The organism is Pseudomonas sp. P97.38 (assembly GCF_001269745.1).
Classification (GTDB): domain Bacteria; phylum Pseudomonadota; class Gammaproteobacteria; order Pseudomonadales; family Pseudomonadaceae; genus Aquipseudomonas; species Aquipseudomonas chlororaphis_E.
In genome coordinates, this window is record NZ_LHVJ01000012.1 from 115,343 (window position 1) to 173,013 (window position 57,671).

Sequence of the window (57,671 nt, forward strand, 5' to 3'; positions counted from 1 at the left end):
AATCAGAACCGTACCAGCGCTGTCCTCGACAGCACCCAGGTAGCCAGGACCTTTGAGGCTATGCCACATCGTGGTGGTTCACCCCAAGTGCGATTAGCGTCCGGCGGCTCGCACGGTCACAGCGATGTGATGGATGCCTACTTTTACCAGTGTGCCCACTGCGGCAACTCATCCCCTTTCATAGCTGCCCTGCAGCAACCTATCCGCTTGGCCATTCCCGTGCGCCAACCTGCGCCCGTCTCTTTCTCCCGGAAAGAGACGGGCGCTCCTACCGCTGCTGCAGCCCAACTCGTACAGGGCTTTGCGGCATTCCCCCTAGTGACAATCGGCGTGACAAACACCGAAAAGTCACCAGCAACAGCGATGCAGATGATGGTGCCGCAGCCCAAGGAATGGACTGCACCTGACTGACAGTCAGGCATGCCCCGGTCATCGCATCACTGCCTTCACCCGACTCAGGATCTCGTGGCATTGGTCTTGTCAGCCAGCGCAGCCTCCACCCGCCCACCGCTATCGGTGCTCAGGAGGCCAGATCATGAGATGCCCAAGCTCCCGGTCGTAAGGAGCCGCCAGTCCCGCGTTAGTGGACAACCCTCACAGGTCGCAGGGGCCTTGATCCCTGATAACACTCAACAACCGTGGCGGGATGAGTGAGGACGAAGTCGATAACCTCAGGAGAATAGCGATGCAACCGTGCGAAGCGTTCAAGCCACCACAACCCTTGCTGGAATACCAGCAGTCGCCACTGCCCTACCCGGTCGAAGCACTCGGGAATCTGTTGGGCCCTGCGGTTGAACGACTGGCCGAGGTGATCGGCGTGCCCTGCGCCATGGCTGCACAATCGGTGCTGGCCAGCGCTGCCCTAGTGAGTCAGGGTCATGCCAATGTCCACCTCGACGGCCGAACCTATCCGTTGTCCCTCTACCTACTGACGGTGGCGTCCTCGGGTGATCGAAAAAGCGCGGTGGATCACCTGGCACTGAAGGCGGCGCGCGACTGGGAACGACAGCAGTGGACCCTGTATGCGGAAAAGCTCATAGCCTATCGTGCCGCCAGCAACATCATGACCAAAACCAAAACCGCAAAGAAACGCGCGGAGGCGGAAGGCGGTGAGCTATCCGAGCCGGTACCGCCGAGACTGATCATTACCGAGCCCACCATCGAAGCGTTGATCAAAAGCCTGTGCCATGGCTTGCCCAGCATGGGCTTGTTCAATGATGAAGGTGGCCAGTTCTTGGGCAGCAGCACCATGAGCAAAGAGAACCTGCTTAAGGCGATTACCACCTTGTCGACACTGTGGGATGGCAGTCCGATCGACCGGGCGCGCTCTATGGCCGGAGAAAGCCTGCGCGCCTACGACCGCCGCCTCAGCCTGCATTTGATGTTGCAGCCTTACCTGGCCAACCAGCTACTCAAAGACTCGGTGATCAAAGGCCAAGGCATCCTGGGCCGCTGCCTGATCAGCTGGCCCGAACGTCTGGTCGGTCAGCGCTTGTACAAGGCAGTAGACCTGACGCGAGATGCCAAAGTCCAGCGCTACCAAACGCGCATCACCGCCCTGCTGGATAAGCCACTGTCGCTGTACAAAGACGGTTCACTTAAGCCCGCCAGGCTGGAACTGACGCCCAGCGCTCGCACTGCCTGGATTGATATTCACGACACCATCGAATGCCAGTCTGGCGAGTTCGGTGAGCTGGCAGCAGTCCAATCCGTCGCAGGAAAAGCGGCGGCCAATGTGCTGCGCATCGCCGGTGTGCTCGCGGTAATTGAAGATGCGAATGTAGTGAGTGAGGCCCATATTCAACGCGCCTCAACACTGATGGATTACTACCTGGCGGAGATCCAACGCCTGACCGAACAAGAGCCAATCAACACTTTACGTGAGGAAGCGGATCGACTGCTGCGCTGGCTGACGCAAAAAGGCTGGACCCAATTCACCATCCGCGACCTCAATCGCAACGGCCCTCGCTTTGCCCGCAAGAGCAGCCATCACACCGCCACACTGCTCGTCGAGCTGATCACGCATAACTGGCTGAACAGTCGCGATGCCAAAACGTTCGAGGTCCGCCATGTTTCGCCTCAATGACGCGGTGCGCTGCTACCAGGCGCAACATCAATCGCAATCAGAAACACGGCGTGTCGCCGCTTCTGTCGTCACCTTGTCGCCACACGCCAGGCCAGGAATGACACGGGTTGTCGCCACTGTCGCCACTGTAGCCACACCACCACTTGCCCCCGCCGACATCGCCCTGCTGATCGAGCAACTGCGTGAGGAAGGGGCACTGCTGGAACACCAGGAGAACGCCCTCCTGATCCGCCCGACACACTGGCAGCAGGTGGACAGGCTCAGCCCCCACTGGAAAGCCCTGCTGCTCTTTCTACAAACAAACGAAAACGGTGATGACGATGGCACTGGTCGGTCGGCGTGATGGTCGCAACTTTGGCTATGGTCGCCAGCTGAGCTACGCCGGCCCACAAGCGCTCAAGGATCTGTTTGCCGGCGGCCACTTCGCCACGGTCAAAGCGCATAGTGATCGCTGGCAAGCGTTCGTACGTTGGTGTCGGTCAGAGGACGGTCCTGGTTACAACGATGCGCGCCAGATCGAACGACAGACGCTGCAGGACTACGCCGCGTATCTGCGCCAGCAAATCCAGCAAGGTGAACTCTGCATCGCGACCGCGCAGAACCGCCTGAGCAGCGTTAACCGCACCCTCGCCGCGCTGCGCGGTGATCAGGACGTCAGGATCGCCAGCCCGAGTCAGGCACTGGGACAAAAGCGCTCGGCCGTACGCACCCGCGCGCCGGATGGCCAAGACCACCAACAGGTGCGGCGAGTGCTTGAGGCGCTGGGTGAACAGCAACACGAGCGGGTGGCCGCGATTGTCCTGTTGGCCCGAGCAACCGGCATGCGCCTGCGCGAAACAATCCTGGCTGACCTGCCACGTTTGCACCGCGAGGCCGAGCGCCTCGGCCGCATCAACATCCAAGACGGCACCAAAGGCAGCCGTTCAGGCGCATCAGCGCCGCGATGGGTCGTGGCCAATGAAGCGGTGAAGGCGGCACTGCAGTTTGCGCGTAAGGCATCGCCAACCGGCAGCCGCAACTTGCTGGCCCGAGACGAAAGCTACGCCGCGTTCCTGCAACAGACCGTACTCCCCGCCCGCGAAGTGCTGCATGAACACGGGCTGAAGGGTTTTCATGAACTGCGCGCAGCCTACGCCTGCGAGCGTTACGAGCAGCTAACGGAGCATGCGGCCCCGATCAATGGTGGCCACTGCTATCGCATTGACCGCAACCTTGATCGACAGGCGCGGCAACAGATCAGCGTGGAGCTCGGGCATGACCGAGTCGATGTGGTTTCGGCCTACATTGGAGGTCGAGCGTGAGCAAGCCGTTCGATATGGCACTCTTCCTGAGCGGCGTACTGACCGGCTCAAAGGCCACTCAGCAACGCCACCTATGGCAAGCCCGGGTCATGCAAGCGGCCATTCAACAGCGATGGCAGCGAGATAATCCCTGGACCTGGCACCTCAAGCATGTGCGCTGGTTTCTCACTCAGCACCTGAAAGACCATTCCGACGCCACCCGGTATTACTATCGGCTCACAGCTCTATTGGTCTGGAAGCGATTAGGGAACGGCCGGCAATTGCTGATCAGTCGCTCGAATAGTGGTGGGTAGCGCCGTAAACCGATCAACACCGTCTTGTCTTCTACCAGGAAACCATCCTCGAGTCTCACCGCGGCATATCGCCACAGGGAGCCCCTAATACAGGCCGTTCATCAGGTCGCGTACCCTAGTAGTAACACATACAAATGGACGCTGGATTTCCGGGATAGCGATCTCACCGGCTTGCCCCATTTGAACAGGGTTTCGATCGTGTGCTGGTTGAGAGAGTATTTCTGCGACGCCATGTGAAAGCTCTTTTAGAGCTGGCCGGAAAACGCTTTCTTGCTGAGCGCTTCAAACATAGGCTCACCAGAAAATTTAGTGAATGCAGCTTTTACACCCATTACTCGAACAACCAACTCACCAAATTTCTTTTGAAGAGAATAAGCTGGCAATATAACCGGAACACTATTACATACCGTTTTATTCATGTATGGAACAGTTGTATTAGACGCCATCTTTACCATGTAGTCTTTTTGAAATGACAATGCATACATAATGAAAGCAGGCACCACACTCTCAGAAGGTAAGAAGGCATGCAGCTGTTGATTGACAACCATATCCTCGCCAGCGACGGAGACCACTCCAAGATCGCCAACGCAAGTCATGACCACTGAGTTCTTAGGCACTACCCTGGCGCGCACCTCGGATATCTCACCTTCTGTCAGCCCCATAAATTGCGCTGACTTTAAAGTTACACCCAAGTGAGATATCTCACTAGTAGTTATCCATGGCACACTACCGGTAAAAGATTTAGGCTTGTCACGACCTGGAACAATATAACCGCATACATCCCCGATTTTTTTTACCTCCCACCCATTCAGATTAGTCACTGGATCACCAAACATATCCAGAAACACGGCGCGGAGAAATTCGTTCGTGAGGTGGATGGCTTGCTGGCGCTTGCGGCGGATGGCATCGGCTTTGTCGAGGATGGCGGCAATACGTTTTTGTTCGGATAAAGGGGGGAGGGGGATTTCAAAGTCCTCCACGATTTTCTTTGATACTTCTTTGAAGGTCGCCCCATTACCAAGGGTCTTTAATCTTTCCGAATTCGCTTTCATGCAGTAATACAGGTAAAGGCCGTCAACATCAGGGCCTGGAATCAAGCTCTTAAACCCTTGATTAGTGCACATATCTCTTCCAGCAATCGCGATATTTCCTATCGGCGCACGAGAGGTAACTAATACACTTCCCTTAGGAAGCATACGGGTAGCACTATTTTCATATCCCGCTTCCGAAATATACTCAGGAGCATCTTCAAGGATCGGGCCATCTAGATTGGAAACGTCCTTCGGTGTAATCCAAGGAAAATCTGGCGAGGCCCAGTATTTCGGTATGTCTCGCTTAGGCGTAGCTCCTCCAACCACTTCACAGCAATCCTTAAGCTTTACACTTACCCAACTCACAGCATCCCCCCCAGCTCATTCAAACCCGTCATAATTTCGCTTTCCAGCGCTTTGAGCTTATGTAGGATCACCTTTGGATCATCGTACTGCTCTTCCTGACGCACCATTTCTTTGTAACGGTTGATAGATAGATCGTATTTTTTTGAAGCAATGACTTGGGCATCAACGACAAAAGCCCTTTTAGTTTTATCACCAAAAACAGTGTTGATGGTGCTTGCACTGATATTGGCTTCTACCAATTGACGATAGTGCTTCCATTTAGCGATGGCGTCCGGCAGGTCGTTACTGCCTTCACCGCTCAGCTCGGTGCGTCTGTCATCTAGCGAGTAGCCATCCGCCTGCAAGTCATAAAACCACACCCGCTCAGTTGTGCCGCCCTTAGTAAACATCAGGATGGAAGTGGTGACACCGGCATAGGGTTTGAACACACCGCTGGGCAGACTAATAATGCCTTCAAGCTGGTTGTTGTCGATCAGCTCCTGGCGCAGTTGCTGGTGGGCCTTGCTTGAACCAAACAGCACGCCATCCGGGACGATCACGGCAGCACGACCACCAAGCTTGAGCGCGCGCAAGATGTGTGCGACAAAAAGCAGTTCTGTTTTCTTGGTTTGTACCAGCCCCAGCACATCGGGATTGGTGTTTTTCACATCCAAGCTGCCCTTGAACGGCGGATTGGCGAGGATGACATCGAAAAAGCTCTCTTCCTGCTGTGGGTAGTGCTCCTTGATCGACTTGCTCAAACAGTCCTGGTACAGGATGTTGGCGCCGTTTACCCCGTGCAGCATCATGTTCATGCTGGAAACCCGCAGCATGGTGGTGTCAAAGTCAAAGCCCCAGAACATCTGCTTGTTGAGGTGATCGCGGTAGGGTTCGAGCAGGTCGCCGCTGTAGTGCTCATTACCGTCTTCGTCCTTGAAGATACCGGCCTCACTGGAATGTACCCGGTTGAGGTATTCCATGGTGCGTGCGAGAAAGCCGGCGGTGCCGCAGGCCGGATCGCAGATCACATCAGTCGGTTGCGGGTCAATCATCTTGATCATGGCGTCGATGATATGACGGGGTGTACGGAACTGACCGTTGATGCCGGCGGTGCTCAGTTTACTAAGCAGGTACTCATAGATGTCTCCCTTGACGTCGCTTTGCGTGAGGGGCAACTCATCAACCATGGCAACAGCCGAGACCAGCACCGATTCGTTCTTGATCTCCAGATCGGCGTCCTGCATGTATTCGCCGATATGACCCAGCGCTTCCAGTGCACTGCCATCCTGGCCCAGCCCATCGGCGGAATCGGACTTTTTCCCCAATTTGGAAAAGTATGGATAGACGCTCTGCTTGATGTGCTTGTGCAGCTCCTTGCCGCTGAGGTTCTTGAAGTTTTTCCAACGCAGCAGTTGCCCTTCAGGAGTGTTGGGAAACAGTCGATCGAAGCCCTTGCCGCTGCGGTTGGCCTTGCGCTCGGCCACTTCTTCCTGCATGTCGAGCATACGGGCAAACATCAGGTAGCTAATCTGCTCGATAACGGTCAGAGGGTTGGTGATACCGCCCGTCCAGAACTTTTCCCAGAGTTTGTCGATATCGTTACGGATTTTGCCAGTCAACATCAGATGTTCTCGACTTCTAATTCAGTAATGGTTTCAATCAGGGCATCTTCAGATTCAGTGCCACTGCAGTCGGCGCCTTGCGCTGGGTCTACTGGGATAAAGTCGATCTCCAGCGCGGCTTTATCGGCAAAATAGCTGGGCAGCTCGGCCTTGATTGCCGGGGCAAGGTTCTTGAACTCACCCACCTGCTTGACTAGGTTGCCCTTGCCACTGACCAGTTGCCCTTCGGCCTTGGTGTAGGCCTCTGTCGCGGTATCCAGACCTTTCTTGATTCTCTCGAAGCTACCCAGAAAGGTGTTGAGCTTATTGAATACGGCCTCGGCTTTGTTGGCCAACGCTGCGGTATGCTTGTTCTGGTCTTCGTAGCGCCACAACTGCCGCACGATATTTAGGCTAGTCAGCAAGGTGGTCGGGGTTGCTACCAGTACATGGTTTTCAATGGCTTGCTGGAACAAGGCTTCGTCGGCCTTTAATGCCTCCACAAAGGCGGATTCAATGGGGATAAACATGAACACCATGTCCGGCGACTTCAGGCCCGGCAGCTTATAGTAGTTACGGTCGGCCAGCTCCTTGATCCGACTGCCCACCGCGTGCACATGCTCTTTGAGGGCGAGGGCACGTTCGGCTTCGTCCAAGGCATTGACATAGCGTGTATAGGCGTTGAGGGAGACCTTGGCATCAATGATCAGATGCTTGCCCTGCGGCAAATAGACGATAGCGTCGGGCCGCTGGTTTCCCTCTTCGGTCTTGAAGCTCACCTCTCGCTGATAGTCCTTGCCCAACACTAGGCCGGAACGATCCAGCACGTTCTCGAGTATCAGTTCGCCCCAATTACCCTGCAGCTTTTTCTGGCCACGCAAGGCAGTGGAAAGCTCGTGTGCTTCGGTGGTGATTTGCTGATTGAGCACCTTGAGAGACTCAAGTTCTTTGCGTAGCTCGCCCTGCTGAGTGGTTTCGCGGTGGTGGATCTCTTGCACCTCCTTCTTGAAGCTATCAATAGATTGCTGGAAGGGGCTCATTACAGAGCTCAAGGTGAGCTTGCTGCTTTCTTGCAATGACTTGGCTTTGGCCTCCAGAATCTCATTGGACAGCAGCTTGAACTGTTCCGCGAGACTGGCTTTTTGCTGTTCGAAGCTAGCTACCTCACGAACATGGCTGGCATCGCGCTCGTCCAACTCTGTATTGAGCTTGGTGTACTGGCTATGGAGCTGTGTCAAACGTTCCTGTAGCGCATCATGTTTTTCAGCTGCAGCACCCAGTGCTGATTTTCGCTCCTGCAGTTGCTCGCGCGCCTCTTTCTCGCCCGCTTCGAAGGTCTTGGCTTTTTTACCTTCCTGTGCCAGTTCTTCCTTCAGATCACTGACAGCCTTGCGCTCCTCCTGCACCGCAGATTCAGCCTGCCCGAGGCGATCACGCAGCTCCGATACTTGTTCTTTCAAAGCCCGAATATCGACCTGCGCGTTTTCATTTAGCTTTTCAGCCATATGACGCTGCTGAATGGCTTGTTCCAGTTTCTGAGCCAATGCGTCCAAATCTGCAGTACGGCCGATCAACTCCGCAGATAACCGATCTGCTGTCGCCTTCGCAGAACTTAGCTGCTCCTGCACGCGACTTTCCGCTACCTGCTGTTGGTGATTAAGCAACTCTGCCCCCTTGAGCTGTGCTTGAGTTTCAAGCTGCTCAGAAGTAACTTTCTCGAGCGCCTGCTGACTCTGCTTAAAACGGGCCGAGAGCTCGGTCACATTACGCCCTTGCCGCAAGCCCGCGAGCAGATAGGCGATAGTGGCGCTAGCAATCATTGCGATCACACAGATTGCTATGATGTCGGGGGTCCATTGACTGGCTGGCATGGTCACTCCTGTGGATTGGCAGGCGGGGCATAGGCCCGCAGGAAGGGTTTAAGCACCAAGATCAATTCGTTTGCATCACTAGGGGCAAAAACGCCGTCGATACCCTCATGGGAGATGCTATCGAACGGCGGCTCATAGAGCTTGTCCACTACGATGGAGCCATGTTGGGCGATGTAGTTTTTCAACAGATTCATGAAGCGCACCTGCTGGGCGGTGAGGCCGGGATGAGCATGCAAAAAACTCTGGAAGTGCAGCTCGATCGCCTGAGGATCCAAACCTATGATTTCACGCACTGTCAGGTGCAGCTGATCTGCTGTACGCCCATAGAAATCATTGAGCAGATCCAGGCTTACGCCGGGATGACTGGTCAGGATGGTGGAAGTCAGAGTTTTCAGCTCGGACTCGGCAATCGGCTCGCCCTTGTGGATTTTCTGCAGTGTCGGGTTGGCCGCTAGCATCGCGGCGAGAATGTCCTTGAAACGCCGACGATAAATCATCATCTCATTGGCACCTGCGAACGTAACCTCCCGTTCCTTGACCTGCAGGCCCGTATCACCGGCTCTGGTGGCTGGCATGGCGTAGCTTCCTCCCCCACCACCCGCTTGGCGATACTTCATGATGCCGCGCAACTCCTTGCGCGCGCTTTCCAACTTTTCGATACTCGAATGCTGCCAGAAGTGAGCACTGCGTACTTCGGCAATCACCGCGTCCTTCTGCCGTACGGCCTGAATGTTGACCGCGAGCTTGTCCAGCTCGGCCAGCAGCTGATCACGTCCATCCTCGAAGCCACTGGCCTGCTCTACCAAGCTGCGCTCAATACCAGCCATGAGTTTGTCCAGTGCAGTCGCATGTTTGTCTCGCAGCACACGAGCCGACATCAGTGGCGCGATGGTGTTGGCCAGCAGGTGCTGGGTTTTCGCATTCAGTGTCTGCAGCAGGTTGGTTTGCTGCAGCTGGTGGACTATCCGCAGCTCCCGTCTGACGGCAACGCTGGTATCAGGCAGATCGTTGATATCCGCCCGCAGCAACTCGATCGCGGCATCGAAGGCCGAGGCATGATTATGCTTCAGCGCCACCTGCGCCAGCTCCAGACGCGCCTCGAAGGTAGTCTGCAACAGGGATTTTCCGCCGGTGTCCTCGGGTTCCTGATACTGCTGTTCAAAGAAGTCAAAGTTGCCGTAGTGATCAAAGATAAAGAACTCGGTCTTATCTTTGTCGGGGCCGAATAGGTTCAGACGCAGACGGGTACCGCGGCCGATCATCTGCCAGAACTTGACCCAGGACTTGACCGGTTTGGCAAACACCAGGTTGACCACTTCGGGCACGTCGATGCCGGTATCCAGCATGTCCACCGAGATGGCGATGCGGAAATCGTTGTCGGGCTTCTTGAACTCCTTGATCAGGCTGTCCACATGGGGAATGGCATTGTGGATGACCTTGCAGACCTTGGTGCCGAACTGTGGGTACAGCTTGCAGAACAGCTTTTCCAGGTGTTCCGCATGGTCTTGGCGCTGGGCAAAAATGATGGTTTTGCCAACCAGAGAGCCGGTTTCATCCTTGATGCCGTTGTTGAGCAGGTTTTCCAGAATGATGCGATCAGTGTCTTCGCTGAAGATCTTGCGACCGATGTCCTTGCCTGCGATGGTGGTGTTTTTGGCCTCTTCTTCCCCTAAGTCCTCTTCCAGCTGACGCTTCTGCTCCTCTGACAGATCGTTATAGTGGATGCCATCACGCAGGAAGTCGGTGGTGAGGTCCTTGACCCGGAAAGGTACCAGGTAGGGCGGCTCATTATTGGTGGCGGCATCCAGACCAAACTCGAAGGTCGGGTCGGTGGTTTCGCAATCGAAAATGTCGAAGGTGTTGCGGCTGAGAAACTTCACTGGTGTAGCGGTCAGCCCCACCTGCAGGGCATCGAAGTAATCGAACAGATCGCGGTACTTGTTATAGATACTACGGTGGCTCTCGTCGGCGATGATGAGGTCGAAAAAGCCCACGTCCAGCTGGGTGAAGCGGTTCATCATGCCCGGATAGGTGGCGATGTAGATACGCGCGGTCTGATCGACCTTGTTGGTTTCCCCGATCACGCAGCGCGGTTCGCTGGGCAGGTTCTGTTTGAAGGCCTCGTCAGCCTGAATACGCAGCTCCTTGCGGTCACACAAGAACAGCACGCGTTTGGCCCATCCGGTGCGCAGCAGCAGTTCACCCAAGGCGATGGCAACACGGGTTTTTCCGGTGCCTGTGGCTTGAATGATCAGTGCCTTGCGGCGCTGCTTCTGAAAGTGCGCGGCCACGGTCTTGATCGCCTCAATCTGATAGGGGCGATCGGCAATGCTGAGCTCGGGGTTGAACTTCTCCGGTTCAGCGGCACGGTAATGGCGCTGATAGATTAGGTAGTCCAGGCTGTCCTTGCTGTAGAAGCCGTAGACCGGGCGGTAGGTGTTGTACTGACGGTCATCCCAGATGAAGGTTTCGTAGCCGTTGCTGTAGAAAATGACCGGGCGCTGGTAGCCCATCAATTCGAAGCCGTCAGCATACAGGCGCGCTTGCTCACGGCCAGCCTGCAGGCTGACGTTACCGGACTTCTTGGCTTCGATAACGGCCAACGGCTGTCCGTTATCGCCCCAGAGAACATAATCCGCCTTGCCCTTGCCGGAGGGGTTGTCTGGGAAGGTCACTTCCACTTCATGTCCGACTTGCGCTGGGTTTTGGATATCCCAACCGGCTTGCAGAAGCATGGCATCGATCAGCAGGGCACGAGTTTTGGCTTCGCTCCACTGCAAGCTGTCGGCCACCTGCTGGCTTTCCTGCTGGCGCTTGCGCTGGTCGGGCCTGGCTGGCGGTTCGAGCTTGTCACTGTTCTTGGTGCGTGCGGACTCTAACTGCTCTATGACCCGCTGCAGTTCCTCCTGCTGCTTCTGAAGCTCTTTTTCGTAGCTGGAGACGGATTGTTGCAGCTGATTGAGAGCGGCCGTAGGATCCTTGACCTCGATAAGGGCCGCTATGGCGTCCTTTTGTTTGCCGTAATACTTGATGGCCATGTACATGGCCAGCTGATGAGCGGTGTTCAAGGCCAATTGGGCGTTGCGCAACTCGCCCTCGGCGCCGTGAGCAGCGTCGTTGCCTTGAATGCGCAGGTAGTTGATTTGATTGACTAGCGACTTATCGACGCAATCTACAAATACCGGGTTTTTGACCAGCTCATAGAAACTGGACTGCGGCAGCCGTGGCAGCAATTCCTCCTTGTAGATGGATTTGGTCATCTCTTCGGCGAAGCTGCGTAGCCTCGTTAGCGCACTGCCCGGATCGATGAAAAGTACGGCCTCGGCCAAGCCACCCAGATTGGCCAGCAACTCGTTGCCGGGACGAAGGAACTCGAAATTGACTGATTTCATATATGCGATTCTGTTCATACCGGTGATATAGCGAAGGCCGTGCCAGGTTCTACTCAATCCCGTACTTTTCTATCCAGTTGCTCAGCGTCTGTTGGCTTTTCAAGCCCAAGAGAGCGGCCGCCCGGGTTTTGTTCTGGCCCGTAACGGCCAGTGCTCCACGCACGTAATGACTGGCAACACTAGAAATTATCTCTTGTATATCAATGCCTTGAGATACATCCATAGACATTACATCAGCGTCCTGCTGCGGTACCTTGAACAAGGCCTGATCTATATCGGCCTTGGTAATGAGCTCGCCCTGACACCAGAGTGCAGCACGCAATAGAGTGGCTTGTAGCTCCCTAACATTGCCACGCCAAGAGTGCCTGAGAATAAGATTCTTTGCTTCGGAAGAAATTTTCTTATGCTTGAGGCTGACATCCTGGCTGCCGATGCCAGCAAGCAACGTATCGGCAAGTAGCAACAGATCTCCCTCCCTTTCTCGCAGTGGTGGCAAGTGCAAAACACCAACCGCCACCCGATAGAACAGATCCTCTCGGAAGTGTCCCAGTGCTACCTCCACCATCAGGTTTCGGTGGGTGGCTGTAATCAAGCGCACATCGACTGCTTGCTCCTGACTGCCACCTACAGGGGTGAAGGTTCCCTCTTGCAGTACCCGCAACAAGCGGACTTGCACATCTGGCTTCAACTCACCAAATTCGTCGAGGAACAGTGTTCCACCGTGAGCCTGCTGAAATACCCCTGCTCTATCTGCCACAGCACCGGTGAAAGCACCTTTTTTGTGACCGAATAACACCGAATCAACCAATTCGGGCGGTATAGCACCGCAGTTAACTGTAATGAAGGGGCCTGCTGCTCGCGGCCCCGCATTGTGAATTGCCCTGGCAAACAGCTCCTTGCCGGTTCCGGTTTCACCATAGATGAGTACTGGCACACGTTTTTCAGCAAGAATGTGAGCTTGGGCCTTAAGCGCCAGCATCCGTTCACTCTGAGCAATGATGCTGTCGAATGCGGCATCAACAGGCACTTCCTGGTCAGCCAGTTTTGCCAGCCTGATACTGCTAATTGCATTGGCTGCAGGCACATACTCGACAGCGATTTCAAAGGGGATATCTACCTGCTGAACACCCTGCTCAAGCGAGGACTGATAAAAAGCGGCCGGATAACGGGTTTTACCCAGGAGAATCCATACAGCCTGCATGGCAGGTGTGCCAGGGCTCAGCAATATTGATAGATGAACACCCGCTTCCGTAAGGCGCTGCAAGTGCCTGTAGGCAGCCTGATAAATCTCACCGAAATGTACGGGGGAGGACAAATGCTCGTAATGCGCATTGACTGGGACATCGACCTGATCGCCAAGCCAGGCAAGGAAGGGATCAACACGCTCAGTGGGGTAGGAGCAAAGAAGCTCAACCGCATCAAAGGCTGCGGTACGCAGTGTAGACAGAATAGGCCCCAACTCCCCACCCGCCACAGCCTTTAGGTCATTGCCACCAATCCAGCAGACCAAGACCTTTTGCTTACTTGCTACCATCCCTGTCCTCCAAAAAGTCCTGCAACCAGCGAGAGCGCAGCATGCAGCATTAAGAAAGGCGGGGATATTCACGATCTCCGCAAGCTACTGCTCTCAAGGGTATCGCGCGGCTACTTGTATTGCTGCCGGCTATCACCGCCGAATGCTAAATCAGTTGTCTTTATACTTAAAAAGTGGCCATTTGACACCTGGACCAATGAACCATCGCAGTCTGCATGCTCGTCCGATCACCTTACCGCTAGACTGAAAACGCTTAGACTAGAGGCCATTACCTGGGGCGGTTCCAGGTGAAAAGGCAAGTGTAAGCTGGCCCACACCGATTGAAATTAACGCACCTCCGTGGCGACTCCCAATGTGGAAACATCCTGCAGCGCGCCCGACGGATTTGGATAAGACGGACAGCAGCCTCAACGGCTGACTAACCAGCAGTGAAAAACATCGCTCAGCTGAACCAGTGGTGGGTCAGATCACGCACTGAGATGTTCCCGCATGACAGAGAACAGGTGATCGACAATCTGCCCTGCCGAAAGGTCAGAAGCCGCTCGTGGTTTAGCGGTGTAGTGAGGGGTCAAATTTCGATAGAAGATCTCACTCAGCCACTTGTGCTCCATCCGCTCTCTGGCAGGCATGCAGGGCGCAGTCCAGGACAGCAACAGACACAGAAGCACCTTTTCTCGAAGGATGCCACGTGCGACATGATCGCTGGACTTTGCCAGTGCAGAAAACAGCTTCTGTAGAAAGCAGGACAGGTGAAAAAACTCGTCTTCGCCAACAGGATGCCCAACTCCCATCGAAACATTCACTTGGCAATTGAGTTTCGGTCTCGACTCACTGGCAGTTAGCGTTAACCTTGTCGGGTCCAGCAAACAGCTTTCAGCTACGTCGAGAATATCGGCTTGCACGTCTTCGACAACAAAAGCGAAACCTTCGCGACCGTACTCATCAAACGTCGCTTGGCTCTCGTAGATGATGATGCTCCTGGCCGCCAGCAGCTCATGAGACGCGTCATGCAATTCCACTTTAACGCCGAATCCAAGCCCTTCTAGGCGATTCAATGTTGGTAAAATAACGTCTATCAGGTGTGATCGGTAGTCTCGATTAGTTCGACCTTGATGGTTGAAAAACACCCCCTCCACTTCCTTGATGCCCCACAAGATATGACGCAATGAGGTGCTAGCTTCCCCATACCAGTCACGCAGGCGTCTTGAAAAGTCATCAGCCACTATCGGCTCCTTGGTCGTAGGGCTCTCTACTGTCGAGGACTTGACAGCCAACTCAGCTTCCAAGCGTTTTATTGCCCGCCGGTAAGTTCTGACTGAGGCTTGTTGCTCTTTCTCCCGACCGAAAATGCCCTGCGCAAAGTCATAACCATCAGTGAGGCTACTGAGTCGGGTTTGCCCTGGGACGTGATATTCGAATCGGGCAATCGGCAACCGGATGCCTTTACCAATAACTTGATCGCACCAGCTTGCGAAGGTCGGATCGTCCTCGTCAGCCAGACTCGGTAGCCTCTTGATAATGCGCTCAAGCACAGTCTCATCCAGCTCAGAACAGTTGTCAGCAGGTTATAGCGGGCCAGAATAGCCAGTTGGGCTGCCCTGATTTGCTTTTCGCGATCCATTGTCTGTACTCCTTAGCCTTCTACAGAGCAGGACGCTCAGGTATCTGGTTGCGCCCGCCATTTGTTGGCGAGAATGCCAGCAGGCAAGGCAAAGTGCCATGACCGCTTTGCACTGAAGGCTGGGGGATTTCATTCCCAATCCTGACCTGTGATCTCAACAAGTATCGGCATTACTGCGACTCATGGCAGATCTGAGTAGCGATTGCTGGCACCCGCGGGTCTCGCATCGTGCCATACAGCACACTCGACAGAGACGAGGCGATTGGCCGTCAGATGAATGTGAAGGGATGTGGTGGCCAGGGCATTAGAGAAGAACCCGCTGGTGGTGGAAAAAATGCGGTCGACAGTGCTGCAGTTGTCAGGCCGATTCAGCCGCTCGTTTTTCCAGCTCCTGTTTCATCTCGATGTATTCACGGAAGAACTCGTAGCCTTTCTTCGCGACGACGATGACGCCAACAATTGCGAACAGATCTTTCATGGTGCGGACTCTCGGAGTTACAGATCTCAGTGGCTTGGGTCGATGAAAGCCATCGTTTTGCCTATTGATGAAACAAGCATGAGGGGCCTTCGCGACAGAGAGTGTCGTGATCGGTTGAGCCGACAGTTTTCGCTGAGAACTGCATCCTGGGCCTGAGCGCCATTCCGGATGCGGTGTTCAGAGCGAGGTTGTTGAGTAACCAGATGCATCCTGCAGGGTTTACTCGGTTTCGTATTTACTGGCGAGGCTCCTGAGCAACACGTTATTCATGTGCTTGGAATGTGTGCATATAGCGCCGGCTTCCCAAGGCTCTGTTTCCATCATCAGATACTGCTTAACACTGTCGATGGTGTTGTTCTTATAAAACTCTTTCTTCGCCGCGGGCATGAAATTACTCAGGCGGGAGTTCTTGTCATGGTTGATCAGGCAGAGATTGCCGAACGAATTCAGCGTGCCAGCGTCGAGCTGAACTTGTCCGTCTAATGGATGCTGCGGGTAGTAATGCTCTACCGAACTACGGAAGGTGAATTCATAGGATTTAACCGGCTCGCTTGCGCCGTGCTCAAGCCAAAGCAGGTAGTCCAGAAAGTTGAACACCAGGTTGTTTTCGATGTTGCCAAACGTCAATCTGGACTCAAATTTCTCCGCCGTAATGCTTTCGCGACGTGTCTGACATCCACCCTTGTTCTGATAGATGATCGCGTAGTAATCCAGGCCTGCCTCTGGAGCGAGAAAACGGTCAAAGACAAACGCCTTGGCGACCGACTCCATTTGCTGAAGATAAGCTTGAGGGTCAATCTGATCAGCATGAAACAGGTGATGCAGCGCCGCATTCAGCCAGTGTTTGTAGACCAGCGTTGGCGTAGAAACATGAAATGCCGACAGCAGCATCAGAATGCGACGGTTGATGCCTTCATTACCGTCCTCTTCGCCGAAGGTATTCACATAACTTCCTCGACCAGCGCGGCTGCGCTCACCGCCCTCATTCCACTTGAAGCGTTTGAGGCTCCAGCCATCAGCGCCCTTGATGAACTCGCGCTTGATTACATACTGGTCAAACAGATACTTGCAGCGCAGCAGGCTGAAGGTAAAACGCTTTACCGCGGCCACTGGGTCGGGTTGTTTTAATACGTACTCTTCAAAGGTGTCGAGCAGGCGCTTGTCATCCAGAGGGATGTCCCCTTGGATATCGACGCGCAGCACATGCAACAGGAAGTTCGGGAAGTTGATAATCGTGTTGAAACGCTCTGGCGAGTCCTCACTTGGCTCACCCTGCTTCGCAGCGACCGGTGCCTCGGCAATGATCTGGTCAAGGGTCAAGCGAGTGTCCTGCTGGGCAGCCACCTCTTGCGTACTGTGCAACGCAGCCCGAAGCGAATCGAAGTCAGCGAGTTCAAACCGTCCCCAGCTCTTTTCGCCAAAAATGCTGCCACGCTGACCAGGCGTGAAGCCCATTTGCACATAGCGCTCCATGTTGGCACAGGCTTCCCACACTGCGTGCAAGCAACTCTGACTCCGCTCGCAGCCCTGCAACTTCTCCATCATCCGCGCCTTCAGCACTTCGTGCTTTTCCAGCTGCTCACCGCGGTTGTTCATAATCTCGAAGTAATGGTTCAGGTCCGTATCAGCCGGCACCTTAACCCGCATGATTTGTACGAAGTCAAACAAGTAGTCGGCGAATTGCTGAGGCGAAATCCCCTTCTCCTTCAGTTTCTGAGGCAATATTTTCTGGATCAGCCGATAGCCATTGAGGATGCCGATATTGATCTGCCTCTCGACCAATACCTCGGCAGGATCGTCGTTGAACTTCCCCTCGAAAATGGCCGCAAAGGTCGCGCGCGAATGTTCGCGGCTGTCAAAGTGAATGCTCAAAGTCGAATACCAGGCGAGATCCACCAACCGGGTGTTTTTCAGATACGACGTCAACAACGACAGGGTCGTCAGCCGCTGTTGGCCGTCAATGGTTTCAAACACCGGGGTTTTGCTATCCGGGCGCTCATACACCACCAGAGTGCCAATGTAGTAATTGCGCGCTTTATCAGAGGTCAATGGCAGGTAGTCGATCACGTCCTGAATCAGCTGAGTGATCTCACCCTCCTCCCAGGCGTAATTACGCTGATACATCGGGATAACATACTCAACGCTACCGCTCAACAGCGCCTTGATGGAAAGCTGGCTGATTTCATTACTCATAATATTTCATCGCCTTGAACAGAGCCTCGATCTCACCGGTCCTGGTTGACTTCGTACCGCTCATCACCGCCAGGCTGCAGTTGATAAAGTCGGCAGGACGTGTGGCGTCCTTGATCAGCCTGAACAGATTGTTCTCCAGCACGTGGTTATCCATGCTTGCGAGCTGCACTACCTGCATCTTCAGACGCAGGCTATAGGCCCAGACGAAAACCTTTTCGATGGCGCGGGAGATATCCGCGTGACCAAACTTGTCGATGTAATAGATCAACAGGCAATCGAACATCGCCCGTACATAACAATCGCCGGTTCGGGTTCTTGCCGGGTAAGTCTTGAGAGTATCCATGATAGTTTTCGCATAGCCATCGAGCCCTTCAGCCCCCACCAGTTCATGCCCGTTCCAGGACTCGGCGCTGATCCGCGCCACTTTGCTCTGGTAGTGGCTGATCAGCTCAAAAAAGCGCCGACCATTGATGATGAGCTGGTCCAGATGGAAGGGAAAACCGAGCTCGCGCGAGTCGATCTTGCGCTCGTACTGCCCGTTGTAGTTATCGACAAAATGGTGGGCGATGCGCAGTTGCTCCACATAGGGATAGCTCGCCACCGTGTCGATGTTCACGCCCTTGAACAAGTCGCTGTCATCTTTGCTGAAGTAACGAGCCGAAACCCCTTTCGACCAGTTGCGGATGCGGTACAGGTACTGGGAGAACAGTGTGGCCAACTCCTTGGAGTCGCTGTTCTCCCAACGCGCTACAGTTGCCGCCTTCAATGGCTCGTCATGCGGGCCGAACTCACGCAGATGATAAGCCTTGAGCAAATCATGGGGCTCCAGGTCCCGGCCCCGCGCATTCTGCGAGTCGAAGAATTGGAAGGCTTCCGACACATCGTTCAAGGCCACGGCCACGACCTGGCACTTGTTCAGGAAGAAGTCGATATGCACCTCGGTGAAGTCCGCACGGGAAACGATGCGGGCCACCTCAAGGTAATTGCTGTGGATATTCTTCTGCGAGATCTCGCTGCTAAAGCTTGGGTTCACCATCGCTTGCTCAAGTTTAAGCAGGCGCTCTTGCAGGTCTTTGCGTTCGAGCTTTTTTTCTTTGTTACGCTGAATCAACGCACGGGCCGCCAGCAGCAGGCTGACAGTCCGCTGCTGGCCGTCGACGATGTTCCTTGTCCCACCCTCTTGATGAAAAACGATAGTGCCCAAGCGGTAGGCGGACTTGTCCTTGTGGATGGCGATATCGGAGAACAGTTGGTTGATATTCTTCCCGGTCCACTTGTAGGGACGCTGGTACTGGGGAACATCCAGCGCAGAATCCATAAGCAGTTCATAGACACTGACGATCTTGCTGGATAGTTCAGTGGGTTGCGGCAGGTGAATCGCTTCCGTGCTCAGATTGGTCATAGCAGTCGGGTTCTTCCGGTTAGGAGTTCTTGCATCATGCCTTGCTCAGGAGAGCGGGTTAAGGTGGGCGGCAGACTCGGATGCTGCGCACAGTAAGCCGCTGAGTTTTCGGCGCCAATACTGGACGTGTGCACAGGTAAGCAATCCGCTCACAGGTTGTACCAGGAAAGCGCCACTTGGCTGGTTTTTGCCTATTTGCAAACCCGAGCAGGAACTTACCTGTACTTATATTTGACATATCGCCAAGCAACGTTTTCCTGCAAGTCGGGCTCAGCGTGTTTTCAGCAGCGCCTCAAAGTCCGAAGCCTGAATATCCGAAGCCCCACTCAACATGTCCCGCGCCAACGCCCTCCGCTTACTCAGCAACTCATCGAGTGTCGCTTCGAACGTCGGCATCTGCGCATCACGAACCGTCGGGTAGTACACATAAACATCCTTCTCCTGCCCAATCCGATAAGCCCTGTCAGTTGCTTGATCTTCCTTGGCCGGGTTCCAGCAACGGGTGAAGTGAATGACGTGGTTGGCTGCCTGCACGTTCACCCCAAACCCGACAGCGATGGTCGACAGAATGATGACTGCGAATCCCGGCAGCTCCTGGAATTGGTCGATCAGCCGCTGTCGGCTATTCGCACTCTGGCTGCTGGTACTGGTATCGCCGTTGATGACGGTTGCCCGAAACCCGAAATGCTCCTGGATCGAGTGCTGCAACTCCCGCTGAATATCACGCAACTCGGTAAAGACAATGACCTTGTCGCCACTTCCAGCTCTTTTGATCGACTCAAGGGTCTGCATCAACCATTGCAGCTTCGGCGAGTTGTCGCGCAATCGCTTGTCTGGCTGAACGCTGTAAGGATGAGCACAAATGAGCTTGAGCTTGTGCAGCAACCCGAGCATGCCGGAGGTCTTTTGATCGAGCTGTTCTTCGATCTGCTGTTTCTGGCTGTAGGCGGATATTTCCGACAGGTACAGATTGCGCTGCAAGGCGTGCATGCTCAAAGAACGGCACGCCGAGTCTTCAATTTTGGCAGGCAGGTCTTTGACAATGTCTTGCTTGGTACGCCGCAAAGTCTGCGGATCGATGAGCCCTCTAAGGCGCTCCAGGGCAACCGTATCGCGCTCCAATGCGGCTTCGATTGGGCGCTGATACTCGCGACCGAACTGGTTTAAACCACCGAGAAAGCCTGGCTGAATGAAGTCGAAGAGACACCAGAGATCTATCAGGGTGTTTTCGACAGGCGTACCGGTGCACGCCACTCGAAATCTCGCAGGAATGGCTTTAATCGCCTGAGTCACCAGTGCCGCGGGGTTCTTCAGCTTCTGTGCTTCATCGCACACGACGATTGACCACTGCTGGCGCGCCAGGGAAAACTCCTGATCGCGAAGTGTCTCGTAAGTCGTCAGGACGATTCGGGCGCCGCCCATCCAACCTGGGCGCAGCAAATTCTTGATGCCTTTTGCTTTCAAGTCAGCAGGGATTTCTTCCTTCTTGAACTTCACTGCACTCAAGGCTGAGCCATACAGCTTCAACACTGGTAGCGCATCAGCGAAGAAGAACCGATGAAGCTCACGCTCCCAGTTATCAAGCAACGAAACTGGGGCGACGATAAGTGTCGGTTTGTCTTGTGGATATTTTTCCAGGTACCAGACAAGGAAGGTGAGCAACTGGATCGTTTTCCCAAGCCCCATGTCATCAGCGAGCAAGCAACCTGACACGTCCGCGGGGGACAAGCGGAACAAATGCTGCAACCACGCGACGCCTTGAAGCTGGTGCTCGCGCAACACGACCTCAGGCTTGAGCAAGCTGGGCAACTCTGGCGTTGCGTCCAAAGCGCCGCGTAATGCTGCCTGGCGTATCTGAACGTAGGTCGGCTCGTCGATATTGTGGCCGATTTGCAGTACGGCGCGGCCAACCTTTTCCAGCGGCTGGACCAGGCAGGTCTCGACAGGGGCGATCTTCTTTGACCAGGCATCAAAAAGTTGCTCGGCAGCGGCAATCGAGAGCGGTGTTTCGGACTCTGGCAAACAGACCGTTTCATCACCAGCAGCGCGAGCTTCGTCCAGTCGCTGCTCAAACGCTTCAAATTGAGCTCGGTCGGAAGGATCCCAACGCCCAAGGATTTCTGCGTCAATGCCCAGTGCCGCCACATCCTTCGGCAACCAGTTCTCGGTCGCCTCTTTGACGAGGAAAGGCGAAGTAATACTTTCCGCTTCCCCGATGCCAGTCACACGGTCGCCGTAAAGAGACAGGTCCAGGACTGAGTCGAACTCAATACCGGCCGCTTCGTTTTGCCAACGCTTAAGCAGGTCGCTGATACCTGCCAACTGGCGCAAATCAAAATCGCTGAGTTCCAGCTCATAGCCCTGCCAGAAACCAGCTGGCATTCCAGCGGCCAACTTCAGTTGCAGTTCATGCACGAACGGCGCGAGCTCATAGGCCGCTTTGAATTCAACTTCGATGGGCGCTTGCGGCGTTGGCGAGATCGGTTCGAGCGTAAGATTTACCTGCTCGATGCGCTGTCCCGCTTCATCCAGTTTGGGCTCCAGATGAAAGCGATGAAAGAAAATCCCAGCCTCGGCCAGGTCGTCTTCATAAGTCTCGGCATCCAACACTTGCGCGGCACTTTCGCCGAGTGCGCTGTAAGGGTTGCGGACGAAAGAAAGAGCATCGTCGCCAGCGACCCGACGCCCGGGCAACGAGCGCACGTAGTCCAATACAGATTTGACTTCGGGATCAATCAGGACGTGTGTCAGCGATCCATCATCACCAGTCACCCGATATCGATCCTGAACCTGATTGGCACCGTCGAAACTTTCAAGCCAGTTTGCCGGCTGGCCTTCGAAGCTTGGTTCCAGCTCGATAACAGGCGTATTACCTACTGTCGATTTTCGCGGGTTGAGTCGCAAGCTTTCAGGTTTGATAACGACGGTCTTATCCAAGAAGCCATCCATACCGGCACCAGCCTTACGCGCCAACTTCCTGATGCTAGCCCAGCCAATCTGGTTAGTTACTTCACCCGGTTCATTTTGCTGATCCAGATAAAGTTGCCGTACCGCACCGGTCAGTTTCCACGATGACTCAGACAGAATTTCCATTGTTTCGTAGTACTGGACGATGGCCCCCGTACGCTGTACCTGCACATTTGCATTGGACTGCGGGTCACGCCATCCACTGACGGAGACTTTGAAGTCGTCGGAGGCAAGACTGCCCTGGCTGCTCAGTTGAGGGATGAGAGTTGTCTGTGGCGGTAACCCCAATAGCGGCAGACTTGTTAAGTGCTCTGGCTCATCTAGAAGCCGATATAGCTCATCCCACGTCAGCAGCCAGCGATCGCTGAGTTGGGAGACGAACTCCTCTTCTTCCAGCTGATCCAGATAGCTCGCCAGCGGCCAGGACTCTGCGTTATCCGCCAAGCTCAAGGGATAGCAAATGCCCTGCTCCTCGATGGAAAAAACAGGCTCAGTATTTTCTACCGGCGAATTCGGATGCAGGCCAATGCCTTTGAGGAAACGCTTGAGCATTACTGCCTCCAGAACCGGAGTGGCTGTTGATTGACGGGTTTGAAGCCTAGGCGTTGGAGCGCAGCAACGGCGGCTTGATCGTTGTCATCAAGCTGGACCTGAAACGCACCGCCGCGCGCGCGCTGGTCGTAGACTTTGTGTTTGACCGACTTCAGGGCGTTACGGACTTGGTCTTCAAAAGGCAATGGTTTGGCTGAACCTGGAGCTCCGGCCTGACTTTGAATGCGTATGCCCAATTTTTCGAGCTTGTCATCGAACTTGCTCAGCCAACCCTCGATGCGGTCCGGACGGCCAGGCGCAGGTGAATGGGGCATCCACTCTATTGTTCGATGGCGCTGCTTAAGTTCTTTGGTGAGTTCAAGCTGGGACTTGTCTGGGTTAAACGGCGAATCCTCCGCCTTGTACACAAAGCAGGCATTACCCGTTCCCGAAAACTCCACGAAAAAGTAGCCCCCAAGCTGCATCACCACAGCATTGTTGTGCCCAGGACCGCCTACCAGCTTGCTCAAGCGCCCTTTGTTCTTCTCACGAAAATGGACGAAGTCCCGCCCACTGTCATGCCAGGCATCCGAACCCATGACGATTCGGGTGTAGCTCATTTGGTTGGCAAATCTTAACCAGTAATACAGACGCGACTGATCAACCTCGGAGTCTCCCTTCAACAGGTTGAAGAAGTGCTCAAGATCTTCCTTCGCGAACCACGCAACGACCATTGCACAGACATCTTTTTCAACGTACTGCAGCCAGCTGTTTTGTCTGGAACGGATCTGAGGGCTGCCCCAGTTGTCGAGGGCGACCTGTTTGAGCAGCGACGACGGTTTCTCTCGATACGCTGCCAAGTGATAACGCGACAGGCATGCACTCAGAATGTCGTTCATGTACCGCGGATGCTGCCGGCCGATGTCGACAAGGTCGGCTAAGCGCTGAGAAAACTCGGCGTCATCCAACATAAAAATACGAGAGATAAGTACGTTAAAGATCCTTCGCCACAGCCAACTGCTGTCAGGGATCTGCGCAATCGTCTGCAATGCCGAAAGGTCGCTGATCTCTCCCTTGAACATCTGGTCACCCAGCCTGGCACCTGCCTGCTCGGAGAAAAGCTCCTGATGCTGCTGGACGATGTGAACCCATTCCTTCTCGCGTTTTTGCTGACCTCTGACGCAATCGAAGCCGAGCTGAACGTCTGCCCGCAACACACACCAATTGGCGTTCTGATCAGGCGTGGCGGCCTCGTACCCAAAGTAGCTAAAGCACAGCGCCAACCAATCGCGGCGGCTAAGCTTTCGTTTTTCGATACGGTGATAGATTTCTTTGTGCACTCGGTCAAAGAGCTGGTCATCGTCCAGTATCGGCCCGACTCGCTCACTCTTGTCCGAGAGGCCGGCGAAAACCAAGCGCCATTCTGAGGCGTTGAGTGGGAGTACATTGCGGAATTTGCTTATCGCAGCGCGGCGCTTTTCCTGAGGTGGCGGCAAAGCCTTTTCAGCGCGCTCGAATCTTTCGTAAAGATCAATTCCCGCAGCACCCAGACGGGGGAATCGCGCCAACGGTTCAGGCGCCGGCCCCGTTCGATGCGCGGAAAGACTCAGGTTGATAGCGGCGGAAAGCCTCGCGATTGGGCTGGTCATCGGTTCATCGCCAACTGACACTTTTCCATATCAGTGTTGTTGAAAACCGGAACCTCTGGCTTGAGGTTGTCTTCCTTTTCCTTCGAGCCAAAGAACTGCATGCGCAACTCCACTCGCCGGCTTTCTTCCTTAGTGTCCTTTGCATTATTGAAAGACACACCGCCCGCCAGGAAAATCGATCTGATTTGCTGTTGGTGCTCCGCCGACAATCCGACTTGGAGCGGGCTGCGGCTATCGAGCAGACTACACATCACCCACTCTGAACGCTGCAGTGAAAGGTGCAGGTTATAAAGATAAGAGCCGTCGGTGTCTGTCGATCCCTCGATCACAACCTGTTTGAACCATTTTCGGCCTTCTTCACTGTTAGCCGCGTCCAGAATCATCGGCACAACCTCCTGAAGTGCCGACTGGCCATCGTTGCTCAGCGCGTACTGGTTATGCCCAAATCGGCCAGCATCGCCGAAGCTAATCCGGTTGTCCTTACAGTCCACAACGATGGTTTTACTGGCAGTCTTCGCCTTAAGGCTCAGGTGCTCGCAGATCTGACTGATGTCCCTATTACGTTGCTTCTCTCCTTGCTCCGCTTGGTTAATACGCTGCGTCACAGAACTCAATGCCGCCACCATGACCACGAGAAATAGAATCATCATCGCAGTCATCAAATCAGCGAAGGAGATCCAGAACGGCTTCTCTCCCTCGTCTTTTGAACGGACAACCGAAGGCATTTGCTTACCAAACATCGACTAGCCTCCGTTACTGCCTGATTCGTTCCATGATGTCGCCGAAGTCTTCGAGACTTTCCTTGACCCCTTCTACACCGCCAGCGAGGCTCTTGACTGCTTTATCGAGCTCGGCATCCAGACTACCCAGCGTTTGTCTCAAGGACCGATCCATGCCATCACCGAACTCTTTAAAGCCGTTACCCAGCACACCACTGATGTTTTCCAGGTATTCATAAACTTCACGGTTAAGCGCCTGCATTCGCTCGCTTTGAATCTTCAGGTCCTGGAGATACTGGCTGCGGCCGCTGGCCTCCCCTTGTGCGCTTGCGACAACCCCTTCGATGACCGCGAGAGTTTTCGCCAGCGCTTCACGATTGTTTCGATAGTCCGCAACCACGGTGTTCAACTCACGTGATGCCTGTGCAAGCTCAGTACCTGCACCCTGGACTGTGCCCATCAGCCCCGCAGTCGACTCACTGGCACGCGCAACGCTTTGTCCGGCCGTTTCAAACCGCTCAGCCGCCGCCCGCATCTTGTCTGCGCCTAGCTGCATGCTCTGCAAATGTTGCTCTGTTTGGGCACTCAATGCCTTAACGGTGTCCTGTGCAGATTTCTGTTGCTCTGACACTGTTTGCAGCAACGCCTTGACCTGTTCGTCAAGACCGCCCACCAAGTCACGGGTGCCTTGATGCAGGTCAGCCTGTGCAGCGCGGGTGGTTTGATCCATCTGCTGCTGGCCGTGCTCCAATTGCTTGAAGACTGCCGAGAGTTGCTCACCCAGCACCTCAACGGAGCCCGCAATTTTCGCCATGGTTTCCTGTTGACCTTGGCCGATGTTCTGCTTGATCGACTCAACAAAAGCCTGGAGATTCTCAGCCATTGCCTGTTGGCGAGCCTCGCTTTGAGCAAACAACTTCTCCAACTGCTCGGCCATTCGAGCACCTGCCCCCTCCCCTTCGTTGCCGATACGGGCAACCGAAGCCTGGAGATTGGCGAGCATCTCGTTCATCCCCGCCTGCATGGCGTTCTGTCCGGCCTGCATATCGGAGAGTAACTGAGCGATCATAGTCGAGCTGTTTTGGGTCGAGGACTCGCTAGCCGAACGCATATCTTGGATCAGCGTCGAAAAGCCTTGCTGCATCGACTGCATGGCGGCAACGGACTGACCCATCAGTTCGTGTAGACCGTTGAACTGTTGGCCGAACGTACCTTCCAGCTTGTTCATGAAGGCAACTAGAACATCCTGAAGAAGGTTCTGTACTTGCCCTGACTGGTCGCCACTGGCGGCCTGAACCGCACCCGCGATAGCTTCAAGGGGGGATTTGAGACTGTTCTCAATCGCACTGCTTACCTGATCGGCCAACAACTGCCCAGAGTCACGGTAAGTCGTTGACAAGGTATCCGCTAATTTGAGGCTTTCGCGGACTTGGGTATCAACGAGGTTCTGCAGCATTTCCCGCAGATCGGTTACCAGGCTGTCCTTGAGCTGACGGGTTTGCACGGAGCTTTCAGCACTCGAGCGCACAAGCTCCGCTAGATATTCCTCACCGACACCGCTGTCGAAAAGCCCGTCGATGGTTTCGTTGAACGCTTCAAGGAGCCTGTAGCATTGGCCCAGACGCCACTTTTCAGTAATCGTGACGGCTATAGAGGCCATAATTGAAATAAAGGAGCCGATGAACGCAAACAACACGTCCTTGAGCAGCTTATCGACGCTGGCATTTACCTGCTCAGGGGTGCTTGGATCAAAATGCTGTAGGCCTAGCATCAAGCCGAAGAAGGTTCCGACAATACCGATGCCGGTCAAAATACCAGGCAGGTGTTTATAAAACTCGGTTCCCAGTGGGGTATCAACCACGCTTTGAGGTGAGAAAAAATGCGCGGCTCCGGCGGTGGCGCGCGACCGGACAAGAACCTGTTCGCCTTCTTGAAACTCAAACTGGTCGTGCAGCGTTTCAGCGTATTCGTGCCAAGAGTGCTCCAGCTTGCTTCCATTGAACAGTTGCTCCAATTCAGAGCGCCGTTGAGACGGGGCGAGCGCTTTCACACCGTGCACACGTTTAGTCAGTTTTTTCAGCTGACTGCTAAGTTTGAAGGATGGACAAAAATAACGGACAAAGTACCAAGCGCACAAAATGAAAACGAAGCCAACTACCGTTATTGGCGCGATCAGCTGCTCGGAGCTTGCTGCACCCCATAGATGCAACAGCGTCGAAAAATCCATACTTTCCGCCTTCAATTTAGCAATTTTTTGATGTTCGGGACGCTTGCAACAGCCACATTGATGCGTCAATCGCCAATCCCGTTGGTGATCGATGACAGCACCTTGCTCGGCACGCGTTTTTCAGGGCACAACAAAGTCGGAAAGGAAGGGCGGTAGTTTCACTACGACTGATCAGAACCTTCCGTGGACAAATGTTAGAAAATCATGTCCTTATGCCAGCACCTTAGCCTGAGCCTTGACCGTCGTAAAGCCGGACGCGATCAATGGATCCCTGATCTGAGAGATCCGATAGGCTTATCGAGTGTGCTCCGCCACCACTTGCGAACCATCAGCTCAATACGAGCGACATCTTGAGGAGTTGGAGCTAAAGCGCATTTGCCGTACGCGACAGCAATAAGGCACGCGCCGACTCGCCAGAGCGGGTGAAGGAATGAACCAAGCGCCAGCAATCGCTATCAGTAGCCGTTGGCTCCACTGAAAGGTGAAATCCGAAGTACAGCTGTGGAATTGAATTTTGGTCGACGTAAAGGCAGGAATTTAAGAAGATTCGCGAATGGTATTCCATAAGGTATTCCAATAGAAAATCAAACCGAAAATAATCAATAAAAATCAATACGATACAGAATCAATTCAGATTACCCCGGCCCACCATTTCAGCATCTAAAGACCTCCACAGACGTTTGTTTTTGTGCCTGCGATCCAGTAACTACGCAACCTCCAGAATCCAAGGGATTACATCCTCACAGACGGTAACGGCTTGCAGCTCCGCGTATACAACAACGGCTCGGTGCTCTGGATTTCAACTACCGCGAACCGGTGACCCAAAAGCGCATCAACATCGGCTCTGGAGCTATAAGGTCCGATTTCGACACGGCAACAGCAGCGCTGCCCCTTGAAATTCGAGCACACCCTCTGGCGACAGATAGGGTAACCGTCGCCATTTTTCATCCCGCTGTGCGTTTTTCAGCAAAGTTGCTGCGCATAGGAAGGCTCCGAATTCCCATGCACAGGGAATCGCTTTAACAAGACGACAAACAGCTTATCGTCCAATAACCCCCCATATTTTCGACGGCCCAGATGATGCTTGAGTACACACCGGCAGCCACTTGCAGGCTGATAGCCGTGCTGAACGGCACAATCTGCCACGCCTCGTCGACGTGCGACGACAGCCCTGGCCAACTCACCCGATGCCTAATGCGACGCCACATAAACCGACGCCCCCACCGGCGCCGGCAACGCATACGTCGCCTTCATCCACTGCACCTCAGCCTGAGGCGTTCGTCCGAACAGGCGCTTGAACTCACGGCTGAATTGGGAGGCGCTTTCGTAGCCCACGCTGAACGCCGCCGCCCTGGCGTTCATGGCGTTGCGCAGCATCAGCAGGCGCGCCTGGTGCAGGCGTGTCGACTTGAGGTATTGCATGGGCGAGGCGTCTGTCACGCTGCGAAAGTGTAGGTGGAAGTTGGGCACGCTCATGTTGGCTTCGCGGGCGAGAGTCTCGACATCCAGGCGCTCTGGGTAGCTGCTGTGGATCTTGCGGATCGCGCGGGTGATCTGGCCGAAGTGGCCCTGGCGACTCAGCGCCGCGCGCATCGAGCCGCCCTGCTCGCCGGTGAGGATGCGGTAGTAGATTTCCCGCACCAGCGCCGGCCCGAGGATGTGCGCGTCACCCGGTGTGCTCATGGCTTCAAGAAAGCGCAGCGTCGAGGCGCACAAGTCCTCGTCCATGGGCGAGGCGTACATGCCCTTGGGCGGGGCATCGCTCGGGCCGAGGGCTTCGTCGACCTGCAACATCAACTCGCTCGCCAGCTGCAGGTCCAGGCGCATATACACCGCCAGCATGGGCTGCGCCTCGCTGGCGTCGGTCTCCATGGTGAACGGCACGGGAACGGACACCACCAGATAATGCCGGGCATCGTAGACATAGACGTCATCCCCCAGGTAACCGCGCTTGCGCCCCTGGCACAGGATGACGATGCCGGGGTCATACAAGACCGGCGTGCGACTCAATGGCCGGTTCGAACGCAGGAAACGCACGTCCTCCAGGGCGCTGAGGTTGTAGCCTTCCACCGGCGCCAGCCGCTCCATCAACGTCACCATGCGCGCGGTGCGCGGATCAGCCTCGGTCATCCACTTCTCCTTGCGCGGGTCGCTCAGCCGTCGGTCGAACGGGTCAGCGCCTCCCACTGATCGATCTCACTGGCCGCACGACTGAGCTTGTCGCGCACCAGGTTCAAGGCGTCGCTACCCAGCAGCAAGTGGGCAGGCGGGGTCGGGCTGGCGATCACCTGCAACATCGCCCGCGCCGCTTTGTGCGGGTCGCCGAGTTGCCTGCCGCTCTTCTCCTGACGTGCCTGGCGAACCGGGTCAAAACTGGCATCGTAGTCGGCAATGCTGCGCGGGGTGCGCTGCATCGAACGACCGGCCCAGTCCGTTCGAAACGAACCGGGCGCGACGGCCGTCACGAAGATGTTGAACGGTTGCAACTCCTTGCTCAGGGTATCGGAGATCCCCTCCAGGGCGAACTTACTTCCGCAGTAGTAGGCGATGCCTGGCATGGTGATGGTGCCGCCCATCGACGTGATGTTGAGAATATGCCCGGCGCGGCGCTGGCGGAAATACGGCAGGAACGCCTTGGTCACCGCCACGGCACCGAACACATTGACGTCGAATTGACGCCGCATCTCTTCCAGCGGCGACTCTTCGAAAATGCCCTCGTGGCCGTAGCCGGCATTGTTGACCAGCACATCGACCGGGCCGTGAGCGGCTTCTGTGGCGTCGACCACGCTGTCGATCAGGGCGAAGTCGGTGACATCCAAAAGAACGCCGTGGGCCCGCTCGGCAGACAGTTGTTCGAAAGCCTGCAAGGCCGCCTCGCTGCGCACGGTGCCGATGACCCGGTGCCCGGCCGCCAGGGCTTCCTGGGCCAAGGCGTTGCCGAAGCCGCTGCTGACGCCGGTGATGAACAGGGTTTTTATACCATTCATGACGAACTCCCATCGGTTGGTGTGCGCCATGGTAGCCATCGGCAGGCGCGTCACCTATGCCGATTTGCCTTGCAGCATTGCCTATTCCTATCAGGCAAAGAACACCCTGGCGAACGCCAAAAGCCGGCAAATTTGCCCTGGCGTCTACCGCCTGAATATAATGCGATTCATTATCAATTATGTAGTTTCCGGGATGCTGATGCGCAGCAACGACACACTGGGTGATGCCGATCTCGCGCTGCTCTACCGCAGCCACCATTCGTGGTTGCATGGCTGGCTGAGCCGGCGCATCGGTTGTCGCGAAAGCGCAGCAGACCTGGCGCAGGACACGTTCGTGCGTCTGCTCAAGTCCCGTCAGTCCAGCCCTTTGCGCGAACCGCGTGCGTATCTGAGCAGCATCGCCCGGGGGCTGATGATCGATCGGTATCGCCGTCGCGAACTCGAACGTGCCTACTTTGAAAGCCTCGCGCTGCTGCCTGCCCAAGAGGCTCCCTCTGAAGAAGAACGGCTGCTGATTCTCGACAGCCTCGAGCGGATCGACCGCCTGCTGGACCTGCTCAAGCCGAGGGTGCGCGAGGCGTTTCTGCTCGCCCAGCTCGACGGTTTGACCTGCCTGCAAATCGCCGAAAAATTGGGTGTTTCCCGTTCTACGGTGGAACGCGACCTGGCCAAGGCCCTGCAACACTGCTATCGCTTGCGCTATGCCGACCAGTGAAGCCCGGGGGCTGGACCCGGCCGTGGTCGACCAGGCGATCCACTGGCTGGTGCGCCTGCGCTTCAACCCGGCCGATGAGCAAACCCAACGCACCTTCGAGCACTGGCTGGCCCAGCGGCCGGAGCATCGGTTGGCGTGGCAACGTGTCGAAGCGCTTGGCGATGACTTTGCCGGTATCCCGCCTGATCTGGCCCGGCACACCCTCAAGGGCACGCGCTCAGGCCTGCATCGGCGCCAGAGCCTGAAGCTGCTGGGCATGTTGGCCACGGCAGGCGGCGCGGCCTGGCTCGGCCGGGACTACACGCCGCTGCCGGCCCTGCTCGCCCAACAGCACAGCAAAACTGGCGAGCGCAAACGCGTCCAACTCGACGATGGCAGTCTTATCCAACTCAACAGCGACAGTGCCGTCGACAGCGACTTCACCGCAGAACGGCGCCTGGTGATTCTGCGGCGCGGCGAAATCATCGTGAACACCAGTGCGGATGCCGGCGCGGCGCAACCGCGTCCGTTCTGGCTGCAGACCCGCGACGGGTTCATACGCACCCTCAATGCCCGCTTCCTGGCGCACGAGCGTGACGACGGCACACTCCTCGCGGTGCAGTCGGGTGCCGTCACGGTGTTTCCCGGGGCCAGTCGAAGCCTGGCCAGCGACACCGTCCAGGCCGCCAACCAACGGTTGTTCACCGCCAAGGGCGTGGCTGAGTTCCAGGACAACGGCCTGGACCTATGGAGTTGGAGCGACGGCGTGATCAGCGCCCGCCACATGCGCCTCGATGATTTTATCGAGGCCTTGTCGCGCTACCGCCCCGGCGTGTTGCGCTGCGCCAAAGAAGTCTCGGGGCTGCGCGTTTCCGGCACTTTCCAACTTGCCGATACCGATCAGGTACTGGCCTTGGTTGCGCAGTCATTGCAGTTGCGCATCGATTATCGAACCCACTATTGGGTGACCTTGAGCGCCGCCAGCTGAGGTGATGTTCTCGTTGCACAACCTTATCAAATAAAAATGAGGTGATTTCTCATTCTCGTTCGGCATGTAAGAAAGGCCGACGTACAGGCCTATCTGCCGATCCCCTTTCACGGAGCGAGTAAATGAGTTCGTCCCCGGTTCCACAGCGCCTTCGACTGAATCGCGCCCTGCACGGCGCGGTCTTTGGCGTCATCGTCAGCAGCTACGCGCTACCGTCCCTGGCGCAAACCCCGAGCGTCGAGCAGCCCCACGCGGTTCACCACTGGAACATCCCTGCCGGTCCACTGGCACCGGCGCTGGATCGCTTTGCGCGTGAAGCCGGCATCAGTCTTTCCTTCGATGCGCCAAGCGTCGCGAACCGCACGACCTCGGGTGTGAGCGGCGCACTCGATACCCCCCAAGCCCTGTCGGCGCTGTTACAGGGGAGCGATATGGAGATTCAAAAACAAGGCCCGAACGCTTACCTGCTGACGCCGCAGGCCAAGGTAGACGGCGAACTGGATGACTATCGCCTCGCCCCGATCCTCGTCAACGCCAAGGCCCGGGTCGATGGCACCGAGGACACCCAGTCGGTGGTCGCCCAGGAACTCTGGGTCGGTGGCAAGGTGGCCACCAGCATTCTCAACACGCCCGCCTCGGTTTCCGTGGTAACCGACAAGGAAATGCAGCAACGCAGCGCCAGCACCACGGAAGAATTGCTGCAGTACACGCCGGGGGTGATCACCGACTATTACGGCACCGACGACCGCAACGATTACTTCCAGATCCGCGGCTTCCAGGCCACCACCTATCGGGACGGCCTGACCCTGGGCTCGATGCGCGGTGTGCGCGAGGAACCGTTCGCCTATGAACGCGTTGAAGTGATACGCGGGGCCAACTCCACGTTGTTCGGCCCCGCCGACCCGGGTGGCTCGGTGAACTTCGTCAGCAAGAAGCCGCGCTTCGAAAAGTTCGGCCAGGGCTATGTCACCTACGGCTCTTTCGACCACGCCGAAACCGGCATCGACGTCGGCGACTCGCTGAATGAAGACAAGACCGTGGCCGGTCGCTTCACGGCAAAAATGCAAGACAGTGAGCGCGAGTACGACCACTCCCAGGACGACAACAAGTTCGTGATGGGCGGCCTGACCTGGTCACCCACCGACTTCACCTCGGCCTCGGTGATCGTGGACTACCTGAAAACCCAAAGCTCGCCCAACAGTGGCGGTTACCCGCTGGACAAGGAATACGACCGCAAGAAGTTCTACGGCGAACCCAGCTACAACTTCCACGATGTCGAACGCACCAACCTCAGCGGCACCTTCAGCCATGACTTCGACAATGGTTTCGTCTTGCGCAGCAACCTGCGCTACAGCGAGCTGACCGATGATTTCGGCTATGTGTTCCTCAGCGACTCCACCACGCGCACCGGAACCACCGTGCCTCGCTACATCTTTGGCACGGACAGCGAAGCCGAGCAACTGAACGGCAACTTGATGCTGCAATACGATGCCCGCTTCGAAAACATCGACAGCAGCACCTTGGTGGGCGTGGAGTATGGCGATTCCTCGACCGAGGAACGATCCGTCTATGCCCCAACCGGCTCCATCGACCTGGCCAACCCGGTGTTCACCGGTGTCCCCGGCGGTGTAGCGCCCTATAGCAATGACAAGCTCGATACCAAGACCAAGGCCGTGTTCCTGCAACAGAACCTGTCCTTCTACGAGCGCTTTATCGTCACCGCCGGTGTGCGTAACGACTCGATGGACCTGTCCAGCACCGACATCAACCGCGTAAAAGAGTCGGACAACTTCTCCGAGACGTCCTATCGCGGCGCGCTGACCTACATCGTCAACGATGAAGTTTCCACCTACATCAGCATGGTCGAGTCGGTCTCGCCACCAACGGTGGGAGTCATTCCGAAAACCGGCAAACAATACGAAGTGGGGGTGAAATATGCGCCCATCGGCATGGACGCGTTGTTCTCGGCGGCCGTCTACGACCTGACCCAGGAAAATGTCAGCATCGCCGTGGTACTGCCCAGCGGTGTCATCGAACAACAAACCGTTGGTGAATCACGGGTCCGCGGGCTGGATCTGGAAGCCAAGGCCGAGCTGACCCCCAACCTGAGCCTGGTGGGTGGTTATTCCTACATGGAGTCCGAAGTGTTGCGCGGCACGTTGTATGACGGCAGCTCACTCAAGGGCAATGAATTCGCCACCGCGCCAAAACACTCCGCATCGCTGTGGACCTACTACAACGTACCCGACACCGATGTCAGCGTTGGCCTGGGTGCACGCTATGTGGGCGCTTACTACTTCGACGCGGCCAACACCGACACCAGCGATGGCACGACACTGTTCGACGCGGCGTTCAACTACAAACTCTTCAAAGGCACCGACCTGGCGATCAACGTCAGCAACCTGCTGGATGAGCAACACGTGGTCGGCTCAGGGACCGCGAACTACTACAACCCCGGCCGCGAAATCACCGCGAAGCTGAGTTACAACTGGTAAGTCTGCTGTTTAGGGCGGTGCTCGACTTGATGCGGTCAGTTATTGAACGGGGTTCCATGGGCCCGACCAGCATCAAGCCTTGCTGCCTCACGACAACCGGTATGCGGCAACCCGTTGAGTATCCCTGCAAACGATGTAGACTCGCCTTAACGTATAACGTTAAGCATTAAGCGATGATCCGAAGCTTCAAATGCGCCGACACCCAAGCCCTTTTTGAAACCGGCAAGGCCCGGCGCTGGGCCGCTATCCTTTCAGTTGCGGAACGAAAGCTGGGGATGCTCAACGCAGCGGTCGAACTCAATGACCTCCGCTCCCCACCGGGAAACAGGCTGGAGCCGCTGCAGGGCGACAGACAGGGTCAGCACAGCATTCGGATCAATGGTCAGTACCGAATCTGTTTTGTCTGGGGCATCAATGGCCCCGAACAGGTAGAAATCGTCGATTATCACTGAGGTGAGCCATGTTTAAGAACGGCATGAGGCCTGTACATCCCGGGGAAATTCTCAAAGAAGAATACCTGGAACCACTTGGCCTTTCGGCAGCCGCGCTTGCAAGGGCTTTGCACGTTTCGGCCCCCACGATAAATGACATTGTGTTGAAGCGTCGCAGCATCAGCGCAGATGTTGCCTTGCGCTTGGCGGCCGCGTTGGATACGTCAGCGCAATTTTGGCTGAACCTGCAGATTGCCTATGATTTACGTACAGCCGAGATTGCTAAAGGTGAGCAGATCTACCGGGAAGTGGAGAAGGTTCCTCACTGCGCATAACTAAAAGTACCGCGGCGCATCAAATACCCGGGCCGCTGACGCGGGCCGGCAGCCTGGCCAGGCGATCCCACCCGTCTGCGCTGATCTGCGAGCCATTGCGCAACGACAACCTTTCCAGCGGCAACCCTTCGAGCACCGACACCATGGCCGACGTAAGCTGCGACTCCCCCGGCCCCGCCTCGAGCGTCAGGTCCCGCAATGGCAGCCCGGCCAGATGGGCGACGCCGGCATCGGTCAGCCACGGGCTTTCGTACAAGCCCAGGCGTTGCAACGGCAGGTTACGCAGGCACGCCAGGTCGCTGTCGCGCAGGTCCAGGCCGCTGATTTCCAGTTGCTCCAACGGCAACCCCAGTTCGGTGAGCTTGCGCAACACCTTGCCATCCACACCCTGACAGAAACTCAGACTCAAGCGCTTCAGCGGCAGGCCGGCCAGTTGTTTGAGTTCCTTCCAGGTGACCTCGTTCAAGGACAGGTCGAGCGACTCCAAGCCCAACCCTTCAAGATCGCGCAACGTCTGCGCACTGATCCCCTGCACATCGCAGAGCCCAAGCCGCTTGAGTGGAAAGCCGTGCAGTACATCGAGTCGCTCGATCATTTGCCGTGAGCCCTTGAGGTCCAGATCGGCGAGCGGCATGCCTTCGAGCCCTTCGAAATCGTCCTCGCAGACATACGCCGCATGAAGTGACAGTCGCTCGAGGGGCAGATCGCGAATGGCCTGGAGCGCGGCAGCGCTGGCGTAGCAATCGTTCAGGCTCAATGACCGCAACGCCGTTAGCGCGCTGAGCCACGCAGGATCTTGCAGGATGGCGCTGCTGGAGCCGATGCTCAGTTGTTCCAGTGGTTGCGCACACACGTGCCGCATACCGGCAGAAGTCAGCGCCCCTGCACAGCCCAAGGTGAGCGAGCGCAACGAGAAAGACGACAACGCGCGAAGGCCGTCATCGGTGATGTCATCGCAGCGGTTCAACGACAACGTCTGCAACGGGCTGCCGGCCAACCGCCGGAGAAAACCGTCGTCGAAGTCCTCACCGTAGGTGTCCAGCTTCAAGTGCCGCAGACGTTCGAGCGACGGGAGGCTGGTGGCATCATCGTTGCGGGCGAAGCCGCTGATGGCCAGGCTTTCGAGGGCGACACCCGGCAAACGCCCCCAGATGTCCGGCCCGCAACCGAACCTCGGACCGTTGAGCACCAGCGTGCGCAACGGCAACCCGGCCAGGGCATCGAGCCACTGCGGCTCGGCCTCCTCCAGCACCACCTGGTCCATCGGCAGGCCACGCAACTGCGGCAATAAAGGGCCGGGGCGATTGCAATGGGGCGTGACGTTCAACTCAGCAATCACCGCCATCGCTGCCGGGTCACACAACCCGGCCGCCACCCGCACGCCCGCCAGGGAAACCTCTGCGGCATCGAGCAGATCACGATAAAGGGAGGCACGCGCCGCCACGTCATCGGGTGCGCGGGCGAGGTGGGCGGTCAGGGCGTCGCGGTTGGGGGTTGGCACGGGCTGGAGGTCCGAAGTGAACATGCCCGGTATGCTGCCGCAAAAAATGGGTTTGATCATCGACCAAACCCACATTTTTCAACTTCTATCTCGGGTCCACCGTATCCAGTGCCCGGTTTGCCAAGAGCTGGCCCAGTTCGATCAGCTGTTGCAGCCCCAACGCAAAGTGCCGTCGCGAGCCCTCCAGTTCGAATGCCAGGTCACCGGCCATGACGTTGGCAGAGGCCAGGGTTTCGCTGAGGTTGGCCAACAGACTCTCCGCGTCGACGCCATCGACGATGGTGAAGAGCAGGTCCGGCGAGGGGTTCTCCGCGGGCTGGGCGGCGTTGGCGTTCAGATAGGAATCGATGACACGTTCGGCGTTGGGATCGGCGGCGATGTCCAGGTGCAGCGGTGGGACGGGAGGGTCTGGGATGAGTTTTTCCATGGGTACTCCTAACGTATGTCGGAGCCGCCACGTTCGCTGCTAAACGATTGGGTGGCAGCCATGCGCAGGTTAGCAGACCGGCACGTTAGGAAACCGGCGCACCCGAAGATGCCCTGCGCACAGCCGCCATAAATTCGGACGATCAAGATGCCCGCGTTCATGGTGATTGCCATGCGCCTAACGTGATTTCCGAGCTGCTAAACCCGACCGCTGAATGGGCAGCGGTGAACAGAGACTAGGCACCGAAATCCGCAGGCGCAAGGGGTTGGAATTTTCTAGGAAATGTCCTGCAAGTCAATGGGAAAGGTGCCTACACAAGGCATTTCAAAATCTAGAGCACGAGCCTGCTCCCAAACTGGTGGAGCGAGCTTGCTCGGGAAAGCGGTGGGGCAGTTTGTGGTGGCGTTGATGTGGTGTTGACTGTGCCGCCGTCTTCGCGAGCAAGCCCGCTCCCACATGGGCTTTAGGGTGAATACAGCCTTTGTGAGCACCCCAAATCACCTGTGGGAGCGGGCTTGCCCGCGAAAGCGCTCTAACATCCGGCATCGATATCGACTGACCCACCGTCTTCGCGAGCAAGCCCGCGCCCACAAAAAGCGATTGTTCGGCCAGCGGATCAGGAAATCCCCTCTATCCGTATAAACTTTTCTTCACCCCATGCGCCTGCCTGATTCGGTACAGTCCCCTCGCTCATTCAAGAAACTAAGGTTTTAGCCCGCTCTCCCGCGGGCTTTTTTTTGCCTGCCCTTCAGGCCGAAGGATGAGCCCCGTCCAGGTTCGGCAAGACACGGGTCGCCATCGGCTGGGGTTTGTTCAGCACAGGTTGCTCCAGGACCCGGCGGCCGTAGAACACCAGCGCCATCAGCCAGCAGCTCAACCAGACGAAAATCCCCGCCCAGAAGGTGTGCGACATGTAGTGCCAGCCCTGCAGGACTCGTGTAGTGCCGTAGACGAACCCCAGGGTCAGTGCGCCGTACATCAACGCTTTGGAATGACGCCAGCGATAACGGCGGGCGACAAAGTACAGCGCGAGCATGGTAAAGCCGCCGGAGGCATGGCCGCCGGGCCAGCAGCGGCCGTCACCGGCGACCTTCAGCAGGACGAAGTTCTGATACCACTCCTTGTGCTCGATTTTGCCGGCGTACTGGGTGGTTTCCACCGGGCAGTACACGCTGGTGTGTCCCTTGAGGTAATGAATGACCCCCGTGCTAAGGGAGAAAGCGAAGACCACATACAGGAAATCACGACGGTGCCTGTAGGCAAAACGCAGTGGCTTGCTCAGCCTGGCCTTGTCCAGCACGCGCAGCAACCCAGGGCGATTCTGCGGCTTGAGCAACGGCCAGATGAACGACAGCAGCGCACCGATGATCGCCGCCTCGCCGGTCCAGTTCGGGATGATCCTGGCCCACTTGTGGGTGATCTGCTCGAACAGCCGTACGTGTTCCAAAGGGAACACCTGGTGCACCGGGTCGTAGAAAAAATCGCTGATGGCGATGTCGATGCGGGTCATGTCGAACAGCAGGAACACCACAACGGCGCAAAGCAGGGGAATTCCAAGATTGAGCCCGTAGAAACGGGAGCGAGCAGACGTCAGCATGGGCAGTCCTGATCGTGGGAAAGGTTACTGAAAGGTCACCGAGCGCCAGTCAGATGCTTCGATAAAACCGAGCAGCCGGGGCGCTTGGGGTTGGGCGGTGGAAACGAACAGCGACGCGCCATAGCCAAACGTCGAGGTCGGTTGCTTGAGCGCGGTTTCCATGGCCTGCATGCATTCGCTGTGGGTCACCAGGATCAGGTTGCGCCCCGGCACCTTGTGGGCCAGGGCGTTGCGCAGCAGGTCGTGCCGGCAATTGACCAGCCAATCGTCGCCGGCGCTGACCTTGTTGAACATGTACCCCGCCGTCTGGGCGGTGCGGGTCAACGGGCTGTTGTAGAGGTCGGCGTGGTCCAGGCCCAATTGCTCGAACCGCGCCCCCAGGCCCACCGCCACGGCACGGGCGCGATCGGTGATGCCTTCGCGGTCGTTCAGGCACGCCGCCTTGGAGTGGTCGCAGCGCTCGACGTGGCGTACCAGCACGATCATTTCCCCCTTCGCCCAGCCGTCAGCCAACGCCTGCGCACCGGCGACGTTGCCATGGGCCAGGTCCGGCAGCGTCGCCGGGCCCAGCAGCCAGAGGCTCAGCGCACTCACCAACAGCGCCGAAGCCAGGACGAACGCGGTGTTTCGGTAACGGGCAAACCGGCTCGTGTCAATCGAGCGTGTCTGGCCGAAAAGACTCAGTCTCAGTTCCACATCAAGCCGCCCCGACGGCATCCACCCAAACATTCGATGGCGCGACAGTAGAGCGGCTCACGTAGGCAAGCGGTGAAACCGATGTGAAAAAAAGCTTGGCGCCGATCCCGATCTTTCAACGGAAGCCGAAGCCCCGGAAAAAAATCTTTCAGATCCAGAGGAGGCGGCCGATACAGGCCTGCTACACATTTCTGCTGGTGCTTAACAACAACAACTCTTCCAGCCAACCGACGACAAGCAGCACAACGTTTCCTGGAGGAATTGGATGAACAGCTGGTTTGGCAACATTAGCGTCAACATGAAGCTGGGCCTGGGCTTCGGCCTGGTCCTGGTCCTGACTTGCATCCTGGCCCTGACCGGCTGGACCAGCCTGGGCGGGCTGATCGACCGCAGCAACTGGATGAGCGACATCACCCAGCTCAATGCCGGCCTGACCAAGTTGCGAGTTGCGCGCCTGCAATACATGTTGACCAACGGCGACGAAACCGCCGCACAAAATGTGCAGACCACCCTCGATGGTTTCGTGGCACAGCAGAACGCGCTGCTCAGCAGCTTCAAGAGCCCTGAAAACGTCAGGCTGCTCAAGGAGCAGAGCGCAACCATCAGCGCCTACCAGGTGTCCCTGAACAAAATGCGCAGTGCCTATCGCACGGGCAACACCGCCCGCGATGCCATGGGCGCGAACGCCGAGGCCGCCTACAAGCTGATCGAGGCGATCAACACCGACGTGCAGCAAATGGCCCTGAGCGACCAGCGCTTCGAGCAGTTCCAGGCGATCACTCGCGCCAAGCAGGAATTCATGCTGGCCCGCTATGAAGTGCGCGGCTATACCGCCAACAGCAACGCCGATACCGAACGCAAGGCCGTCGCTCAACTGGACGCCGCCATCGCTTCGCTCAAGCCGCTGGATGAACATTTCGCCAGCACCCGCCAAGCTGAAATGCGCCAGTTGGAGAACGCCCTGGTCCAGTACCGCAGCGCGTTGCAGGCCTTCAAGGTCGCCACCGCCGATACAGTGCAGGCACGCAAGGAAATGACCGACCAGGGCACGGCCATCGTGAACCTGAGCGAGCAGCTGTACCAGATCCAGCTTGACCGTCGCGACGCCGAAAGCGCCCAAGCGCGTACCCTGCAGTTGGTCAGCACATTGCTGGCGCTGCTGGTGGGCATCATTGCCGCCGTGGTCATCACGCGCCAGATCACCGGGCCGTTGCGCGAAACCCTGGCCGTGGTCGAACGCATCGCCAGTGGCGATTTGTCCCACACGGTCACCGTCACCCGCCGCGACGAACTCGGCGTGCTGCAACAAGGCATCGCTCGCATGGGCGTCACCCTGCGCGACCTGATCAGCGGCATCCGCGATGGCGTGACCCAGATCGCCAGCGCCGCCGAAGAGCTGTCCGCCGTCACCGAGCAGACCAGTGCCGGCGTCAACAGCCAGAAAGTCGAGACCGACCAGGTGGCGACCGCCATGCACGAGATGACCGCCACCGTGCAGGAAGTTGCGCGTAACGCCGAGGAAGCGTCTCAAGCCGCCGCTGCGGCCGACGGCGAAGCCCGTGCCGGCGACCAGGTGGTCAGCGAAGCCATCGCCCAGATCGAGCGCCTGGCCAGCGAAGTGGTGCGCTCCACCGACGCCATGACCGTGCTGCAACAGGAAAGCGACAAGATCGGCAGCGTCATGGACGTGATCAAGGCCGTGGCCGAGCAGACCAACCTGCTGGCGCTCAACGCCGCGATCGAAGCGGCACGTGCCGGTGAAGCCGGTCGCGGCTTTGCCGTGGTGGCCGACGAAGTCCGTGGCCTGGCCCAGCGCACGCAGAAATCCACCGAGGAAATCGAAGGCCTGGTGGCCGGCCTGCAGAACGGCACGCAACAAGTGGCCGCGGTGATGAACAACAGCCGCAGCCTCACCGACAGCAGCGTGGCCCTGACCCGCAAGGCCGGCGCCTCACTGGAGAACATCACCCGCACGGTGTCGAACATCCAGTCGATGAACCAGCAGATTGCCGCCGCGGCCGAGCAGCAAAGCGCCGTGGCCGAAGAGATCAGCCGCAGCATCATCAACGTGCGCGACGTCTCCGAACAGACCGCCGCCGCCAGCGAAGAAACCGCCGCCTCCAGTGTCGAGCTGGCGCGGCTGGGCAATCAGTTGCAGCTGATGGTCAGCCACTTCCGCGTTTGATCAGGCACAACGCCCGGGTCCGGTGGGACACGGGCGTTTTGCGCCAGGCATCCTTCAGGCGTTCCAGGGGTTGATCACCTCAACGCCTGGGAACTCAAAGTCTCTGATATTGCGGGTTGCAATCCACGCCCCGTGAGTCCGGCAAATAGCGGCGATTTGAGCATCAGCCATGCTTGCCGCCCTCCCCTTGGCCTCGCATGACGCAACGAGGGTCGCATACTCAACGGCAGCATGGGCATCAAAAGGCAGGATCCTGCCGGCAAAATCCTCTTCGAACATTGCCATTGCATGGGCTTCAAGCTTTTGCTTGCGCTTACCAAAGGGTAGCCGGGCGACACCATGAAGAATTTCCGCCACGGTAACAGCGCAAATGACCAGATCCATTGCCGGCTGCGAATCAATCCAGGCCAAGACATTGGGGTTTGGCTCTGCACGCATAAACTCTGAAATAACATTGGTATCGAGCACTATCATTCGAAAAGATCCGCCGCAGTGGCCTTTTCGTCGCGCGAGGGTAGATCCAGATCAACATCGCCCAGAGCACTGAATCTTTTTCGGATACGACTTCCCAATCCACCTTCCGGACTCACTTTTGCCAGTGCACGCCCTAAAATCAGCCGAGCCTCCTCTTCCATGGAATGGCCGTTATGGGCTGCCGCGATACGCAATTGTTCCTTTATCTGATCGTCCAGGTTTCGAATAGTGATGCTGGCCATAGAGCTCCGTGCAATCAATGAAATCATTGATTGCAGCCTAGTTTAAGAATAGCCAATTTGTCCAGCCACCCTCCACTCACCAGCCCCTCTCCTGGATTCCCGGTTAACCAAAACCCTCCCCACGCATCGCCCTTTCGTACAAATCCCCCACTCTCGTCCTACCGCCTTTTTTTGACCGCTGTTGTACGGTTTCCCCTGGACAAGCACCTTTGTGCGAACAGGAGATGACCCCTACATGGACGCAAGCAATGACTCGCTGCTGCACAGGCTCGTCGCCTTTGCCGACGACGACCGCAACACCGCAAAGGCTCGCTTTGCAACCGCCCTGCAGCGGATGGGGCTGGCGTCGGTTTTCGATATCGTGCGCATGGGCAAGGCACCATTCGCCCTTGAGCTGGCCAAGTACAGCGACGCGGATGCCGGGCTGGCCTATGACCGTGCGGCCAATTACGCCGGGCAAATCGCTCGCCGGTACCAGGCACATCGTGTGTCGGCCGGGAAGGATGCCCCGGGGCGCGTGCGGCGCAGCCTGGGATCGGACTCGACGCCCGCGTCCGCCGGCTACCAGGCCCTCTTCGAGGAAAACTGGGATCAGTTCTGCAACGAAAGCGATATCGCGGCCATCGACTCGCCCGTGGCGTATCTACGTGCTCTGTATCTGTTTGCCAGGCAACTGGAGCAGCTCCCGGCGTCCGCCTCATCCGCCAGGATCACCCTGGAAGAGCGCCGCCCCGACCTCAGGCACCTGACACTCGATCGACAGAGCGCCTTCGCCACGCGTCCGATGCTCGACCTCATCAATGACACCCTGCGCAGCAACATCGAGGCTTACCTGAAAGAGGAAGGCAAGGACAGGGCAATCCCGCAGGCGCTGAGCAGCGAGCGCTATCCCTTTTCGCTGCCCTACAACCTGTACCATCATCAATGTCTGCTCGGGCTGGGGGCCGGCAAGCCCGCGCTGGGCGAGCTGAACTATCGCGTCAGCCTGCAATTGCCGTTTTCACCAGGCAACTCAACCTACGGCAGCGTAACGACGTCCCCTCTCGACGCGCAAATACTGCTGTCCGGCCTCAGCCCGGAACAACAAAGCCTGCTGCTCGCGCCCATCGCATCGATCTCCAAGTCAGATCCACTGAAGAAGAACTACGGTACCCGAAACATAACGAACCTGGGTCAGCTGGAGTTTTTCAAGGAACGCACCGGGATGACGACGGGGCAAGTGGAACAACTGTTGGCGCAAGGCAATTACACCCCTCGGTCCTCAATCAACAGCCCAGACGCCAGGCAGACCGGCTATGGCGCCAGCTACATCAACGGGCCGGAACAGACTTCCGTCCTGAGTATTGCAACCCAAGGGGAGATGCAGGTCTTCACCCATCACTCCCATGAGCGTTTCGACCGCGCGCAGCGAATGATCCGCCTGCATCGCTGGACCGCTATCCCCGTTGCCGAACTGGATACGCTGATCGTCAATGCCCAGCGCTCCGAAGGGACTGACACACTCAACGCCAACACGTTGCGCGCACTGGGCGTCTACCGCTACCTGAATCAACGCCATGGCATTGCACCTGAAGAGTTTGCCTCCTTGCTGCACGACATGCCGGTGGATGCTTGCGGCGACCGCACGCCGTTGTTCGATCAAGTGTTCAATCGCACCCGGCTGCTTGAAAGCCCCGTATGGGAGCTTCCCCAGAGCCCTCTGACCGCCGGCCAGCAAACCCTCAGCTATCTGAGCGCAGGTCTCGGACTCCCCATGACCCAGGATGCACTACTACTGCTTGTGCGACAGAGCGAGAAGTACCTGGGCTCGCCAAAACACGGCTTGCCGACGGTCTCTTCACTCTACCGCCAGGCCCGTATCGCCCGGATGCTGGGCCTGTCCCCTCTCGAATGCACCGAGCTGGCCCGGTTGTTGGGAGGAGACGACTTCTGCAAGGCACTGGTAACCGGGCGATTGCACACCTCGCAATCCACAGAGGCGGACATTCTCGACGTGTTGATGGCGCTGGAATGGGCCGTGGACTGGCTCAGGCAAAACGAGCTTGATGTACTGCAGTGGTGTCGTCTGTTCGATGAACCGGGAACGAGCTTGCCGCTTAATCAGAAGTTGGAGGAACGACTGGCGAGACTGCGAGCGGACAACAACGCCAACCAGGATCCTCAGCGTCTGATTGAAACGCTGCTGCATGACATTGCGGACCTTCCGGCCGAATACGTCCCTTGCGTGACGCAAATGGCCGGTACCGACGCAAAGGCTATCGTCACGGCCATCAACACAACCCCGGGCATGATGCCGCCTGTGCTGGCAACAGTACTTCGCATCGCCGAGGCCTTCCAGCGTCTGCACCTGGACAGCAGCACGCTGAAAACCCTGATGGACAATCCGACATGGCTGGCCTCGAAGACCTCCGTAACCCTCACACCCCACACGCTGTATCTGCTCGAACGCTTCAGCCATTGCGCCCGCCATCAGGCGCAGTCGCAAGAGAACCTGCTGCACTACCTGCAAGTGGCCAATCAGGATGGGCATTACTCGGAAGAAGAGACCAACAACCTGCTGGCCAACCTTTTGAACTGGAACATTGAGCAAGTGAGTCGTCTGACGGCGCAGTTGGAGCCAGGACAGGCAACCTCAATGGAAACGGTGGACTGGATCATGCGCTGCCAGGCGTGCTGCGTCAGCACAGGACTGTCGGCAGACCTGTTGCTCCAGGCAACCGCACTGAAAACCCAAAGTCCTGCATCGGACTGGAAAACCGTCGGCGCAGCACTGATCGCGGCCTGCCATTGACCGGCGCCCCGCTTCAACATTCAAGGATTGAATATGACCGTTGCCCTTAAGAAGCAGCTCGATGAAAGCCTGCGCGATGCGCTGTTGGCGCTTTACCTGAACAAGGTCGCGCCTGACCGGGACAGGATGAAACCCTACAAGATCAAGACCGCCCGGGAGCTCTACGAATTCTGGCTGCTGGATGTACTGGTCAGCCAGGACGTGCCCACCACCCCCGTGGCCTGCGCCATTGCCAGTTTGCAGCAATACATCAACCGCATCCTGATGAACCTGGAGCCCGGCTATGAGCCCGCCGACATCACCACCGATCTGCGGCAAACCTGGCGCGACGAAATGCACCAGTACCCGACCTGGGCCGCCCACCAGCAGTTGCTTTACTTCCCTGCTATGTACCTCGACCCGAACCTGAGAGCCGACAAAAGCGCCAACTTCGAACAACTCGAAAACGCCCTCAACCAGAACCAGATCCAACCCGACGCCGTTCAATCGGCGGTCATGGCGTACCTGACCCGATTCGAAGAAGTGGCCAACCTGAACATCCTCAACGGCTACATCGATGGCGAGGACTACGCCAACAGCACCTACTACTTCATCGCCAAGTCCCGCAGCGAAAACAGCTACTTCTGGCGTTCACTGAACATGGCGCAGCGGCCCCTCGCGGGTGTGCCGACACAACCACCGGGCACCACGCCCAAGCTGGACCCGCCGGCCCCGTACGCCTGGTCGGACTGGGAAAAAGCCGACGTCCCCATCCCCGAGAACGCGCCCGAGCATTCGGTGCGACCGGTCTGGTTCAACAATCGGCTGTTCGTTGTCTGGGGCGAATGCATTCATCAGGACCCGTCACCCTCCAACGCCTCGTCACAGGACGATACAACGGCGGCGAGCAAGCACCATCCGCTGTTGCGCCTGAGCTATTGCTTCAAGAAACACGATGGAACCTGGAGTACGCCGCGGGTGGCCCTGCAAGGCCATTGGGAAGACAGTTCCCTGGGCAACAAAGACCTTGCAGCGATCAAGACGTTGCTCGCCACTGTCGCCGTGCATTTTCGCCAAGGCTCGCGCGACTCGCTGTTTCTCGCCTTGCAGGGTTATGGATCACCGGCAGCGTCAGGCCTGGCCAGCGGCAAGGAGCTCGCCTTCAACCAGACGGTCTGCATCGACAGGCACCTCAATCATGAACCGGGGCGCTCAACGGACGCGGCCAACGAACAGCAACTCCTGAAAGCCGCCGCACAGCGTATCCAAGCCACAACGTCCATCGACCTCGAAATCACAGAAGTCGCCCTGCCCGGCAACCTGCCCGCCACCCTGTCGGATTTCGAAAGCGCCCACCGCGATCGCATCACGCTCACCTACACCCGGCACGACTCCAGACTCACGTTGCACATGGCGGCCAACATCGACATGACCAGCGCAGGGAACATGGGATACCTGCCGCGCAACGTGATGCGCTTGAGGGTGCAAACCCCCTTCAGTCGTGAACCTCGCCTCCAGATGAACCTGGTGTTTGCTGCCCAAAGCCTGCCGAAAACGGCTTACATCCGGCTTCTGGAGGGCTCAAGCCTCAGTCTTGCCAGGCCTCCGGTCGCTCTCGATCGCACCTTCACGTGGTCCTTCACGCACACGCCTGACGCACTGAGAGACAGTGATCGCTCGCCCGGTATCATGCTATCGAGCCAGACCCACCTCGAAGGAAAATTCATTTCCACAGAGGCCGTCAGACACCTGATCAAGGCGAGCCGGCGCGACAACAACAGCTCGACCATCCGCGAATCGGAAACGATCATCCTGAAAACAGCGCACGCCGAACCGTTTGACGTGAAGCACGTCGCCGTTCTCTGCGATGAACCACTGGACAAGCAATACGTCGTCTTCCGGCAACCCACCGCCTCATTAGACCGACCGCTGACCTACGCAGACCTGAGCGTCGTGGCCGAGTCCGTTCCGGCCGAGCATCTGCCGCCGTCCTTTGACTTCGAGTGGCCCGGCACCGATCCCGGCGACGACACCACCCTGCTTCTCGGGGTGGCGTTCGTCCACCCCTCCGAACCAGCCACCAAGCGCTACTCCGTCCTCCGGGCCTTCACGCTCAAACGCCCCGTGATACGCCAGCAACCGCCCGACATCACCCAGGTCACGGCGCCCGGCTTGGGGGCCACCCAGTTCATCGATTTCGCCAAGTCCACGATCAAAACCAGTGACGCCTCCAGCCGACGGCGCTCGCCGATCCGTTTGAACACCGTGTTCGCCGCCGAACTGATCCGGCGTACCGAGGACGGCCTGGATGAACTGTTCGACTGGACGACCCAACACCTGCAGGAACCCGCGATACCCGACGACTCGAACATCGCGATGGATTTTCATGGCGCCTACGGCCGTTACTTCACCGAGCTGTTCCTCCATGTGCCATGGCTGGTCGCCCATCGCTTGAACGCCGAGCAGCGGTATGAGGAAGCCGAGCGCTGGTTGCGCTACGCCTTCGATCCGGATCGCAACAAGGATGAATGCTGGCGCAGCGTGCCGCTGGTCGATCGCGGCGTGCCGTCGTACGCCGATCAGGCGCCTCATGACCCGCACCAGATCGCCCTCAGTCATCCCGTGCACTTGTGCAAGGCGCTGTACTTCCTGTACCTGGACATCCTGATCAACCGGGGCGATGCCGCATACCGCGCCATGACGCCAGACGGCCTCAGCGAAGCGAAGCTGTGGTACGTGCGTGTGCTCGACCTGCTGGGCCCGCGCCCGGTCGTTCGGCCAGTGGTGCCCTGGACGGCCCTCAGCCTGCAAACGTTGGTCGAAACACCCGACGACGACCTGCGCACCTTCGAGTACTCGCTGACCCGCCTGAACGACCACCGCGGGTTGGTCCTTCGCGAAGGCAGCGCACGCTCGACCCTGCCGGCCATCGATAGCCCGTATCTGCATCTGCCGTTCAACCCGCAGTTGCTCAGAGGCTGGGACACGGCCGAGAGCCGGCTGCACAACCTGCGGCACAACCTCGACATCGCCGGCAAGCCGCTGCACCTGCCGGTCATCGCGGCGCCGCTGGACCCTCGCACCCTTTCCAGCAGCCTGGCCCTGAACCTGTCGGACAGCGCAACGACCCGCCTGCCCACCGCCGCCATTCCCCCTTACCGCTTCACGACCGTGCACAGCCACGCCCTGCAAGCGGTGGACAGCCTCAGCCAGTTCGGCTCCCTGCTGCTGTCGCTGATCGAACGCAAGGAAGAAGCCCAGTTGCAGGCCTTGCAGCAACAGCAAGCCTGGGACCTGGCGAAGCGCGCCGTCGACCTGCAACGCCAGGCCTTGAACATCGATCATCGTAACCGTCAGGCACTGGAGGCCACCAAAGGGATCGTCCAGGACCGAGCCCGCCATTACGGAAAACTGATGGAAGAGAACCTCAACGACTCGGAAAAACACGCCACTCAGTTCTACCTGGCCAGCGGCAGTGCCGAGCTCGCCGCCATGACCTGCCAGATCGCGGCAGGCGCCATGATGACGCTGCCCAACATCTTTGGCCTCGCCAACGGTGGCAGTCGCTGGGAAGGGCCAACGCTCGCCGCCTCGGCGGCGGCTCACAGCGCGGCCATCCTCGCCCGTACGGCAGCGGACCACTGCGAGCGTACAGCCTCGTTCAATCGTCGGTGGGACGAGTGGCGCCATGCGTACGACCAGGCCCAACTCGAACTGGAGCAGCTCGACGCCCAACTGGCGCACTTCGCCGAGCAGGAAACCGCCACCCGCCTGCAATTGCGCCTGGTCGAAGCGACCCTCGGCCAGGCCAAGGCCAACTACGATTTCCTGAGCAAGCGCTTCTCCAGGACGCAGCTGTACCAATGGCTCAACAGCCAGTTGGCCGTGGTCTATCGCCAGGCCTACGACGCAACCCTGAGCCTGTGCCTGGCCGCCGAAGCCTGTTGGCAATATGAGACCGCCGACTTCGACAGTCGCTTCATTCAACCCGGAGCGTGGCACACGACCTATCGAGGGCTTGGTGCCGGCGAGTCGCTGAAGCTGAACCTGATGAACATGCACGCCGGATACCTGCAACGCCATGAGCGCGAGCTGGAGATCCGCAAGACGGTGTCGCTGCGACACCTGAAGGACAAGACCCCGGCCAGCCACCTGAACAAACCATGGCCGCAGATGCTGGACAACCTGAAGAAAGGCACGTGTGAGTTCGAACTGCCTCATCAGTTGTTCGAAGACGATTACCAGGACCAGCAACATTACCTGCGGCGCCTCAAGACCATCAGCGTGACCTTGCCGGCCGTCGTTGGTCCTTACGAAAACATTCGGGCCACGCTGACCCAGACCGCCAGCACGGTGTTCTTGTCGCCAGGTGACCGAGGCCGTGCCATGGAGAGCCGCCGCGCCAATCAGCAGATCGCCCTGTCGACAGGGATCGACGACAACGGTCTGTTTACCTTGAGCTTCAACGATGAGCGCTACCTGCCGTTCGAATACACCGGCGCCATTTCCAAATGGCAGCTGACCTTCCCGAACCCCCAGGCGCAAAAAGACCTGCTGGAATCGCTGACCGACATCATCGTGCACGTGAGCTACACGGCCAGGGTCGGCGGAGGTGCGCAATGAACGAGCCATCCGCGTTGCCGGTCACCGCACCCTCCCTGCCCAAGGGCGGGGGCGCCATTCAAAGCATTGGCAAAGGATGGAGCCCCGTGGGTGCCCACGGTACGGCTGTCTATGAGATGGCCTTGCCCATTTCGCCGGGGCGCGGCTTTGCGCCGCCCCTGTCCTTGAACTACGCCAGTACGCTCGGCAACGGGGTGTTCGGCATCGGCTGGGGGCTGTCATTGCCCAGCGTGGCACGACGCACCAGCCAGGGTGTGCCGGCCTATGGGCAAGACGACGAAATCATCGGCCCCACCGGAGTGGTGTGGCTGCCCGAGCGTGATGCGCAGGAGGCTGTCGCCTCGACCCACGTCGACCACTACAACGAGCTGGCACTGGGAACGACCTACACCGTCACCCGACACTTCCCCAGGACCGAAAACCGTTTCGACCGGATCGAGCATTGGGCTTCGCCAGGCGATACGCCGGGCTTCTGGCTGGTGCACGGTGCCGACGGCAGCCTCCACGTGTTCGGAAAGAGCCAGGCATCGCGGCGCGTCGATCCCGGGGATGCGCGCCGAGTCGGCGAATGGCTGCTGGAGGAAAGCCTGAACGCCCACGGCGAACATATCCTCTATCAATACCAGACAGACGCCACGGCCCAACGCTATTTGAGCCGGGTCAGCTATGGCAATTTCAAGGCCGACACGCAGCTCTATTCGTGGACTGCGCAGCGGCTCACGTCCGTGCAATGGCACTTCGAACTGGTGTTCGACTACGGTGAACGAAGCACTGCCTATACAGAAAAGCCGTCGTATGAGGGCCGGCAGTGGCCGACCCGCAGCGATCCATTTTCCAGCTTCGCCTACGGCTTTGAATTACGCACCGAACGCCTGTGCCGCCAGGTCCTGATGTTTCACCGTTTCCCCGCTGAGCTGGGCGCGGCCCCCGTCCTGGTGCGGCGTCTGCTGCTTGACTATCGCCAGCCCCCCCTGGGTTACCAGCACTTGAGCGCCGCCCACGAACAGGCGTTCGCCGAAGACGAAACCGTCGAGCGACGCCCTCCCGTCGAGTTCAGCTACAGCGCATTCAAGCTCACGCTCGAACCCCTCGCCTGGCAGCGTTTTGCGGACATGCCGGGGCTCAACGACGGCCACAGCTATCAGTTAGTGGACCTGTACGGCGAAGGCCTGCCGGGCGTGCTCCATCGAAACGAAAAAGGCTGGCATTACCGTGAACCCATGCGCGCCGGGGCCAACGGCAACGAAGTGGCCTACGCGCCGTGGCGAACGCTCCCCAACCTCCCGGTAGCCGACGCGGCAACATCGGTACACCAGGCCTTGAGCGATCTCACGGGGGACGGTCGTTTGGACTGGCTCATCGCCCGGCCGCAAGTGAGCGGTTTCTTCTCCCTCGAGGCCGATCGAAGCTGGTCGGACTTCGCCACGTTCGAGGCATTTGCCCCAGAGTTCTTCAGCCCTCAAGGGCAGTTGGCCGATCTGATGGGCGACGGGCTCGGCGACCTGGCACTGATCGGCCCGCGCAGCGTTCGCCTGTACGCCAACCAACGAAAATACGGTTTTTCACCGCCATTCGAGGTCCCCCGAGAAGCGCATGAAGATGCCCTGCCCGTGTTCACCGGCTCTCCCGGCGAACTGGTGGCTTTGAGCGACGTACTGGGCAGCGGCCAGCAGCACCTGGTGCGCATTCGTCATAACGAAGTGAAGTGCTGGCCCAACCTCGGGCATGGACGCTTCGGCCAAGGCCGGGTGCTGGATTTCCCCGGGTTGGCCCACGAAAGTTTCGACGCCTCGCGTATTCGCCTGGCGGACCTGGATGGCTCCGGCGCCGTCGACCTGATCTACCTGCAAGCGGATCAGGCACTGATTTTCATGAACCGCTGCGGCCAGGGCTTCGCCCCCGCAGTGGCGCTGCCCTGGCCCGAAGAGCTGCGCTACGATCCGTTGTGCCAAGTGAGCGTCGCCGACCTGCAAGGGCTCGGCTGTTCCAGCCTGATCCTGAGCTCACCGCACATGGGCTCGCAACATTGGCACTACGACTTCGTCAGCGCTAAACCGTATCTGCTCACCGGCACCAACAACAACATGGGCGCCGACGATCGCATCGACTACCGCAGCTCGGCGCAGGAATGGCTGGATGAGAAACAGGAGAGAATCGCCGCCGGCAAACCACTCACCTGCCGCCTGCCCTTGGCCCTGCATCTGGTGTGCAGTCAGACCCGCCTTGACGAAACCACCGGCAACCAGCTGACCCAGGCGTTTGCCTATCGCCAAGGTTACTACGACGGCAGCGAGCGGGAATTTCGCGGTTTCGGCCTACTGCTGCAAACCGACACTCCAGCCAGCCCCGGCGACAGCGACAGCGACAGCCAGGACCTCACCCCTCTGTGCCTGAAGAAAACCTGGTTTCACACCGGGCGCCGAGTGGATCTGCCGCGAAACAGCTACAGCCGCGCAGACAAGCAGGCCATGGCGCTGGGCAAGACATTGCTTTGCCAATACCAACCCGAGACGCAGCGCGACCGGATCATCGCCTCGCCAGACGCGACCACCGATCTGGAAATGGCCCGCGCCTTGTGTGGCCGCTTGCTGCGCAGCGAGGTCTTCGGCGTCGATGAACGCCGCAACGCCACCCGCCTCTATACGGTCCAGGAGAACCGTTACGGGCTGCGCCTGCTGCAAGCCCCCGACAACCATCGCCGCCAGGCCCGGATGCTGCCGCTGCTGCTGGAGTCGATCACGTATCAATACGACGGCTTTGTCGATGACCCGCAATGCCGGCACACCCTGAATCTGCAACACGACCTTTACGGAGCGCAGACCCGCAGCGTGGATGTCCATTACGCCCGACGAACAACCGCCAACGACACCCCACCATTCAACGACGCCGACCAACGACAGTGGTGGCGCGACGCTCACGACCCGGCGCAGCAGCGCTACCACCTGAACGAAACCCGCGCCGAGTTCATTCATCTGCAAACAGCCCGGCAATGGCGACTCGGCCTGCCTTATCGCCAGCGTACCCAGGCCTTGCAGCGCCCCAAGGCCCCTGAAGACGAGGGGCTGGTCCCGCGGGACATCACGTTCGAAACACTCGACGAGCGCGTGCCCCCCATGACCTGGCACACCCAAGGCGTGCTGACCGGCCTTTGCGTGCAGCGCTACAAAGACGCGGCGAGCGCGGCCACCCTACCCGATGGCATCGCCGACCTGCCGGCCCTGGCCGATCACCTGGAGCGCGCAGAGCTGGATGAAACGGCCCTGGAGGCCTTCCAGGCGCTGCCCCAGGACGACCGCCCCAAAGGAAAACTGCTGGAGCGAATCGGTTATCACCGAATGACCGACCTGCTGCCTGCATCGACGCCCGCAAAGCTCTGGTCAGTCAAGAGCGACTTCGCGAGCTACGCGCCGCTGGAGGGCTTCTACAAGGTCAACGCTGTACAACCGAGTCAAAGCCAGGGGGTGACCCGGATCAGCTACGACCCGTATGCCTGCCGGGTCATCGCCTTCACGCTGCCCGATGGCTGCACCACCCAGGCCGTCCACGACTACCGCTCGCTGCAACCGGTGCGCATCACCGACCCCAACGGCAACGTCCAGGAAGGCTTGTTCGATGGGTTCGGCCAGGTCCTGGCCAGCTCTTTTCATGGCGATGAAGACGGCACGCCCGTAGGCTTCAAGCCCCTCGCCCAGTTCAAGCGCCCTTCGTTCGAGCTTGCGGCGCAGGCCGTCCGCCGCGAAAGGGAAGCCGTGCAGGGCGCCGCCACGGCCCACTATTACGCGCCCTTCAGCTGGATGGGACGGGTATCGACGGCCGCATTGGCCGACCCCGACTGGCTGGCGCGTTGCGTAGCAAGAGGGGACCTGCTTGCCGATGGGCATCTCTGCGCGTCAGCCCGAGCCCGGTTGTCGTCAGGCCGAGCCTTGTCCGCCGACGACCTGAAGCTCAAAGACGAACTCGAGGCCTTGAACCGTGAGCCCGTGCATGTCGCGACCCTGGTCGCCGACCGCTACCCCGATGACCCGCAGCAACAGATCCGCATTGCCATCACCCATTTCGACGGCTTCGGTCGAACGTTGCAAAACAAGCAGCGGGTCGAGTCAGGCATGGCCCGTGTCGTCGACGCCAAAGGCGAACTGACCCTGGCAGATGGCAAGCCCAAGGCGCAGATCGCCGCGGTTCGCTGGCGTGTCAGCGAACGGGTGGAATACAACGGCAAGGGGTGGGTGGTGCGGGTCTATCGGCCTTACTTTGCCGATCATCATCGCCACATCAACGATGCGTCCCTGCACCAGTGCGGTCATTTCGACCGGCATGTCCACGACCCCCTCGGACGCCTGACCCACACCTGGCTCGCCCGGCAGGATGACCTCTGCCATTTGCGCCGCCACACGCGCCACCCCTGGTACAGCGTGGACGAGGACGAGAACGACACCTTGCAGGAAGTCATGTCGACCCGCGGGGGTGCTGCATGAGCGCTCGCCTTCACCACAAGACGCCCACGATCAACGTCATCGACAACCGTGGCCTGCCCGTGCGGCAGGTGGCTTACCACCGACGCGAGGCAGACGAGCCAAGCCAGGCGCGCATCATCCGGCATCACTACGACGCGGCGGGGCGACAGGTGGCGCAGTGGGACGCCCGGCTGTTCGCCAACGCCCCCGAGGCCAACCTGCAGACCGTCTACAGCTTGTCGGGCAAGCCACTGCGGGTGAGCAGTGTCGACGCCGGGTGGCGCCTGAGCCTGCCGGGCGACGCCGGGCAGGTGCTGCGCCGTTGGGACCAACGGGGAAATCAGGAGCAAACCACCTTCGACGATCAAAGGCGGCCGGTCATGCGTCGCGAGCAAACGCCAGGGCAGGCGCCACGCACAGTCGAATGCCTGCGCTACGGCGACAGTTCGCCAGCGTCTGCCGCCCGTAACCTGTGTGGTGCCCTGGTCCGTCAGGATGACAGCGCCGGCACCCTGCTCACCCATGCCTACGCGCTTTGCGCCAACCCGCTGAGTCAGACCCGGCACCTGTCAGCCGACACCGCGCCCGGCGACTGGCCAGGGAACGAAAAAGACCGAGACCTGCTGCTGGAACAGGGCGACGGCCACACCACACATTGGCGCTACGACGCACTCGGGCAGGTCATCGAACAAACCGATGCGGCCCGGCACCAACAGCGGAGCACGTTCGATCGCGCGGGCCAGCTCAGTGCCGTGAGCCTGAAGCCCCGGGACGCCATCGTCGAAACAACCGTCGCAAGCCAACTCACCTACAACGCGTCCGGCCAGCTCGAATCCCAGGTTGCCGGCAACGGTGTCATCAGCCGCGCCGTGTTCGACCCGGCCACCGGGCGGCTGACCGCCCTCAGCGCATCGCTGTCCACCCGGACCTTGCAGGACCTGCATTACACCTACGACCCGGTGGGGAACGTGCTGCGCATCGAAGACAAGGCCCAGCCGGTGCAGTACGGCAGTAACCAGCGGGTCGAAGCCACGCGCACCTTCACCTACGACAGCCTGTATCAATTGATCCGTGCGACAGGGCGTGAAACCGCAGATCTGGCTCCGACCATCCTCAACATTCCGATCGATGCCGGTCAGTTGTTCAATTACACCGAGCACTACACCTACGACACCGGCGGCAACCTGACCGAACTGCGCCATGTTCGCGAGCGCAACCACTACACCCGGACGTTCAGCGTCAGCCCCACCAGCAACCGCCTGCTGAGCTGGAACACCGGCCAGTCGGCGCCCGACGTCACAGTGGCCTTCGATGCCAACGGCAACCAGCAGGCGCTGCTGCCCGGGCAGGCGCTGACCTGGAACAACCGCAATCAACTCGACAGCGTGGTGCTGGTCCAGCGTGAAGGCGCGCCCGACGACGTTGAGCGCTATCACTACGACAACAGCGGCCAACGGGTGCGCAAGGTCCGCACGGCCCACGCCGAGGCCATCACCCACACCCGAGAGGTGCGCTACCTGCCGGGCCTGGAGATCCACACCCGTCCCAATGAACGGCTGGAAGTGATCAGCCTGCAAGCTGGCCGCTTCAGCGTGCGTTACCTGCACTGGACCGCAGGTCGACCGTCCGGCATCGCCGCCAACCCAATGCGCTACGGCCTTGGCGACCACCTGGGCTGCTGCTCACTGGAACTCGATGCCCAGGGTGGGTTGATCAGCCAGGAAGGCTACCTGCCCTACGGCGGGACCGCCTGGTTGGCCTCGCGCTCGGCGCTGGAAGTCAGCTATCGCACCCTTCGCTATTGCGGCAAGGAGCGCGACGCCAGCGGTCTGTATTACTACGGCCAACGCTACTACGCGCCGTGGTTGCAACGCTGGATCAGCCCCGACCCGGCGGGGGCGGTCGACGGATTGAACCTGTACGCCATGGTGGCCAACAATCCGCTCAGGTTCGTCGACCATCAAGGATGGCTGAAGGATGACGTAGTCAAAGGGGTGGAGGCTGATGGGCACGCCCGGTCCCTGGCGATGATGCAACCCCCCTCGACCCTGCCGCCCAGGCGAACGGCCGGTGACGACCGAGAAAACGCCGCGCTCAACCTGGCCCTGCGTCCGACCCCAGGCTTGAGCAAGACAAAGCGCAAGGACCTGGTGGTCCACTCGTTTGGCGTGACCGGCGATACCCCGGGCGGTAAGCCGGTGGCGCTCTATGAGTACCACAACCTCTCCGGTCCCAAATCCGGCCCGACGGGTTATCGCGGCGTGGACGCCCGCTACGAAGGCAGCGCTAAAAGCGACAGTTTCTACCTGAACTTCGGCAGCTACAGGATCGGCAACACCAGCGAATACCTGAGCGACCTGGCCGAACGCTACCGCGCCACCAAGAACGACCCGATCCACAGACTCGAAGTGGATCCCGAGTTACTCAAGCGCGAGCCCACGCTGAGCAGGACGGTCGATGCCCTGTCGGAGCTCCAGCCAAACACCCAGAACCTCATCGCCACGCATATCGAGCGCTGCAACGGCATCATCCCCGTGCGCGCCGGGGGGCCGGGGGCGCATGGGGAAGTCCGGGTACTGAACGACGTCGTTGCGCTCTATCCGGGCCAGGCCGAGCGAGTGCTTTCGGACACGTACCTGTTCACCGAAAAAATCACCGGCGTGGCCCAACCGGAACCGTTCATTGCCTGTTTCAACTGCAGCGGGATCATCCCCGAAAACGTCCATATTCCCACGCAGCGCCACCCCAGGAACTATGAGCTGTACAACGATCACGTACAGACAATCAGGCGACCTTAGCGCCTTGGCAGTTCAGGACTCAGGCACTGATCGCATCGGTAAACACCAACCGGTTCCCGAACGGGTCGGTGACGGTCAGTTCCTGGGTCCCCCAAGGCATCGCCTGGATCTCCGGGTGAGCGTAACGGTACTGCGTGGCCCGCAATTGCTGCTGGAACGCTTGCAGTTCATCCGTCTCGATGCGCAGCGCCGAGCCCGGCGTGCAATCGCCATGGTGCTCGGACAGGTGCAACACGCACTCGCCACGGGACACTTGCAGGTAGAGCGGGAAGTTGTCGCCAAAGCGGTGTTGCCAGTCGACGGTAAAGCCCAGGAAATCGACGTAGAACTCCATCGCCTTGGCTTCATCGAAGATCCGCAGGATCGGAGTGGTTTTACCGAAGCTCATGGGTTTGCTCCCTGGCTGAAAGGACCCAGTCTAGCTGGGTTGAACCCAGTGCTTCGGCCTTGGTGCGGGGTTCTTTAATATCGAAGTGCCATCCCCCTGGATAACACTGCACATTTGAAGGCTCCAACGAACCCGTGGCGAGGGAGCTTGCTCCCTCGCCACACTGACTCATCACCCCGCGAGACTTCCCCGCGCCAGGAACCGTCCTCCCCGGCGCCCATTCGCCTGGTCTTCGTCATAACTCAGGACGCCATTGACCCACACGCCATCAATGCCTTCGGCAGCCCGTTGCGGCGCGGTGAAATCGGCGACATCACGAATGGTCTGTGGATTGAACAGCACCAG

At 58.3% G+C, this 57,671-nt stretch carries 36 protein-coding genes and 2 pseudogenes (1 of these 38 cut by a window edge); 16 read left to right on the top strand and 22 right to left on the bottom strand.

Annotation, left to right across the window (positions count from 1 at the left end):
* Positions 1 to 685: 685 nt before the first annotated feature.
* From AD664_RS07585 to AD664_RS07600, 4 genes are read left to right on the top strand one after another with little or no spacing between them, the layout of a single operon-like run.
* Positions 686 to 2,086, top strand: coding sequence for a YfjI family protein (locus AD664_RS07585; protein ID WP_053145647.1), 1,401 nt, complete (start codon positions 686 to 688; stop codon positions 2,084 to 2,086).
* Positions 2,070 to 2,429, top strand: a complete 360-nt coding sequence (locus AD664_RS07590; protein WP_053145649.1) for a hypothetical protein — start codon at positions 2,070 to 2,072, stop codon at positions 2,427 to 2,429. The genes AD664_RS07585 and AD664_RS07590 overlap by 17 nt, the downstream gene beginning before the upstream one ends.
* On the top strand, positions 2,407 to 3,387 hold the full coding sequence (locus AD664_RS07595; RefSeq protein WP_053145733.1) for an integrase domain-containing protein: 981 nt from the start codon (positions 2,407 to 2,409) through the stop codon (positions 3,385 to 3,387). Before AD664_RS07590 ends, AD664_RS07595 begins: the two co-directional genes overlap by 23 nt.
* On the top strand, positions 3,384 to 3,680 hold the full coding sequence (locus tag AD664_RS07600) for a hypothetical protein (protein ID WP_053145652.1): 297 nt from the start codon (positions 3,384 to 3,386) through the stop codon (positions 3,678 to 3,680). The genes AD664_RS07595 and AD664_RS07600 overlap by 4 nt, the downstream gene beginning before the upstream one ends.
* 245 nt (positions 3,681 to 3,925) lie before the next feature.
* Here AD664_RS07600 and AD664_RS07605 read toward each other — a convergent pair whose 3' ends face one another.
* From AD664_RS07605 to zorA1, 12 genes are all read right to left on the bottom strand, one after another.
* The gene (locus AD664_RS07605) at positions 3,926 to 5,077 is read right to left on the bottom strand and encodes a restriction endonuclease subunit S (RefSeq protein WP_083454158.1); all 1,152 of its coding nucleotides are present in this window, start codon (positions 5,075 to 5,077) and stop codon (positions 3,926 to 3,928) included.
* Positions 5,074 to 6,678 carry a class I SAM-dependent DNA methyltransferase gene (locus AD664_RS07610; RefSeq protein ID WP_053145656.1) on the bottom strand — a complete coding sequence of 535 codons (1,605 nt, stop codon included), beginning with the start codon at positions 6,676 to 6,678 and terminating at the stop codon, positions 5,074 to 5,076. The genes AD664_RS07605 and AD664_RS07610 overlap by 4 nt, the downstream gene beginning before the upstream one ends.
* Positions 6,678 to 8,528, bottom strand: a complete 1,851-nt coding sequence (rmuC, locus tag AD664_RS07615) for a DNA recombination protein RmuC (protein WP_053145658.1) — start codon at positions 8,526 to 8,528, stop codon at positions 6,678 to 6,680. Before rmuC ends, AD664_RS07610 begins: the two co-directional genes overlap by 1 nt.
* A 2-nt stretch (positions 8,529 to 8,530) precedes the next feature.
* Positions 8,531 to 11,920 carry a DEAD/DEAH box helicase family protein gene (locus tag AD664_RS07620; protein WP_053145660.1) on the bottom strand — a complete coding sequence of 1,130 codons (3,390 nt, stop codon included), beginning with the start codon at positions 11,918 to 11,920 and terminating at the stop codon, positions 8,531 to 8,533.
* 49 nt (positions 11,921 to 11,969) lie between these two features.
* Entirely contained in the window at positions 11,970 to 13,454 is a 1,485-nt protein-coding gene (locus AD664_RS07625) for a sigma-54-dependent Fis family transcriptional regulator (RefSeq protein ID WP_053145662.1), read from the bottom strand.
* 467 nt (positions 13,455 to 13,921) lie between these two features.
* Entirely contained in the window at positions 13,922 to 14,986 is a 1,065-nt protein-coding gene (locus AD664_RS07630) for a hypothetical protein (protein WP_053145664.1), read from the bottom strand.
* A gap of 786 nt (positions 14,987 to 15,772) precedes the next feature.
* Positions 15,773 to 17,746 carry a DUF262 domain-containing protein gene (locus AD664_RS07635; RefSeq protein ID WP_053145665.1) on the bottom strand — a complete coding sequence of 658 codons (1,974 nt, stop codon included), beginning with the start codon at positions 17,744 to 17,746 and terminating at the stop codon, positions 15,773 to 15,775.
* Entirely contained in the window at positions 17,739 to 19,148 is a 1,410-nt protein-coding gene (locus tag AD664_RS07640) for a DUF262 domain-containing protein (RefSeq protein ID WP_053145667.1), read from the bottom strand. The genes AD664_RS07635 and AD664_RS07640 overlap by 8 nt, the downstream gene beginning before the upstream one ends.
* 270 nt (positions 19,149 to 19,418) lie before the next feature.
* On the bottom strand, positions 19,419 to 22,667 hold the full coding sequence (gene zorD / locus AD664_RS07645) for a type I Zorya anti-phage system protein ZorD (RefSeq protein ID WP_053145669.1): 3,249 nt from the start codon (positions 22,665 to 22,667) through the stop codon (positions 19,419 to 19,421).
* Positions 22,667 to 24,295: a type I Zorya anti-phage system protein ZorC gene (zorC, locus tag AD664_RS07650; RefSeq protein WP_053145671.1), complete on the bottom strand. Its 1,629-nt coding sequence runs from the start codon at positions 24,293 to 24,295 to the stop codon at positions 22,667 to 22,669. The genes zorD and zorC overlap by 1 nt, the downstream gene beginning before the upstream one ends.
* Entirely contained in the window at positions 24,292 to 25,035 is a 744-nt protein-coding gene (zorB1, locus tag AD664_RS07655; protein ID WP_053145673.1) for a type I Zorya anti-phage system protein ZorB1, read from the bottom strand. The genes zorC and zorB1 overlap by 4 nt, the downstream gene beginning before the upstream one ends.
* 13 nt (positions 25,036 to 25,048) lie before the next feature.
* The gene (zorA1, locus tag AD664_RS07660; RefSeq protein WP_053145675.1) at positions 25,049 to 27,241 is read right to left on the bottom strand and encodes a type I Zorya anti-phage system protein ZorA1; all 2,193 of its coding nucleotides are present in this window, start codon (positions 27,239 to 27,241) and stop codon (positions 25,049 to 25,051) included.
* A gap of 727 nt (positions 27,242 to 27,968) precedes the next feature.
* On the opposite strand from zorA1, the pseudogene AD664_RS27830 reads away from it, so the two are divergent.
* Positions 27,969 to 28,090: pseudogene (locus AD664_RS27830) on the top strand (Arm DNA-binding domain-containing protein); the annotation flags it as partial.
* 342 nt (positions 28,091 to 28,432) lie between these two features.
* Here the strand turns inward: AD664_RS27830 and AD664_RS07665 are convergent.
* Both AD664_RS07665 and AD664_RS07670 read right to left on the bottom strand, forming a co-directional pair.
* A complete protein-coding gene (locus AD664_RS07665; RefSeq protein ID WP_042728195.1) occupies positions 28,433 to 29,371 on the bottom strand; it encodes an AraC family transcriptional regulator in 939 nt (312 codons plus the stop codon).
* A 23-nt stretch (positions 29,372 to 29,394) separates the two neighbouring features.
* Positions 29,395 to 30,228 carry an oxidoreductase gene (locus AD664_RS07670; protein ID WP_053145735.1) on the bottom strand — a complete coding sequence of 278 codons (834 nt, stop codon included), beginning with the start codon at positions 30,226 to 30,228 and terminating at the stop codon, positions 29,395 to 29,397.
* 199 nt (positions 30,229 to 30,427) lie between these two features.
* Between AD664_RS07670 and AD664_RS07675 the strand changes: the two genes are divergently transcribed.
* The 5 genes from AD664_RS07675 (at position 30,428) to AD664_RS07695 (ending at position 35,171) form a co-directional block, all read left to right on the top strand.
* Positions 30,428 to 30,943 (top strand): sigma-70 family RNA polymerase sigma factor, encoded by a 516-nt coding sequence (locus AD664_RS07675; protein WP_042728200.1) that lies wholly within the window; start codon positions 30,428 to 30,430, stop codon positions 30,941 to 30,943.
* Complete coding sequence (locus tag AD664_RS07680) at positions 30,930 to 31,910, top strand: DUF4880 domain-containing protein (protein ID WP_053145678.1); 981 nt, start codon at positions 30,930 to 30,932, stop codon at positions 31,908 to 31,910. Before AD664_RS07675 ends, AD664_RS07680 begins: the two co-directional genes overlap by 14 nt.
* Before the next feature lie 122 nt (positions 31,911 to 32,032).
* Positions 32,033 to 34,405 carry a TonB-dependent siderophore receptor gene (locus tag AD664_RS07685; protein WP_053145680.1) on the top strand — a complete coding sequence of 791 codons (2,373 nt, stop codon included), beginning with the start codon at positions 32,033 to 32,035 and terminating at the stop codon, positions 34,403 to 34,405.
* Positions 34,406 to 34,578: 173 nt separating this feature from the next.
* A complete protein-coding gene (locus tag AD664_RS07690; RefSeq protein ID WP_042728179.1) occupies positions 34,579 to 34,857 on the top strand; it encodes a type II toxin-antitoxin system RelE/ParE family toxin in 279 nt (92 codons plus the stop codon).
* A gap of 8 nt (positions 34,858 to 34,865) precedes the next feature.
* Positions 34,866 to 35,171 carry a HigA family addiction module antitoxin gene (locus tag AD664_RS07695; RefSeq protein ID WP_042728178.1) on the top strand — a complete coding sequence of 102 codons (306 nt, stop codon included), beginning with the start codon at positions 34,866 to 34,868 and terminating at the stop codon, positions 35,169 to 35,171.
* 19 nt (positions 35,172 to 35,190) lie between these two features.
* Here the strand turns inward: AD664_RS07695 and AD664_RS07700 are convergent, their stop codons facing one another.
* The 4 genes from AD664_RS07700 to AD664_RS07715 all read right to left on the bottom strand — a co-directional run bounded on the left by AD664_RS07700 (position 35,191) and on the right by AD664_RS07715 (position 39,392).
* Complete coding sequence (locus AD664_RS07700) at positions 35,191 to 36,696, bottom strand: leucine-rich repeat domain-containing protein (RefSeq protein WP_256207083.1); 1,506 nt, start codon at positions 36,694 to 36,696, stop codon at positions 35,191 to 35,193.
* A gap of 61 nt (positions 36,697 to 36,757) precedes the next feature.
* A complete protein-coding gene (locus AD664_RS07705; RefSeq protein WP_042728173.1) occupies positions 36,758 to 37,099 on the bottom strand; it encodes a DUF6124 family protein in 342 nt (113 codons plus the stop codon).
* 748 nt (positions 37,100 to 37,847) lie between these two features.
* Entirely contained in the window at positions 37,848 to 38,696 is an 849-nt protein-coding gene (locus AD664_RS07710; protein WP_053145682.1) for a phosphatase PAP2 family protein, read from the bottom strand.
* 24 nt (positions 38,697 to 38,720) lie between these two features.
* Positions 38,721 to 39,392, bottom strand: a complete 672-nt coding sequence (locus AD664_RS07715) for a histidine phosphatase family protein (RefSeq protein WP_083454162.1) — start codon at positions 39,390 to 39,392, stop codon at positions 38,721 to 38,723.
* 400 nt (positions 39,393 to 39,792) lie between these two features.
* Between AD664_RS07715 and AD664_RS28155 the strand changes: the two are divergent.
* Positions 39,793 to 40,671, top strand: a pseudogene (locus tag AD664_RS28155) (methyl-accepting chemotaxis protein); the annotation flags it as partial.
* 201 nt (positions 40,672 to 40,872) lie between these two features.
* The gene (locus AD664_RS28160) at positions 40,873 to 41,577 is read left to right on the top strand and encodes a methyl-accepting chemotaxis protein (protein WP_371260952.1); all 705 of its coding nucleotides are present in this window, start codon (positions 40,873 to 40,875) and stop codon (positions 41,575 to 41,577) included.
* Positions 41,578 to 41,631: 54 nt separating this feature from the next.
* On the opposite strand, the gene AD664_RS07725 is transcribed toward AD664_RS28160, so the two are convergent.
* Together AD664_RS07725 and AD664_RS07730 are read right to left on the bottom strand one after the other, a co-directional pair.
* On the bottom strand, positions 41,632 to 42,051 hold the full coding sequence (locus AD664_RS07725) for a type II toxin-antitoxin system VapC family toxin (RefSeq protein ID WP_053145688.1): 420 nt from the start codon (positions 42,049 to 42,051) through the stop codon (positions 41,632 to 41,634).
* Positions 42,048 to 42,293 (bottom strand): plasmid stabilization protein, encoded by a 246-nt coding sequence (locus AD664_RS07730; protein WP_053145690.1) that lies wholly within the window; start codon positions 42,291 to 42,293, stop codon positions 42,048 to 42,050. Before AD664_RS07730 ends, AD664_RS07725 begins: the two co-directional genes overlap by 4 nt.
* A gap of 235 nt (positions 42,294 to 42,528) precedes the next feature.
* Between AD664_RS07730 and AD664_RS07735 the strand changes: the two genes are divergently transcribed.
* Genes AD664_RS07735 through AD664_RS07750 form a run of 4 tightly spaced genes read left to right on the top strand, consistent with a single transcriptional unit; the run spans position 42,529 to position 56,938 of the window.
* Positions 42,529 to 45,084: a Tc toxin subunit A gene (locus tag AD664_RS07735; protein ID WP_053145692.1), complete on the top strand. Its 2,556-nt coding sequence runs from the start codon at positions 42,529 to 42,531 to the stop codon at positions 45,082 to 45,084.
* Between the two features lie 33 nt (positions 45,085 to 45,117).
* Entirely contained in the window at positions 45,118 to 49,686 is a 4,569-nt protein-coding gene (locus tag AD664_RS07740) for a neuraminidase-like domain-containing protein (RefSeq protein ID WP_053145694.1), read from the top strand.
* Positions 49,683 to 54,161 (top strand): SpvB/TcaC N-terminal domain-containing protein, encoded by a 4,479-nt coding sequence (locus AD664_RS07745; protein ID WP_053145696.1) that lies wholly within the window; start codon positions 49,683 to 49,685, stop codon positions 54,159 to 54,161. The genes AD664_RS07740 and AD664_RS07745 overlap by 4 nt, the downstream gene beginning before the upstream one ends.
* Entirely contained in the window at positions 54,158 to 56,938 is a 2,781-nt protein-coding gene (locus AD664_RS07750; protein WP_053145698.1) for an RHS repeat-associated core domain-containing protein, read from the top strand. The genes AD664_RS07745 and AD664_RS07750 overlap by 4 nt, the downstream gene beginning before the upstream one ends.
* 19 nt (positions 56,939 to 56,957) lie before the next feature.
* Here the strand turns inward: AD664_RS07750 and AD664_RS07755 are convergent, their stop codons facing one another.
* Complete coding sequence (locus AD664_RS07755; RefSeq protein WP_042730888.1) at positions 56,958 to 57,326, bottom strand: glyoxalase superfamily protein; 369 nt, start codon at positions 57,324 to 57,326, stop codon at positions 56,958 to 56,960.
* 171 nt (positions 57,327 to 57,497) lie between these two features.
* A protein-coding gene (locus tag AD664_RS07760) for an amidohydrolase family protein (protein ID WP_053145699.1) crosses the window boundary here: on the bottom strand, positions 57,498 to 57,671 show its final stretch. It continues 1,272 nt past the right edge of the window; only the last 174 of its 1,446 coding nucleotides appear in the window; the start codon falls outside the window, past its right edge — the gene reads right to left on this strand; the stop codon is at positions 57,498 to 57,500.

Bases quoted from the DNA above. Each gene is read 5' to 3' on its own strand.
- AD664_RS07585 (WP_053145647.1), top strand. From the start codon at position 686: ATGCAACCGTGCGAAGCGTTCAAGCCACCACAACCCTTGCTGGAATAC.
- AD664_RS07590 (WP_053145649.1), top strand. From the start codon at position 2,070: ATGTTTCGCCTCAATGACGCGGTGCGCTGCTACCAGGCGCAACATCAA.
- AD664_RS07595 (WP_053145733.1), top strand. From the start codon at position 2,407: ATGGCACTGGTCGGTCGGCGTGATGGTCGCAACTTTGGCTATGGTCGC.
- AD664_RS07610 (WP_053145656.1), bottom strand. From the start codon at position 6,678: ATGTTGACTGGCAAAATCCGTAACGATATCGACAAACTCTGGGAAAAG.
- rmuC (WP_053145658.1), bottom strand. From the start codon at position 8,528: ATGCCAGCCAGTCAATGGACCCCCGACATCATAGCAATCTGTGTGATC.
- AD664_RS07620 (WP_053145660.1), bottom strand. From the start codon at position 11,920: ATGAAATCAGTCAATTTCGAGTTCCTTCGTCCCGGCAACGAGTTGCTG.
- AD664_RS07625 (WP_053145662.1), bottom strand. From the start codon at position 13,454: ATGGTAGCAAGTAAGCAAAAGGTCTTGGTCTGCTGGATTGGTGGCAAT.
- AD664_RS07635 (WP_053145665.1), bottom strand. From the start codon at position 17,746: ATGAGTAATGAAATCAGCCAGCTTTCCATCAAGGCGCTGTTGAGCGGT.
- AD664_RS07640 (WP_053145667.1), bottom strand. From the start codon at position 19,148: ATGACCAATCTGAGCACGGAAGCGATTCACCTGCCGCAACCCACTGAA.
- zorD (WP_053145669.1), bottom strand. From the start codon at position 22,667: ATGCTCAAGCGTTTCCTCAAAGGCATTGGCCTGCATCCGAATTCGCCG.
- zorC (WP_053145671.1), bottom strand. From the start codon at position 24,295: ATGACCAGCCCAATCGCGAGGCTTTCCGCCGCTATCAACCTGAGTCTT.
- zorB1 (WP_053145673.1), bottom strand. From the start codon at position 25,035: ATGTTTGGTAAGCAAATGCCTTCGGTTGTCCGTTCAAAAGACGAGGGA.
- zorA1 (WP_053145675.1), bottom strand. From the start codon at position 27,241: ATGGATTTTTCGACGCTGTTGCATCTATGGGGTGCAGCAAGCTCCGAG.
- AD664_RS07665 (WP_042728195.1), bottom strand. From the start codon at position 29,371: ATGACCGAGGCTGATCCGCGCACCGCGCGCATGGTGACGTTGATGGAG.
- AD664_RS07670 (WP_053145735.1), bottom strand. From the start codon at position 30,228: ATGAATGGTATAAAAACCCTGTTCATCACCGGCGTCAGCAGCGGCTTC.
- AD664_RS07675 (WP_042728200.1), top strand. From the start codon at position 30,428: ATGCGCAGCAACGACACACTGGGTGATGCCGATCTCGCGCTGCTCTAC.
- AD664_RS07680 (WP_053145678.1), top strand. From the start codon at position 30,930: ATGCCGACCAGTGAAGCCCGGGGGCTGGACCCGGCCGTGGTCGACCAG.
- AD664_RS07685 (WP_053145680.1), top strand. From the start codon at position 32,033: ATGAGTTCGTCCCCGGTTCCACAGCGCCTTCGACTGAATCGCGCCCTG.
- AD664_RS07690 (WP_042728179.1), top strand. From the start codon at position 34,579: ATGATCCGAAGCTTCAAATGCGCCGACACCCAAGCCCTTTTTGAAACC.
- AD664_RS07695 (WP_042728178.1), top strand. From the start codon at position 34,866: ATGTTTAAGAACGGCATGAGGCCTGTACATCCCGGGGAAATTCTCAAA.
- AD664_RS07700 (WP_256207083.1), bottom strand. From the start codon at position 36,696: ATGTTCACTTCGGACCTCCAGCCCGTGCCAACCCCCAACCGCGACGCC.
- AD664_RS07705 (WP_042728173.1), bottom strand. From the start codon at position 37,099: ATGGAAAAACTCATCCCAGACCCTCCCGTCCCACCGCTGCACCTGGAC.
- AD664_RS07710 (WP_053145682.1), bottom strand. From the start codon at position 38,696: ATGCTGACGTCTGCTCGCTCCCGTTTCTACGGGCTCAATCTTGGAATT.
- AD664_RS28160 (WP_371260952.1), top strand. From the start codon at position 40,873: ATGACCGCCACCGTGCAGGAAGTTGCGCGTAACGCCGAGGAAGCGTCT.
- AD664_RS07725 (WP_053145688.1), bottom strand. From the start codon at position 42,051: ATGATAGTGCTCGATACCAATGTTATTTCAGAGTTTATGCGTGCAGAG.
- AD664_RS07730 (WP_053145690.1), bottom strand. From the start codon at position 42,293: ATGGCCAGCATCACTATTCGAAACCTGGACGATCAGATAAAGGAACAA.
- AD664_RS07735 (WP_053145692.1), top strand. From the start codon at position 42,529: ATGGACGCAAGCAATGACTCGCTGCTGCACAGGCTCGTCGCCTTTGCC.
- AD664_RS07740 (WP_053145694.1), top strand. From the start codon at position 45,118: ATGACCGTTGCCCTTAAGAAGCAGCTCGATGAAAGCCTGCGCGATGCG.
- AD664_RS07745 (WP_053145696.1), top strand. From the start codon at position 49,683: ATGAACGAGCCATCCGCGTTGCCGGTCACCGCACCCTCCCTGCCCAAG.
- AD664_RS07750 (WP_053145698.1), top strand. From the start codon at position 54,158: ATGAGCGCTCGCCTTCACCACAAGACGCCCACGATCAACGTCATCGAC.
- AD664_RS07755 (WP_042730888.1), bottom strand. From the start codon at position 57,326: ATGAGCTTCGGTAAAACCACTCCGATCCTGCGGATCTTCGATGAAGCC.